This is a genomic window from Acinetobacter sp. Ag2, from assembly GCF_001005515.1.
Classification (GTDB): Bacteria; Pseudomonadota; Gammaproteobacteria; order Pseudomonadales; family Moraxellaceae; genus Acinetobacter; species Acinetobacter bereziniae.
Window position 1 is genome coordinate 1 of record NZ_LBNA01000023.1, and the last position, 41310, is coordinate 41310.

Consider the following 41310-nt stretch of genomic DNA (forward strand, 5'->3'; position numbering starts at 1 on the left):
ACCGTGTGTCACTGGATATAGTGATTGATTTTTCTTTGCCAGCTCAACGAGTGCTGAGGGGAGTAGATCAATGAATTGCATGGCGAGGTAAGCCAAAACGTATCCGTAGTGATAATGGACCCGAGTATGTTAGTGATTTAATGCAAGCGTGTTGTACTCAGCATGGAATTGAGCATGTATTTACTCAACCTGGTCATCCACAACAGAATGCTTATGTAGAACGCTTCAACAGGACGGTTAGATATGAATGTTTGAATCAATATTTATTTCGAGAGCTTGAAGAAGTTAAAGACTATACAACGATATGGCAACACTTTTATAATCATGAACGACCACATATGTCAGTTGATGGTAAACCACCTAAATTTAAACAATGATAAGGACTTTAGTTTTCTACTTATTAAATCAATTAAAAATGGGAGTATTACCGCGCTATCTGCACGGGTCATTAATAAAATGAGAAAGAAGATGCTGTAAACAAGAGGAAGAATATTAGTCAAGTTAAAAAGTTGGCTATTTTTGGTAATTTGTAATCTAAATTTGAAAGAACTCAAAAGGGCTTATTTGAGTTGGCATCCATTTTGCTTTTCTTAATTTAGTCCTATCATTGAGCTAATTTATGAAATTAATTAGAAATTCTTATTTACCCAAGTCATTATTGCTTTATTTTTGGGATGTTTATTTGGGTATTTTTCTCCAGAAATTGCTAAGAATTTCCAGGTTTTAGGTACAGGATTTGTCAAATTAGTTAAAATGCTTATTGCTCCACTTATATTTTGCGTGATTGTTTTAGGTATATATGGTGCTGGCGATTTAAAGAAAGCAGGTAAGGTTGGTGCAAAGACTTTAATTTATTTCGAGGTCATGACCTCAATTGCACTTGTACTAGGGCTCATTGTTGAATATATCTTTAAACCTGGTCATGGAATGAATGTAGATTTATCAACATTAGATGCATCACAGTTGGAAAAATATAATGAGAATATTCATGCTGTTACTGGAGTATCAGATTTTTTCTTAAACATGATTCCTCAAACTGCTGTAGGAGCATTTACAGGGAATGATGTTCTTCAAGTTGTTGTTTTCGCTATTCTGTTCGGTGTTGCATTATCAATGCTTCCTAAAGATACTAAGGATCCAGTGGCATCTTTGATCGATAAGATTTCTCAAGTTATTTTTAAAATAATGGCGCTTATTGTGAAATTGGCACCTATAGGCGTTTTTGGTGCAATCGCTTTTACTGTAGCTCAATTCGGAATTGCAACGCTTGTTAATCTAGGCTATTTGATACTCATTTACTATATGACCGTTATTTTCTTTGTCGTTGTTATACTTGGACTCATATTAAAATTATTAGGGTATAACATTTTTAAATTCATAAGATACTTTAAAGAAGAAATTTTGATTGTCTGTGGGACATCATCATCTGATTCGGTGTTACCACAAGTCATGTATAAATTAAAAAAACTCGGTATTAAAGACACAACTGTAAGTCTTGTTATTCCATCTGGATACTCTTTTAATCTTGATGGATTTTCAATCTACTTGACACTTGCTGTTGTTTTTATTGCTCAGGCTACTGGCGTTCATTTATCAATTTCAGACTTACTCATCATTTTGCTTATAACTTTGTTTACTTCTAAAGGTGCGCATGGTATTCCTGCATCAGCAATTGTTGTTTTAGCTGCTACGTTATCCAGCTTTCCAATTATACCTGCAATTGGTTTAGTGCTGATTCTTTCAATAGATTGGGTGATCGGAATTATTCGAGCAGTCAGTAATTTAATTGGCAACTGTGTTGCTACCTTAGTCATTGGCTCTTGGGAAAAAGATGTAGATGTTCAACAGGTACAACGTATGCTAAATGATCCTAATTGGGCTAAGTCTGAGCTAGTTCAAACACCACCCCAATTAAAACCTATTGATGAAAAATCCATAATATATTGATGATTCGATGAAAAGAATGCCAATAAAGTTGATTGGCATTCTTGAAATAGCAAATTACTTTAGGTAAAAGCCATTTCCTGATCATTTCTTATTTTTTCTGAATATTTATTCAAAATTATCTTTCTATGTTTGATTTCACTCACCCAATTTAATTGAACCTTAACTTTGACGTTGGTTGACCTTAACGATCTGTTTAGCACATAAATCGATTATTTTGAGGGGAGATTACCTTTGACTTTAGTGATGAGAATCAGACAATACATTTTTAAATACTTTATATAAGCCAAGTATGGGCATGACAACCTTATGTGCAAACTAATTAAGATATTGCTATAACAATAGAATGAAAATAAATGGGGTTATTGACCGATATAGTCATCTACATTAACGTTTTAGTGTCATGAAAAAAAATATTTACTTCACATAAATTTCATTTCGGGTTGATTAAACTTCTTTATATAAAATCCAATGATTAGAAAATTAGGATACCTCTATGTTGAATCGTGTTAGGCAGTGGATAGACAGTTGGTCCCGTCCGATTCAGGTACAGACCAGTTCTCCAGAAAGCAAGAAAATTCAATGGGTACGCATTATTCCTTTTATCATTCTGCATGTTGCCTGTCTCGGTATATTTTATGTCGGGGTATCTTGGTTTGCTGTCACTTTCATGTTGCTATTTTATCTGATAAGAATGTTTTCAATTACTGCATTTTTCCATCGATATTTGTCACATAAAACGTTCCAAACCTCACGAATAGTTCAATTTGTTTTTGTGTTGATTGGAACGATGAGTGCTCAACGTGGACCTTTGTGGTGGGCTGCGCATCATCGTTATCATCATCGGTTTACGGATACAGAACATGATCCACATTCATCGACCTATGGTTTTTGGTATAGCCATTTAGGCTGGTTTTTAAATGATTATAATTTTGCCACGCGTAAAGAAGTGGTCAAAGATTGGCTGAAATATCCTGAACTGGTGTGGTTAGATCGTTTTAGCTTGATCATTGTGCTGCTAACGGCAGTGTCAATTTATGCTTTGGGTGAGTGGCTTGCCGTTGTCTATCCATCACTTACCACATCAGGTCTACAACTATTGGTCTGGGGCTTTGTTGTTTCAACAGTTTTATTAATTCATGCCACTTTATGTATTAATTCACTCGCACATTTATATGGCAGTCGAGATTTTGAAACAGAAGATCAAAGTCGAAACAATTTATTTTTATCGATCATTACTTTAGGTGAGGGATGGCATAACAACCATCATTATTATGCTGGGAGCGCTAGGCAAGGTTTTTATTGGTGGCAAATTGATATCACTTACTATCTTTTAAAAATGATGTCTTGGATCGGTTTAGTCTGGGGATTGAAACCAATACCCGCACGAGTCTATGAATTCAGTAAAATTGCTCAATCATCAACTAAAGTAAATATCTTCATTAAAACAAACACCAATAAAAGTTCAACTGGGGAATCTTCATGAAAATTGCGATTATTGGGTCAGGAATTTCTGGACTGTATGCTGCATGGAAACTTTCAAAACATCATCAGGTCACTATATTTGAGAAAAATACGTATTTTGGTGGGCATACTGATACACATGATTTGATCATTGATGAGCAAAAACTCGCTATTGATAGTGGTTTTATCGTATTCAATCATTATAATTATCCATTATTTAGCCAGATGATCGCTGAGTTAGGCGTAAAAGCACAAAACAGTGATATGAGTTTTTCGGTCAATAATCTAATTACGGGTTTACAATATAACCCTTCAAAAAAAATTTCTTTACTAAGTAGACCACAAAATTTTTTTAAATCAAAATTTAGAGCCATGCTTTCTGATCTTTTTAAATTTTATTCAGCAAATAAAACTGTCGTGGTGAATGATCTTGAGATCAATTTAAGTATTGAAGATTATCTAAATCAAAATGGATATTCCGAGGCTTTTCGCCAAGAGCATTTATATCCAATGTGTGGCGCATTATGGTCATGTCCGATTGATCAAGTAGGAAAAATTCCTTATAAATTTGTGGTGAGTTTTTTTCAACACCATCGAATGCTTCAGCTTAAAGATCGCCCTCAATGGCAAACTATCATTGGTGGTTCAGCTCGTTATGTCGAAGCCATTCAACAGCAGTCTGTAAATATTGAGTTTAAAAAACAAGCAGTAATCAGTGTATCTCGTTTGACGGATCAAGTGATTGTTCAAACAGAGTATGAGACACAAAAATTTGATTGGGTGGTTTTTGCAAGTCATGCAGATGACAGTCTAAAGTTATTAAATGATCCATCTGAATTAGAGCAGGAGGTGTTGTCCAAATTTTCCTATCAAGACAATAAAATGGTGGTACATCATGATCTGACAATTATGCCCAAGTCGAAATCTCAATGGGCGAGTTGGCATGTACATATTACTCAAGATCAATCAAATTTTGATACGCAAAATATCAAGCCAAGAGTTCATTACACATTTAGCTACTGGATGAACAAACTACAGAACTTGTCCTGCCAAACACAAATTTTCGCTACATTGAATCCAAATTTTGACATTAAACCAGAGCTGATTTTAGTTGAGCGCGAGTATCGTCATCCTGTATTTGATATATCAGCCATAGGAGCGCAAGGACGCTGGTCTGAGATTAATGGACAAAATCGAACATCATTTTGTGGTGCCTATTGGGGATGGGGGTTTCACGAGGATGGTGTACGTAGTGCAGCTCAAGTTGTGAAGCATATAGAAAAGCTAATCTAGGAGTTCTCATGTTGCTGACTGAATTAGCTATAGCTCCCGCCTCGATCCGGCATCGACGCTTTTTACCCAAGTCCCATCAATTTGAAGCAAAGTTAAATTATTTATGGTTTGACCCAGATCAAATCCACTATTTTACCGAGCAATCTTATTTATGGTCATCACAACGTTGGAATTTACTCAAACTTGATCCGAATGATTTTTTAATAGAAGAATATGGAACAATTCGGCAAAAAATTGAAAAAATATTATTAAAACAAGCCAATAGTCTACTAGGTTTAGATACACAGATTCGAGTTTTAGCCTTGCCGAGAACTTTAGGTTATCGATTTAACTCAGTGGTATTCTTTTTCATTTTTGATACCAGTGAAAAGCCGCTATTTATTCTAAGTGAAATCACCAACACGCCATGGGAAGAACGTAAAGTATATGTACACGACTGTCGTGACAAAGCTGTACAACATTCTCAATTTAATAGCTATAAATTCGAGTTTAAAAAATCATTTCATGTTTCTCCTTTTATGCCAATGGACATCAATTACAAATGGAGTTTTAATTTCTCTGCGCAACAAAATGTGATTCATATGCAGCTTTTTCAACAAGATGTACTGCAATTTGATGCAACTATGCGATTTTCACTAACCCCCATCACAGTTTCTTCACAACAGCATCGATATGCTATTCATAGTGTCTTTGAACCTTTCAAAATGATGGCGGGAATTTATCTAAATGCTTTTCGTTTATGGAAGAAAAAGGTCCCATTTTATCGGCATCCGAATAAACAAAAAGGAAAAACAAAGCGATGAAAGCACTTATTTCCAGTGAACAAGATTCTCTACCTTTGATTTTACAAAGTTTGTTAAAACTCCGTCATGGTCAAATTATATTTAGCGGGGTGTGGAATGGTTTTGTCGGTGACAGTATTGAGTTAGTAGCAGTAGTTCAGGTTCATGATAAAAAATTGGTGGACTTGATCTTCAAGTATGGTGTGCTAGGCGCAGCTGAAGGCTATATTCGTGGTTATTGGAGTACCAATCATTTGGTTGAATTGATCCAAATTTTGGCACGTAACCGTGATCTTTTGGATCAATTAAATCAAAATATTATTGCTCAAGCGAGCCAATTTTTTTTAAAAGCTTGGTATAAAAAGCGTAAAAACTCGATCAAGGGGAGTCGTAAAAATATCGCAGATCATTATGACCTGAGTAATGATTTCTTTAAATTATTTCTTGATCCATCAATGATGTATTCGAGTGCCGTGTTTAAAGATGCTGAAATGACTTTGGAGCAAGCCTCAGAGTATAAAAAAGATTTGATCTGCCAAAAACTACAACTCAAACCCATGGATCATTTGGTCGAAATTGGAAGTGGATGGGGCGGTTTTGCACTTTATGCTGCACAAAATTATGGCTGTAAGGTAACAACGATTACGATTTCACAAGCACAATATGATGAAGCCGTGGCGCGTATTGAAGCAGCAGGCTTAGCACATCGGGTAGAGGTGCAACTAAAAGATTATCGCTTGCTTGACGGTAAATTCGACAAATTGGTTTCAATTGAAATGATTGAAGCGGTAGGTGAACAATATTTATCTACTTATTTTAAACAATGTCGTAATTTATTGAAACCAAAAGGATTGGGATTAATTCAAGCCATTACCATTGAAGACGCACGCTATAAAAAAGCGTTAAAAACTGTTGATTATATTAAACGGTATATTTTCCCTGGTAGTTTTATTCCATGTATCAGCGTATTAACGCAAACGGCATCCGAACAAAAATTACGTTTAAAACATTTGGAAGATATTGGTCAAAGTTATGCACAAACATTGCATCTTTGGCGGAAAAATTTTTTAGCTGCTCGTGAACAAGTTCTTGAACTTGGATTTGATGAAAATTTTATTCGAATGTGGGACTTCTATTTATGTTATTGCGAAGGAGGATTCAAAGAGGGCGTAATCAGTGATGTACATATGTTGTTTGAAGCAAATATTTATTAACTTCTAAGCATTCATTGATATATCAAGGAGTAAGCAAAATGTTTTTGAAATTGTTTTTACTTGATGTTGTAATTATGCTGCTCTGTTGGCTCATCGTAAGCTATAACAATCGTGCGGGTTTAGTCGATGTAGCATGGAGTTTCTGTATTGCATTGAATGTGATGTTAGCGGCTTTTTTGCTGGATACAGCACCTCTAAGTGTGCGTATCTTTATTGGACTTTCAAGCAGCATTTGGTTTTTACGCCTGACGTGGCATTTATTTCGCCGTTACTGGCATGAAACAGAAGAAGACCGTCGTTATGCCAATATGCGCCGTGCTATGGGGCAATTCAAACATTTGGGATTCTTGGCTTTTTTTATGTTTCAAGCAGGACTCGCGCTTTTGTTTTCTTATCCCATGCTATCGTTACTCAGTTCCCCAAAAACACAGTGGAATGAATGGATCTATTGGGCACAGATTGCAGCCGCACTGGTGATGTTACTGGCTTTTATTGGTGAAAGCACTGCCGATCAGCAGCTATATCGTTTTAAACAGAATCCAAATAATCAAGGTCAAACCATGGATCAAGGATTATGGAAATATTCGCGTCATCCGAATTATTTTTTTGAATGGTTACATTGGTTTGCCTATCCTATTCTAGGATTAGCGGCTGGGCTTTATCTGCTATGGATTTATCCATTACTGATGTGGGTATTTTTATATTACATCACGGGTATTCCGTTTAGCGAACAGCAAGCATTACGTCATCGTGGTCAAAATTACCGAGATTATCAAAAACGAACCTCAATGTTTATTCCGTGGCAACCTAAAGAGTAGATCAAAATATGGATTATATTATTCAACAATCTTTAAAGCTGGTCGAAAGTGGGCTGATCCCAGATCAAGCTATACGTGCGGTGATCCGAAGTTTAAGTAAAAAGCGTTTAATTCAAGAAGGACGTTATGATCCTGAATTGGGTAGTCAGCGTTACATGGATGTTGTGAACATGCTTAAACGTAGTGAAATTGCGATTGAAACTGACAAAGCTAACGAGCAGCATTATGAACTTCCCACTGCATTTTTTCAGTCTGTACTAGGAAAGCACTTAAAATATAGTGCGAGTCTATTTACAGATGCACAAACCAGTCTAGACGAAGCTGAAGCGTTGGCTTTAGCATGTTATTGCGAGCGAGCAAAATTAAAAGATGGCCAACACATTTTGGAAATCGGTTGTGGTTGGGGATCCTTAAGTTTATGGATGGCTGAGCATTATCCGAATGCCTCCATTACGGTGGTGTCAAACTCAGCAACGCAACGTGAATATATTCAGGAACAAGCTAAATTACGGCAGTACAATCATTTAAAAGTGATCACCTGTGATGTCAATGTATTAGAACTTGAATCCAGTGCATATGATCGTGTGGTATCGGTGGAAATGTTTGAGCATGTGCGTAATTACCAAAAGTTATTTGAAAAAATAAATCTCTGGCTCAAACCTGATGGATTATTGTGGTGTCACATTTTTTGTCATCGGTTTTTACATTATCCATTTGAAATTAAAAATGAATATGATTGGATGTCGAAATACTTTTTTAGTGGTGGACTTATGCCATCTGCATCGACTTTCTTACATTTTCAAGATCACTTACAATTAGAACAGCATTGGCAATGGTCAGGTAAACAATATGAAAGAACAGCAAATGCTTGGCTTGAAAATATGGACCGACAACATCAAAGTTTAAAACCATTATTTGAACAAACCTATGGTAAAGATGCAGCAATATGGTGGCAACGTTGGCGAATCTTTTTTATGGCTTGTGCTGAACTTTTTGGTTTTGAACAGGGACAAGAATGGGTTATTGGTCATTTTTTGTTTTGCAAGAAAGTCTTATAATCTAAATTGAATGTGTTGTTTATTGCGGCACACAAGGGAGCATATTTATGCTGAGACTATTTAAGGGCAAGCGTGCCCATCCCTTGGGTGAAGTCTTTAATCGATATTACTGGTTACAAATCGGATTGATTGCTTTATCGATCGTGATTGGTATTACATGTAGTGCGTGGGTGATTAAAGGCACTTTGTTGAAAACTGCACTAGAACAGGAAATGGAACATTATTGGATGCGTGTAGAGCGTAATCCAAATGCAGATTTGCCTGATACTAAAAATTTATATGGATATCGCTGGACTAAGGTAGCGCCAAATAGTTTTCAGAACATGCATTTAACACCAGGCGTTGGCCGTCATTTTGTGGATGGCAAGGAGCGTATGACTGTTTATGGTGAGCGTAATGGACAGCATGTGCTTTTAGTTTTTGGTGAAAGTAATGTCAATAAACTGATTTGGTTGTTTGGATTGGCACCTCTCATGTTAAGTTTGTTTGTGCTTTATAGCGTACTTTGGTGGTGGAACCGTCGTGCACGTCGTTATTTTTCTCCAATCACTAGACTTGCAAATGCTTTAGAAAATATTGACTGGGATCACCAGAACAAAGGGGCATCACCATTTAAGGATATTAGTACTGATGCAAATATGGAAGCAGAATATTTAAAACAAGCGTTAGAGAAATACCATCAAGTTTTGAGTGAATTTATTCATCGTGAGCGTGAATTTAGTCGTGATGTTAGTCATGAATTACGAACACCTTTAACTGTCCTTAAAGGTAATGTTCAGCTTTGCCAAGCTCGTTATGGAGATAATAAAGTCTTTGTTCGTTTGAGCAATACCATAGAGGATATGCAGTTACTGGTTGATACTTTATTGGCAATTGCTCGTAATACGACAAACACACTTATACCAGAACACAGCTCAATATTTAAAATCTTACAAGAATTACAAACTGATCTTGAAAGTGTGGGGCAAGTGAAAGGAATACAAATTAATCTTCATCAGGGGATAGCAGAACAGACACGACAGTTGTATCCCTCTATGACAAAAATGGTTTTCGGCAATATTTTACGGAATGCCTTAAATTATTCCCAAGGATCAGAAATCGATATCATTATACAAAAAAACAAAGTTCTGATTGCTGATAACGGTATAGGTATTCATTTACTCAATGATAATAAAGTACAGGATTTATCTAGCCCTCAATTAAGGTTGCAAACTAAAGGACACGGTATTGGACTCCAACTGGTGCAAAAGCTGTGTAAACAATTAGGCTGGCGTGTAGAGTTATTTGATCGCCTCTATTATTTGAGTATTCACAATGATATAGCGTTAATACCATCGACAGGACTGGTCGTTGTGGTTTATCTTAATTAAATGAATCAGGTTCAAGAGAAATTTTTAAGCCAACACCTGACACGGTATGAATTAATTTTTGATTAAAGGGCTTATCCACCATTTTTCGTAAGTTATAAATATGGCTACGTAGTGCATCACTTTCAGGTTCTTCATCTCCCCAAAGTTCTATGATAATTTCTTGTTTGGTCATAACTTTGGGTGAATTCCTCATCAATAATTTTAATAATTTAAATTGAATAGGTGGAAGTTCTATATTTTTTCCGGCACGGTGAATTGTCTGTTGTGAACTATCTAAGATCAGATCATGAATTTGTAATTTGCTATTCGAGACCTCTCCTATAGATCTTTTGATCAATGCTCGAACACGCATAACTAACTCGTTAAAGTCGAAAGGCTTAATCAAGTAATCATCGGTTCCTGAAGAAAAACCTTTAATTTTGTCATCCAATGTGTCACGTGCTGTTAGCATAAGCACAGGGATATCTAGACCTTGTTCAGTCCTTAACCAGTGGCAAAGATCGAAACCACAACCATCAGGTAAATTGATATCCAATAAAAGAATATGATAAGGATGATTTTTCAATAAATTACGTGCTGTATCTAAGTTACGTGCATGATCAATGACAAAATCATGTGCTTCTAAAAATTCACAGAGTGTAGAGGCTAATTCGTAATGGTCTTCCACCATAAGGATAAAATATTTTGTCATTACAATAACTTTATGTTGTTAATTTAAGAGTTGTTGCTTCAATTTAGCATTAAATGGCGCTGAACCTAACCAAATTTTAAAATATTGATTGGCTTGATCATTTTGGATATGACCTAATATTTTTCCATTCAGTGAAAGCGTTAATATGCGGGATGAATGGACGTAACTTAAGGTATATAAATCCCCATTTTTAACTGGTTTATAAAGCTGTGTAATTTGGTTTAAAGCCGATGTTTCTTTAAAATCAGGAATATTTTTCTTTAAAAAATGAGTGGCTGCGCGTTTGAAAGCCCATTCAGGAATATTCTGGTTGTATAAAAAATTCATTTGAATACTTTGATTTTCCCAAGTCTGTTTACAAGATTCTGCAAAGTAGCTTGCCTGACCAATCTGTTTTGTACCAACTAAAATCGCACCATTTCCACACTGTTTAAATGTTGCTGCTTGAACATTTGAAATACTGATGGATAAACTTGCTACAGATATAATCATTACGGTGATTTTTTGAATGTTAATACCCATGAATATAAGCCTCCGAAATAAGGTAACTGGCGAAACAAGCCATTTGCTGGATCCCAAAAGTCTTGTTGGAAAATAATTTGTTGATCTTTGTTGACCTTGATTTCGCTGACGCCATAAGACGCCATCGTTTTATTCACACCAAAAATTTTGAAATCATAAGCCATAAACCAATGAATATATGCAGAATCTCGGTGGTAGGTCGTGTTTAATAATTTGACTGTAACATTGCTAACTCGTTTATTCATGCCTTTAAAATGTTCAATCAAATTTTGTCGCGATGAAAATTGAGAAAGAGTGTCATTGATATAGAGTTGATCTGCGTATAACGAACTTGCCTTATCGATGAATTCAGCTGTACCTAAGGTATTGAAGGTGGATGTAAAGCGGGTGCCAATATCTAATGCTTGAGTATCGGTCAATGGAATACCAACTACATTATTTCTAGCTTTACCATAATCTGCGGAGTAACTAGGAATACTTTTGCATCCAGATACACAAAGAAGTGTGAATATGGAGGCAAATATTTTTTTTGAGTTTTTCACGTTCATTATCCATTTGGAGCCTTATCTAATACTGTAGATAAGTAGTTGTGAACGGGATGTGAAGTCAGATAGGAAAAATATCATGTCATCTTTGACTTTGTTACTGGGTTTTGATTCGCCTTAATCATGAACTTAGGATTTTATTAAAATAGAAAAAGATCATATATTTTCTTTTCGGCATTTTAGCTCCAAATTTGATTTAGCAACCTACCCAGTCAGAATATGACGGTGTTCGCTCAAAATAATTGAGCTCAAGTTTAGAAAATAGAAAAAATATTTTTAAAAATATCTAAGTGTTAAATTAATAACAAATTCTGATTAAGTTTTCACACGATTTAAAAAAAAAGAAAATTTTTAATGGAATGGTCTAATCATTAAGATATATGAATAAAAACGAAAACTTTACAATAGTTTATAAAAATTACAGTGCTATACAGTTGAATTGCTTTTTACTAACAAATTTCAACAACATTTTTTTAAACCATTAAGAATAATTGATATTAATTATTGGAAAAGGATAGTGAATGATGAATGCTAAAGTAAATAATAATATTTTTGATGAATTGAGAAGAAGTCATGATAAGCAAAGAAAATACGCTGAACAACTCATTCAAACCTCAGGGGATACTGAAGAAAGAAGAAATTTATTTGATGCACTGAAAAATGAACTTTTTGCTCATGCTGTTGCTGAAGATCGATATTTTTATATTCCTTTAATGATGACAGATCCTGGTTTGAATATTACCAGACATGCACTTTCTGAACATCATGAAATGGATGAATTGTTAGAGCAACTTACTGAAACAAAATTCAGTCATCCAAGTTGGTTAACAACTGCAAAAAAACTTTCAGAAATTGTTCACCATCATTTAAAAGAGGAAGAACATAGTTTTTTCCAACAAGCAGGTAAAATATTAGGTGAAAAAGAGAAAAAAGATTTGGCTAAACAATATGCAGCTGAATATCAAAAGTACTTAAACAAAGATAAAGATAGCCTTGTGTAAAAGGCTATCTTTTATTTAGTTTTTAAGGGGAAAATTTTTTTGAAAGCTTTTTATCTATGCTTAATGATCAATTTACTGATGGATTAATACTATATCGGTGTTTTTAGGTTTGCAATCGTATAACAATAGAAGTAACAGAATGATTGTTCAGAGTTTTACTTTTTACTCCTGATTTGAAAAAAAACTAAGTCTCAATAGTCTAAAAAAACATTATTTTAATCATTGATGTTATCTTGCCTGAATTGAATGTTAATTTGTTTAAAAATTGTGTAGTTAAGAGAAACAATGATTGAGATGTTAAAAATAAAATGTATAACATAGATGAACTGTTCTTCTAAATGAAACAATCAATCGAACGGATGTCAGCTTATGGCGAATAAAAATAATCAGCCTTTAGCATCGGCACAACCTCTTCACTTAAATGAGTTGGTCGGTTGTGAAGAATGTGATGCGATTTATCGTAAAGTTGACTTATTACCGAATGAGCGTGCTTATTGCACATGTTGTGGTGCAGAGTTATATCGACGCAGCCGACCTTTTTCGTCATTGCTTGCTATAGTCATTACAGCACTGATTGTATTTGTTATTGCCAATAGCTTCCCTATCGTGATTGTGGAGTTACAAGGGAATACCTCACAAACCACGCTGATTGGAGCTGCATGGACCATGTTTCATATTGAGCGTCCTTTTGTCGGGGCACTGATTCTCATGACTACATTTATTGTTCCATTGATTGAGTTGTTATTGTTGAGTTATGTCTTAAGTTGTGTTGGTTTGTTTAAATACCGACCTCACTATCTCAGATTGGCACTGAAAACTTTATTTTTATTTAGAACATGGGGGATGGTGGAAGTCTTTTTAATTGGTGTATTGGTCACCTTAGTTAAATTGGTTGGAATGGTGACGGTAATTCCGGGTGTGGCACTTTGGGCGTTTACGATCCTAAGTATTCTTTTGGTTTATATTGCTTCGGTGAAGATCAAAGATCTTTGGGATGAAGTCGATCGGAGCTTAACATGACACAAAAGAATCATCATGATGATGAGATTAGTTCAGTGCTAGAGCATCTTTCTGATGTTGATTTACAAGTCAAAAGCGATGTGCGCGCAAAGGATGTTGGATTAATACAATGCCATTGTTGTGGCTTACTGAATTCTGTTGGCTCAAGCATAGACGAACATTCTGAACTAAAGTGTTTAAGGTGCAAAAGTGCATTACACTCGCGTAAACCGCAAAGTTTAAATCGAACTTTTGCTTTAGTCATTGCCGCAGCAATTTTATATATTCCAGCCAATGTAATGCCGATGACAGTAACGGATTCTTTATTGGGACGTCAGCAAGATACCATTATCAGTGGGGTGATCTACTTTTGGCAAAATGGAGATTATCTAGTGTCTGTGGTCATATTCATGGCAAGTATTTTCATTCCAATTTTAAAATTATTAATTTTGATTTTTTTATTGGTCGCTGTGTATATGCAATCATCTTCAAGATGGCATTTTTCACCTGAACATTGTGCACTGTTATATAGAATTGTTGAATTTATTGGGCGCTGGTCGATGATTGATGTTTTTGTGGTGGCTTTATTGACAGCTCTTATTCAAATCCAATCCTTAGCGACAATTTTGGCTGGACCCGGAGCTGTGGCTTTTGGTGCAGTCGTTGTTTTAACCATGTTTGCTTCATTGAGCTTTGATCCAAGACTGATCTGGGATAATTACTTCAAAGCGCACAAGGCGAATTCTCAACAACCCCAACAGATGAACACAGTTGTTATTCATCAACTGAAAAGTTAAAAAGAAACCAAATCCTCATAATTAAATCCTAAAGAATGATCACTATGCCAGACAATACGCCAAACAACCAAGATTCTACACCAAGCCCAAGTGAGACCACGGAGAATGGTGTATTTCTCGCTGAACCTGAAAAGAAGAAAGCGCGTTGGCGACCTGCGCTGATTTGGCTAGTTCCATTCATCGCACTTTTGATTGCATTGTCACTTGCTGCTAAAGCCATACTGGATACAGGTCCAACGATTGAAGTGTCATTTCGTACTGCAGAAGGTTTGGTCGCAGGCAAAACCACAGTGCGTTATAAACAGGTTGATATTGGTTTAGTCCGTCAAATTGATCTTTCTGATGATCGTTCACACGTGATTGCCAAAATTGAATTACGTAAAGATGCCAGTAATTTTGCTGCTAAGGATTCACGCTTTTGGGTGGTTAGACCTCGTGTAGGGACAGGGGGCATTTCTGGAATTGATACATTATTGTCTGGCGCTTACATTGAAGTGGATGGTGGCAAGGCGGAACAAAAGCAGGAGACTTTCGCTGGGCTTGAAGTTCCACCTGTTGTAGCCTCTGATATTCCCGGCAAAGTTTTTTTCTTAAAAGCGCAAGATCTCGGCTCGCTTGATATTGGCGCACCGATTTACTATCGCAAAATAAATGTCGGGCAGATTACGGCTTATAAATTGGCAAATGATGGGAAAAGTGTTGAATTACAAACCTTTATCCAATCACCTTATGATAAGTTCGTGACTACAGATGCACGCTTTTGGCAAGCAAGTGGGGTAGATGTTTCTTTAAATGCTTCAGGCTTTAATTTAGATACTCAATCCCTTGCCAGCATTGTTGCTGGAGGGATCGCCTTTGGTTACCCAGAAAATTCAGCGGGCAGTATCGCACCGAATCATAGTTATTTTACTTTATCAGACTCTCGTAAAGAGGCGATGAAAGAACCTGATGGTAAGCCACGTCCAATTATTATGTACTTTGATCATTCATTACGAGGTCTAACCGCAGGTGCACCTATTGATTTTATGGGTATCGAAATTGGTAATGTAAAAGCCATTAATGTTGAGTTTGATCCATCTTATACCCAGTTGCGTATGCGTGTAGATGCGACCATTTATCCATCTCGCTTGGCGCATGGTAAAGAGCTTGATCCTGATGGTGAAATTTTCAAAAACTTTATCGCAAATGGTTGGCGTGCACAGATGCGTACAGGCAACTTGCTAACTGGTCAAAATTATATTGCCTTTGATAAGTTTCCAAAAGCCAAAGCCGCAACTTTGAAAATGCGTGTAGATGGGCGAGCTGAGGTTCCAACCACTGCGACGGAATTAAGTGGTTTACAAGCTCAAGTGTCACAAATTGCGGATAAGTTAAGTAAGTTCCCACTCGATGAAATTGGACAAGATGTACGAAAAACATTCAGCAATATGAATAAGACCATTGAATCTACAGATAAACTGGTTAAACAGTTGGATGATAAAGTTGCACCAAACTTACAAGCAACATTGAATGATGTACGTAAGACAATGCAATCTAGCGAATCGATTTTATCCAGTGATGCGCCAATGCAGCAGGATGTACGTAAAGCTTTGCAACAAATGACCCGAGCTGCTGCTTCATTACAATTAATGGCTGATTATATTGAACAACACCCAGAATCATTAATCCGTGGTAAAAAAGCAGAGGCTAATAAATGAAAAAAACAGATAAAAAATTATTCGATGCTGCTTTGACTATGAGATACGCTGGCGCTTTATCTACAGCGATATTGTTATCTGCATGTTCAAGCTCGCCAGTACCGAACTACTATAGTTTAACGACTCAAGTATCTCCTTTAGCCAACTCAAAGGTTACTGTCATTGAGGTATTGCCTGTAGGATTGCCTGATCGTATCAATCGTGCTCCTATCGTGATTCAGGATATTACGGGTAAATCTCAAATTTTAGACAATGAGCGGTGGACTTCAACTTTAGGAGCAGAACTTCGCGATAATTTATCTGCGGGTTTGCAACAAAAACTGGGGGCAGTAGATCGTTATAATAGCGGTATGGTGGGTGGAAAAATTTCTTATCGGATTGCCACTGATTTTTCACGTTTCGATATTGTTCATTCGACAAATCAACCGAATGAAAAAATAGAAGTGTCTGTAGCTTGGATTGTGAAGCGTAATGATCCTACGATTACTTTAGATCAAAACTCAACCCAAAATCAGCAATTGGCATGCCGTATGAGTTTTGCTCAAGACGTAACAGGCAATCATAAACAAATGCAAGATATCGTCACTACAGCCAACACTGCTTTAAACCGAGTCGTAGATGCTGTGGCACTTTCGATCGTATCGTTGGATTTAAAAAAAATAGCGCGTGTTGATGGTGTGACTTGTACTTAATCTCACTGCACAAATGCAAATAGCTGTCATTGTGCTATTCAAGTTTATGGATTGATCTATATCCGATAGGCTGCGTTCATACGGCTTTTTTAAACTTTAAATCAATATAAAATCTCCGCACCTTGCCTTCTTCATCATGGAGAAGGCACTTTGAATATTCATTATTTAACTGAATTCATGCGTTGTAAACAAAGCAGTGTTTTGTTTTAACTCATAAACCTCCACTCAACATGGAGACATCCATGTCGCCTCGCGATCGCAAGACTATTTGGGAATCAAAAATACAAAAAACTGATTAAGCAAAACTTTTTAACATTTATATAAAAAGCATAAAATTGATTGAAGGTGAGTCGCTTGTTTGAAAAATTAGACGGTTTGACTATATCGACTTTGCATTGATTTAGACGGTTTAACATTGGATGCGGCAAAGAATCGGTCCACATTCATAGTCTTGGAACGATGTTGAGTATGAAAAAAATACATTAAATTTCATTTAAAAAGCTGATAAATTGGTTATTTATGATCAATCGATTTGAAGGCATTCTATGGAAATTTCACATTTAGATCATTTGGTCTTAACAGTTGCGGATATTGAGAGAACTTGTGTTTTTTATCATCACGTCTTAAATTTTGAAATTATTACATTTGGAAATAACAGAAAAGCGTTAAAGTTTGGTCAGCAAAAAATAAATCTGCATCAAGCAGGTAAGGAGTTTGAGCCAAAAGCCAAACATCCAACTCCGGGCTCTGCTGATTTATGCTTTATCACAGCTACACCCTTGAATGAGGTGATCACACATTTAGCGCATCAACAGGTAGAAATTCAAGAAGGTCCAGTTCGGCGTACGGGCGCCGTAGGAAATATCATGTCAGTATATATTCGTGATCCAGATGAAAATTTAATAGAAATTTCAAATTATATAACCGAATAAATGAGACACAAAAATAGCGGTGTAAGCATGATCACCATTGATATTTTTTAATACGGCAATCGCTTGTTTTGAGCAAGAGATATTTTCAATTAAAGAAATTGGAATAGATATGCAAACAATAATAACCACCGCGAGACAAAGCTTTGTGCTTCGTAAAGCAAAGGCTCAAGATTTACCTGAGGTGTTAGATATCTTTGATGGCGTTGTTGCGTGGCTCGTTTCCATTGGAAATGCCCAACAATGGGGAGAAGTACCGTGGTCAACTTCAGCCAGACAGATTGATCGTGTCTCAGAAGCACTTGCTTTGCCTGATGCTTGGATTGTTGAAACACAAGATGGTAGTGTTTGTGCTGCTATTGTTATGGGGGATGCTATGCCTTATGTTCCGCTTGCAGCTCAGCCAGAATGTTATGTACGTTTACTTATCGTAAAACGGGGGCAACAGTATAAGGGAATAGGGCGTCAATTATTGGCTTTTGCAGATCAGCAAGCTAAAGAAAAGGGAATCCATCATCTACGGCTTGATTGTTATGCGGGCGGTAATGGAAATCTAGTCAAGTTTTATCAATCCTGTGGTTATCAATCTACATTGAGTTTTAATGATGAAGGGTGGTCAGGACAAGTGTTAGAGCGTAACTTAGGATAAAAGCTATGGATCATATGAATCATCCGCTTAGACATCTCCAAGATCTTTGGTCAAAAGCAAAGCAAAGTGGTGTTCTACCACATCGAAATGCGATTTGTGTTTCGACCATTGATGATCAGGGTTTTCCTCACTCTCGATTCGTAGACTTAAAAGAAATTAATCAAGAAGGGTTAGGGGCTGTGGACATTTCATAAATGGCTTGCGTTGTAGGTTAAAATTGAGCAGGCAAGGCATGAAACGAAGAGAATAGCGAGTCTATTTTCAAGTTTCATAACGAAGCCTGAGATAATTTCAGCCACAACCCTTCGGGACTAGTGTGTTTTTTGTCGCTTCTTCGTTCCGAACTACTCATTTAGAATGACTAAATTTCGTATTTCGCGCCTAGAACCGCCTAAAAAATACACCTAGTCGCAAACATAGACGAATTGTCCACAGACCCTCATATTTTGTACAGAATTGAAGTCAAATAAAGCAAAAGAGATTTTGAATAATCCCAAAGTCAGTCTAACGATTTGGTGGGAGCATGTGGCACATCAAATCAGAATACAGGGATTCTGTTCGCTAATTGATCCTCAACTTGCAGATTCCTATTGGGAAAAACGGGTTCATGACGCTCAAGTGGCGTCTTATATTTTTCATCAAAGCCAAGAAATTGAACACTCGAAGCCATGCAACAAAAATTTCTTGATGAAAAAAGTAAATATGATCGTCATAATCTGATTCGTCCTGAGACATGGGGTGGATTTATCATAAAACTCATACAGATCGAATTTTTAGAGTTTAAAGAAACACGTCTACATTTAAGGACACAATATTCACTCAATTCGACAGATCAATTGTGGGTGAAAACTTTTTTACAGCCATAAGGCATTTGGAATAGCTTGAAGGCGTACAATATTTTAATATTCATAAAACGTAATCAAGTAAGCTATATGGTTGATTATTTTATAAAAATTTAAAAAAATCTTCAGCATCAAAGCGCGAAAAACTCTCATTTCAAAAAGGGTAAATGAACTTTTAAGATTGAATACATCCATCAGACTTGAGTGTACTGTCGTTTTGGATATGTGTAAAAAGGTCTAAATTAAATCGACAGATATAACAAATCTTACAACAATGCATTTCAACAATTAACAAGAAGGTGTTTAAACAAGTACATCCGAAAGCCAATTTTTTGTTAGCTTAAAAATATACATACATATTGGTGGAGTAAGAAATGTCAAAAAAAGTATTATTTATCACTTCAAACTCTGGTGTAGAGCATGATGAACTCAAAAAGCCATTAGACTTTTTAACAAGTAAAGGAATTGAGTGCATTCATGCCGCAGTTGAATTAAAAGATGTACAGACCGTTCTTCATGATGATGAAAAATCTGCATCCTATTCACCAAATGCAACTTTAGAAAAATTAGACCCAAATGACTACGATCTACTGGTCATTCCAGGCGGAACGGTGAATGCAGATCAATTAAGAATTGATGAAAATGCACTAAAAATTATCCAATCATTCACAGACAATAAAAAACCCATTGCGGCTATATGTCATGGTCCTTGGGCTTTCATTAATGCTGAGCGAATTAGAGACAAAAATTTAACTTCATATAAAAGTATACGTTTAGATTTAGAGAATGCAGGTGCAAACTGGGTTGACGAGCAACTACATCGTTGTAACACTCATGGATGGGTTTTGATCACTTCACGTAATCCCGATGATATCCCTGCTTTTAATCAGGCTATATTAAACGAGCTTGAATAATTTTTGATTTTGAAAGATTTAGAAATAAACTGAGTGCTTTGTCTTACTTTTACCAAGATCGGGTACTCAGCTTTTTAAATATATATGATTGTTATGGTTTTTTTAATCGCTGTGTGATCTTAATCTGTGATGCTTTAGCTATTTTGTCAAAGCAACTGAGTAATCAGAGTTTTTAAACTAAATTTACATATTCGGCTTCTTTTATAACTCCTTTTTAATACTATAAATCAACATAAGTTCCGACCTTTATCCTATTGGCGGCACAACTTTCAATACCTCTTTAATTCGATGAACATGATCATTTTAAGATTTATGAAAGATAACTATTAAAAAATAAGATAAAAAATATTAATTGAAAAAATAAATTACATAATTTTAATAAATAAAAATATTAAGCTGAATCTGATTTAGGTTATAGTTTGAATTATTTTAAATTTAGAGAATATGCCATTGTGTATTTATGAAATTGTACTTCAAGATGAAAAATTTCAGTTACACAAACTTGTTAAGGTTAAGGACACTATTTACAATCCCATTCATAAAAATGAATCATTCATGTGGTTTTGGATTTATTCGGATACATCTGAATTTTTTTATTTTGATTTGTGGAATGAATTGGATCATGCAGAAATAGGTCAATATATTAGATATAAAAAAAATATTTTTAAAGTTGTGAGTATTAATAATAACAAAAAGATAAATTATTCATAAATCATGATCTTTAACTATCATGATTAAACATTTAATACACATAAAGGAACTGTTTTGTTTTGCCGGTTGGTAGATATTTAAGATTCAAGTTTATAAAGGGAATAGCAACGTGGAAAATTTAAATCAAGATTATGAACAGATTAATGCATTAATAAAAGATATTCGATTTGTGATGGTCACATTTATCACTGAAGAAGGGCATTTACATTCAGTGCCTATGACCACACAAAACACTGATTTTAATGGTGTCGTGTGGTTTATTGGCGCTAAAAACTCAGAATTAGTTAAAAATATAGCAACTCGTCAGCAGGTTAATCTCGGGTATAGTCATATTTCAAATAATGATTACGTGTCGATTAACGCTATTGCAGCGTGTGTGCATGATCCAGAGATTCTTGAGCAATTATGGTCGCCAGCCTATGAAGCATTTTTTGAGCAAGGGAAAAATGATCCTAATATCCAATTGATTCGTGTCGTTTGTAATGGGGCACAATATTGGAAAGGCAATGGGAAGTTGGTGACCTTATTCAAACTCGCCAAAGCATCTATCACCGGTGAAACTGAGCAACTGGGTAGCAGCCAATCTGTGAAGCTTTAAATGCTTGGTAGATTAGACGAACGAATGTTCGTCTAATCTAAGTTTATAGAAAAGTTGATACGCCGCGTTGATTTAGCCCCACCTTTTTACGCATACGAGTTTGCTTTTCGCTCAGAAGTTCTTTTAAGAATATATCTAAATTATCTTCATTGAGCGCAGTTGGCGTGAATAATTCATATCCCATTTGATTGAAGAATATATCAATTTTCGAACACTTCTGAACATATTTCATTGACCAGTTCTTAAAGTAAATTTTGTCAATTTGCTTGATTTTGAACTCAACAATATCGTGATGTCTAAGGTCATTCTTTATCTGCTGAAATAACGTTTGAACGATCGCTTTATCACCTTCAAGACACTGAAAGAAGTAATTATTGGCATAGTATAAAACACCAAAAATTTGATTGTTGCTATTAAACTCCCTAGCAGTGTTTAATATATTATTCAGATCTTCAAGTAAATCAGAAGTCAATTGATTGCGAGAACTCGCATAACACAATCGAATTAACATATGCGTTTTCTTAAGTCATTTTGAGAATAAATCACCAGATCACTCATTGACATCAAAGTTATAAGGTTCAACATCATACTCTCCAGCTAAAAGATCAATAAAAGAAGGAATCGTCTCGCTTGAGAGAAGAAAGGGATTAAAATCATCACGGTGATTTTCTAGAAAAAAGTCTCCAAGCCTTTTGTTGACTGGAGCAAATTTCATATTCCAATGTTTAAATAATCCAATGTCACATTTTTCATAGTATAAAATTTCACAATTTTGATGACGTTGGTCTTTCAAAATTTGATTGTAAAAAAGATCATCTACTTTACTTTTGCGTCCTTCTAAACATTGAACAAAATATCCATGCCCATAGTAAAGAACGCCTGTAATTTCATTACGAGAATTAAAATCCACAGCTGAATTCAAAATCTCTATGAGATCATTTTTGACATCAGGATGAATACTCGTAGCTTTACTTGCATATAAAACTCTCACAAATTCCATTGGTAGTCTTCCATCATAAAATTTACTCCGAACTCGGTGCTAACGCTTTAATTTTATTAATAAGCTTTATGTTTTCACATAGGAAGATTAGTACTGATGATTACCATACAGGGTTTCTAAATTGAAAGCGAACATATTGGAAGAATTTATTAAAAAATATGAAATGTAACGTTTTTTTATTGCTGTTTGAGTGATTTGTTAAGTTAAATTGATGGACATTTATATTGTTAAAAATAAAATTTTGAAAATAAAAGAAAAATTATATTTTTTATTAAAATAAATTGATTAAAAAGTATACAAATGTAAGATATTTCTCACAATCATGTAAGCTATGGATTATACCGCCTGTTTTTCATTTATTTATACTGCCTACATACACCACAAGTGTTCATTATTATAAAGCTGAATAATTATTTAAGTTGTTTGTCGCTAACACTTAAATTAAAAAAGTATTTATTAAATTAATGAACATAATAAAAATTGTTGTGTATTGGGGTAGCCCTCCTCCTTAGCCGGTTTACTAAGGAGGAGGGGTTTTTCTAAGCTATAAAATATGAGGGAATGAAATGTTAATTTTAAAAAATTTATTTATTTTTGTTGTCTCAATATTCGCTATTTCCTTGCTTATTATTATTTTTGATAGATTGGGAGTGAACAAGTATGTAAATTTATTTACAGCAGCGCTAATTTATGGGGCGTTCATTACCATTTATTTTCAAAAAATATTTTTAAGTCTATCTTTCTTTTTTGGGTTTTATACCCTGTTATTCATGATTAGTTATTCGATTGATGTGTTAATCATGCTATTCATTTCATGTGCTGTATTGTTTTCAATTAAATTTGTCATGCCTAAATTGAAGAATGCAGAGATTGATCACATTTTTAGTTTTAATAAGTTATATAAAAAATGATTCTTTGAAAATTATTTTTTATATAAAAGTATTGAAGCGTTAAATGCCGATATAAACATGTATTGGTATCAAGTTCTTTAAATATTAATGTGAAAGTAAAAGATTAATTTATGGAGTAATACATATGTTTCGTTGGGCAATCATTTTTGCAGTCATTGCACTTGTGGCAAGTTTACTTGGATTTGGCGGTGTAGCTGGGCTTTCTAAAGACTTTGCAGTTATTCTTTTAGTTGTAGCGGTCATACTGACCATTATTGGTTTTATTTCTAGAGGAAAAATGTAAGTGCTTTCTTCAATTTCAATAGAGTCTTGCTGGCTCTATTGACGATTGGTGGGAATGCTAAAAAATTATCGAATACATTGAATATTAAACATTGGATCAATTATGAAAAATATAAACTATTCATATGTTTTAGAACAGATTTATAACTTTCTTTTGCTTACACCTGATTTCAAAAGTAAGACTAATTTTGAAAAAGTTGTTGAATATTTCAAAGTGCTTAATCAAGGTGTAGATGATGATTTTATTTTCGAAATTCCTGATAAAGTTGTTGGTCAATTTGGAAATAAAAAAATGATCAATATCATCAATGCGCCTGAGATTGATCATAAGAATAAATTTTTGGATTGGGTGGATCAGCAAATCAATGCATAGCGTTCTATAAGATTGCAGAAGGGGAATTGTTCCTTAAACGTTTTAATCTAATTTGCTAGTCAACTGATTGTCGAGTTAACCGTATGCCCCCCATTCCTACCAACTCAAAAAGTTAACCTAAAACACTCATTTTATGGACATGATGTTTAAACAAATAAGTACGATAAAATCAGATTGATACAATAGACTCATCATCGACGCACTGAGTATAAATAACGGATTATACATAGATATGAATTTCATAAAATGCTCGTGCTCAAGATCATTATTTTTATAAATTTTAGTTATGAAGAAATGTTGAAATCAAAGTTAAATTTTATTAATATCGTAGTTGCGATAGATTCTCATCTATCCTTTCGCGAAAAAAAGTTGGCAGCCCGGAAAGACGGGCACTATTTTTACCTGTAAGTTTTTATGCCGATTTACAAAATGAGGTTAAATCATCTTTAAACTTAATTTTGATTTGATATCGGCTAAAGAACTCATCAAAAGACCAGTATCAAAAAGAAGTCTCATAAAATGTAACGATTTGAATTGATTTTATTTTTTTAAATTATATAAACTTTTGTCATTTGACTGTATCAATAGGTAGGCTTGGGTTGGATTTGCTTTACATGCTATCATTCAACGATTCGCAATAAAGGTTTTTGTTTTCGTGACTGCTATCAAAATTCAAAAAGCTGCCTTGGAACGTTTTGCAAAGCAAGGGTTTAGTGCAACTTCGATGAACGAAATTGCAACGGATGTCGGTATAAAAAAGCCATCAATTTATGCGCATTTTAAAAATAAAGATGATTTGTATTTAAGTTTAATTCCCATCATGGTTGAGCATGAACTGAATTATGCAAAACAAATATTGATCGGTGGCGAGGAAGTATTTCAACAATTCAATCTGTATTTGCGTAGTATTGATCAGCGATTTGATCAATCATTTGATGTGCAATTTTGGGTCAATGCTTTGTTGAATCCACCAAAACATATTTATGCTGAAGTAATCGAACCCATGCACTTATTTATGGAACATTTAGAGCAAATTTTTATGCAGGCTCTGAAAGATCTACCTGAAAATCAGTTAGATCATGTGACTTTGGCTCGAATGTATATGAGCTTTGTGGATGCCCTGCAGAGTGAATTAATTTATGGTGGTAAACAAAAATACCAACTTCGTTTAACCGCAATACTCAATGTATTGGATGTATTGAAAAACACCTGCAAATAAATGAGTGTTTTTCAATAGTTCAATCAAGTGGTTTTTTCATATTTACTCATTTTGTTTGCATAAAGGCTAAGTGCGAACATCAACAAACCGCAGAGCAGGAGTGTAAGAGGTAAAACTGAAATGTGCTCAGGCATCAGACTGGCAAGGAATCCAATCATTGCCCCTAAGGCATATTGTATTAGTCCCATAAATGATGATGCGACTCCAGTTAAATGGCGCTCTGCTTGTTGCATTGCCAAAGCGGTCAAATTTCCAAATAAGAAGCCTGTTGACCAAATCGCTAAGCCTAAGGTCAAAATATATTCTATTAATGTCGGCTGCCCAAACAAGCTACTGAGGCATAACCCTATACTGGCAAGTGAAAAAATACCCAAACCTAATTTTAATATTTTATAAGCAGACCAAAACTGATTCAGCAGCCAAATTGAAATTTGCCCTGTAATGATAAAACAAAAGGCGTTAAATGCGAAAAGATAGCTGAAATGACTGCTATTGAGCTGATAATGCTGAAGAAAAATATAGGGCGAGTTGCTAATGTAAAAGAAGAATCCGCCAAATAAAAAGCCACTTGCAAGGGTAAAGTATAAATAAGCGTGATTGCTACAGAGCGAACGATAATTGTTGAATATATTTTTAAAATCCAATGCTTGTCTTTTTTCAGGAGCGCAAGTTTCAGGCAATGATCGGATACTCCAAAGCAGTAGAATCGTGCCTAGACCGGCTAAAGTATAAAATATGATGTGCCATGAGTTATGCTGAATTAAATAGCTGCCGACAATGGGTGCAACAATAGGTGCCACCATCATGACTTGCATTAAAATTGAAAAATTCTTTGCAGCTTCCTGTTCGTTACAAAGATCACTGATAATCGCACGTGGTGTAACCAAACCTGCCGCAGCACCTAGTGCTTGTAAAAAACGAGCTGTCAACAAAAGTTCCAATGAGCTTGCAAAACTTGCAATCAATGAACCGATGATAAAGATCAATACGCCAATGATTAAAGGTAATTTACGTCCAAAACGCTCTAATAAGGGACCATAAATACCTTGTCCAATAGCTAAACCAATTAAAAATATGGATAAAGTTTGCTGCATTTCATTCAGATTGACACTGAGACTTTTGGCAATTTCAGGAAATGCAGGTAAATAAATATCGATCGCTAACGCATCGAGTGCAGTCAACATCGCAAGCAGCACAACAAGAGCAAAACCAATTTTTTGATGGCGTATATTTAGATTCATAATGATTGATCTGTGAGATTACCTAACGTTAGGTAGGTTAATTAATTTGTTTTAACTTTACAAGCTGAAGTTTGCTATTTATTCATTGAAATAATGCCATTTTAGTTGTGTGGAAAGAGGGGATAGTGGTGAAATTTTCTATTATCATAATGATATTGCTGATTTTTTGAATGACTGAATTATCAATATTATCAATGTCTATTCCATTATTTGCGTCATTGTTTGTAGAGTAGAATGACACTTATTGTTTTTATACCATCGTTAGAATGTGATTACTCTTAAGTTGATGAAGATCCTCATTTATTCAGGATCTTATCAGTTGAAAATGCGGATTTTGATTTAAGAACGAGCAGACAAACTTATCTCATTAAGTCAGTAAAATACTGAATAGGACCAAAGTTAACAAGACAATATAACCGCGTTCATGGGCTGTATTGGATAATTTACTTGACAAACCAAGGGTGAGTTTCATTCCTATAAAGCCTCCAAGGATTAAACATATTAATGCTGGATAATAGAAATATCCCCAAAAATGTATCCCTAAGTGAGGTGGTTGTACCCATTGAGTTATGATTAAGGTTAAGCAACCCGCAAGTGCAACAGGCATACTGAGAGGATTAGCCAGAGCGACAGCGCTAGACATATCTAAGCCACAACGGCGAAATAAAGGAACGGTCATCACACTTCCGCCAACACCGAGTGCAGCTGCAATACCACCTATGAATATGCCACCCAGACGCTGTTCTTTGGCGTTTAAGACACGTGTAGAAATTTGCTGAAATTGCTGTGATTTGAGTTGTCGTGAGAGACAGTCCAGAATTGTCATTGATAAATAGACTACAAATGCCCATTTTAAATAAATAGGTGATATATAGAGCGATAAAAAAGTCCCGATTACTGCACCTATCCCTATCCAATAGGCAATCGGGAAAAGATATTTTCGCTGTATATTGCCTCGTTTGAACTGTTGATATGAGGCAAGCCCAGAGTTGATGATCATCAATAGTAAGGAAGTTGCAACAGCACTCTTGAACGCCATCGTATACGCCAATGAACCAGATACTTCATGCACGCGAATGGTGGAATAGACCAATGGAACGACGACGAAACCGCCTGCAAAACCAAATAAAATGGTAAGTATACCGCTAAGAATGCCTGCACCCAGTAGAATAAAATAGAGTTCCATAATCAGAATCTTAAAAAATAATTCAGATTTTAGAGCTTTATAAAATAGGCAAGTTTGTTATATTCAGCTTTCAATTACTTAATTCAGACATGTGTATGAAGCAAATTTCTATTCATAGTATTGAGCATCTAGAGCATAAAATCATTGCCATTGAAACCCAATATGCTGAATTTTATAGACTTGCACAACATAGTCATCAACGTGCCCAACTGCTGTATGGCGCAGAAGGTGTGATGCATGTTGAAACACCTCAAGGCAATTGGATTATTCCGCCTGAAAGAGCAGTATGGATTCCCCCAGAAGTTCCACATCAGCTGACTTTGTTTAATGTGAAAACATGTAGTATCTATATACGTCCTGAATATTTACCTCGTCCTTCAACACAATGTGAAGTCTTGGCAATTTCTCCTCTACTGAGACAGCTACTTTTAAAAGCGCCCCAACTTAATCCACCTTTCTGCAAACGTGATGAATTGATTTTTGATTTGATTTTAAGTGAGCTTGAATTGTCTGAGGTGATCGATTTACATTTAGCCTTACCTGAAAACCCAGCGATGCTGAAGATTTGTAGAGCATTTATTCAGCGCCCGAATATCCACTTTTCTCCTGAAGACTTTGCTGCACAACTTTGTGTCAGTGAACGTCATTTTAGTCGACTATTCAAAACTGAAACGGGGATGTCCTTTTCTAAATGGCGACAACATGCGTGCGTATTGTTAAGCTTAGAAAGGCTGATTCGACAGCATTCAATTCAACAGATTGCTTATGATTTTGGTTTTAAAAATCCTGCTGCATTTAGCACCATGTTTCATCGTGTTTTGGGAATGAGCCCAAGTCGATATATTCAGCGTAATGATTTTGCAGATTAGAATGTAATAATATTTCAAAAAAATGACGTTGAGAAAATTGAATGCACTATGAAACTGGCTACTTTAAAATATTTGAATAGACAGGTTCATTTGTTCATTGAGTATCTTATGTGTCATTCTACGAAAGTGTTTTGCGTTACAAATTAATTCCTAGACTAATCTATATCAGGATGTTGTTTTGCAAGATGATCACGCTTTTCTTGTAGCTCCTCGATTTTTTCATCAATTTTTTCGATTTTTTGCTCAATATTGTCATGATACTGTTCCAACAGTTCTTCAGCCTCTTCTATATCCACTGCCATTGGTTTTGCACCTTTTAGTGGTAAGTTTGCAGTTTCTTTAAGATAAATTGCAGTAATCACACCAAAACAACCGCAAACCACAAGATAATAAGCTGGGATCATAATATTCTGTGTAGTTTCCACCAAGGTCGCCGTAATCGTTGGCGTTAAACCGGCAATGACCACCGAAATATTAAAAGCAATTGCAAGTGCGCTATAACGAATCTCTGTCGGGAAAAGTGCAGGCAGGGTTGACGCCATGATACCAATCAGCATATTTAATGAAAGTGCCAACATCAATAAACCCAAGAAGATCAAATAAACGTTGTTGGTTGCAAGCAATAAGAAGGCAGGGTATGACAAGACAATCAGTGCAATACTGCCTGCGAAAACAAAGGGGCGACGACCTATTTTATCACTGAGCATACCAACAAAAGGTTGTACAAACAGCATCCCAACCATGACTGCGATAATAATCAGAACACCATGATTTTCTGAATAGCCTAAGTTGTGTGAAAAATAACTGGGTAAATAGGTCAAAAGCATGTAGTAAGTGACGTTGGTACACAGCACTAATCCCACACAGACCAATAAACTACGTTGGTGATCTCGTAAAATTTGTTTAAAACCGACTTTTTGTGGTTTCTTGAGCTGTGATTGCGCTTCGGAATGTGCTTGAAAGGTCGGTGTTTCATCTAAGGAGTGACGTAGATATAAGCCAATCAATCCTAAAGGAAGTGCTAAGTAGAAGGGAATTCGCCAGCCCCAATCGACAAAGGCTGCTTCACCTACGGCAAAACTGATCATTGAGACTACACCAGCCCCAACGACAAAACCTAAAATAGACCCAAAATCAAGCCAACTACCCATAAAGCCACGTTTTCGGTCAGGTGAATATTCGGCAACAAAGATTGCTGCACCCGCATATTCTCCACCAACTGAAAAGCCTTGTGCAATTTTTACTATCAGTAATAAGATCGGTGCCCAAATTCCAATACTCTCATATGATGGAATTAATCCAATACAAAAAGTACTGACCGACATGATAATAATGGTAATTGCCAGAATTTTTTGACGACCATATTTATCCCCTAAAAAACCAAAGAACAATCCACCCAAAGGGCGAAATATAAAGGGAATTGAAAAGGTCGCTAAAGCAGCGATCATTTGTATACTGGGTGAAGAATTAGGAAAAAAAACCTTACCTAATACATAAGCCACATATCCATAAACACCAAAATCAAACCATTCAATCGCATTTCCTAAAGCTGCTGCTTTAATGGCTTTTTTTGTCTTATCATAATCAATAATCTCGACATCATCGATTTCTAGGGGTTTGATTTTTCTTTTATACATATATGCTTAATCCTGATTTATGACTCTGTTTTACAGTTTTCACTAAAAAACATAATCAAAAGATAAAATATGGAGAGGTACGATTAAAACATCGTTCATAAACACATCCAGATCACTGGATGCTTAGAAAATTAATAAATATCAATTGATTATAATTTTAGGTTTTTTGTTGAGTTTATGTGTTGGCTAATCATGAATAAAGTGTATAAAAAATGCTGTCATTGTGTAATAAATTTAATGTTTAAAAAATAGTCTAAAAATGTATAGAAGTAATACTGACCAGCAGAAGAGGAAAGTGAATTTGTCAGTTTAAAAATAAAAATTAAAGAAATATCATGTAATTAGTTATGAATTAACTATTTGTACCGATTAAAAATTGCAATACTACACCACAAATAAATCCACTAGACGACTGGTCTATTACTAGTTATAGTGTAGTCATGAAAAGATCAGATAAAAGTGAAGCAACTCGACAACATATTCTCAACACCAGTTATAAATTAGTGTTACATAAGGGTTTTGTTGGAGTGGGCTTACAGGAAATTTTAAAGACTTGTGACGTTCCGAAAGGATCGTTTTATCATTATTTTGCCTCCAAAGAGGCATTTGGATGCGATCTTTTAAAGCAATATCTCGCTAATTATAAAGTCAAAATAGATGAGCTTATGCAGATAGAACAGGGCAATGCATATGCGCGTTTAGTGGCACTTTGGCAAGCATGGATTGATGACCCAAGCCATGATGATGGTGGTGGTTGGGCTGAAAACTGTTTAATTGTAAAACTTGCAGCTGAGGTCTCAGATTTATCTGAAGATATGCGTCAAATTTTAAATTTTGGCGTAAGTAAGCTGACACAACGTATTACGAATTTACTTCGTGAAGGGCAACAAGATGGTTCAATTCCAATAGATATTGAACCTGAAAAAATGGCACAAACCATGTATCAGCTCTGGTTGGGTGCAGCCTTATTGGCAAGACTCGCACAAGATAAACAACCGCTTTATCTTGCATTGGAAACAACACAGCAATTACTAAAACCATTAAAGGATTGAACAAATGCAAAGTATTATCCATCGTAATTTTGGCGAACCAGTTGATGTATTAGAGTCAGCGGAAATGCCTAAACCTGAACCGAAAGCAGGTGAAGTTCGTATTAAAATGATTTTATCACCCATCCATAATCATGATGTATGGACGGTAAGAGGTAATTATGGCTACAAGCCTACACTTCCAGCAATTGGAGGAAGTGAAGGGGTCGGCGTCATTGATGCTTTGGGGGAGGGTGTAGAGCAAGTATCGCTGGGACAACGTGTTGCTGTTGCAGCTGTGCATGGCAGTTGGGCAGAGTATTTTATTGCACCCGCACATGGTGTGGTTCCATTAGTAGATACAATTGATGATGAAACAGCGGCTCAATTGATTGGTATGCCAATCAGCGCATTGATGCTGCTAGATTTTATAGATCTTCAAAAAGATCATTGGTTGATTCAAAATACTGCCAATGGTGCTGTGGGCAAAACAGTAGCCATGATTGCACAGGCTCGTGGTCAAAAAGTCATTCACTTGGTTCGCCGTAGTGAAGCTATTGCAGAAATGAATGCCTTAGGTATTGAAAACGTTGTTGCTACAGATCAGGCAGATTGGAAACAACAAGTCAAAGCAATCCATGCAGATCAGCCTTTGATGGCTGGGGTAGATTCAATTGGTGGTAAAGCCAGTGGTGAAATGTTGGCTCTACTCGGTGAAAATAGTGTCTTGGTTTCTTTCGGAAGTATGACTGGGGAGCTGATGCAGATCTCTTCGGGTGATTTGATTTTTAAACAAGCCGTAGTGAAAGGTTTTTGGGCAAGTGTAGTGAATAAGCAGTTGTCTAAAGAACGTAAAAAAGCTTTGATTGTTGAACTATTGACGCTTGCCGCTCAGAAAAAACTGGTACTCCCAGTTGAAGGTATATTTAGTTTTGATCAAATTAAACAAGCTGCGGCGAAAGCCACTCAAGGCGCGCGTCAAGGTAAAGTACTGTTAAAGCCCTAATCGTATCTGACATAGATCGGCAGTAGTGCTGATCTATTACCATATTTAAAAATAAGGAAAAAAAATGGTTGGACAAATTTTAGTCGGTTTAATTGCACTGTTGCATGTGTATATTCTCGTGCTAGAAATGTTTTTATGGGATAAAGCTTATGGGTTAAAAGCATTTGGCAACACTCTAGAGAAAGCACAACTGACCAAAGTGATGGCGCAAAATCAAGGTCTGTATAATGGTTTTCTTGCTGCTGGTTTATTTTGGTCTTTATGTGCACCTGAAATCTATGCAACTGCGTTGGCGAATTTCTTTCTCGCTTGTGTATTGGTAGCAGGTATGTATGGTGGACTGACTGCCAGTAAAAAAATTATTTATATACAAGCAATCCCAGCGCTATTGGCATTGCTTGCGGTAAATTTCCATATATAAAATGAGAGCCATGCTCTCATTTTAATTTTATTGAGAATAAAATGATTCAGCATCTAGATCAAAAGGGGGGAGCTATACTTTGATGTTGGCTATTTAAAATGCAATTCTTCAAAATTTTCTCCCATTTGAATGAGTGCATTTTTAAGCCATTCAATCTGGTCATCATTAAAAGATGCTGTACCTACAGATTCAAATTCAGCAGCAACAGGCATAAGTTTCTCAATCAGCAAGTGACCTTGTTCTGTTAGATCAATATGTACCATACGAGCGTTTTCTTCTAATCGGATACTAGAAACTAAACCTCTATTTTTCATTGATTTGATCAATCTAGATAGGGTGGAAAGTTCTACAGTCACCATATTACTTAAATCGCCAAGACTTTGTTTGCCTTCTTGTCTTAAAACTGCCATGACCCGATACATCGGTAAAGTCACCTTATATTCAAGCAGTCTTTCTGAAAAAATTTCTCCCATACGAACACCGACACGATTTAGCAAGTAGGGTAATGAAGTGGTAAATCTATAGTTCATAAATTTCATTCAATTCTTTTCTTTATTTCTATCATACACCATACAAATGTTTTAAATAAAACATTTGTATGTCCAAATATTATAATGATTTATAAGTTTTAAGTCTTTATTTTATATAATTTTATTATTTTTGGAATTCTGAATTTCAATATTGTAATTTATATTGCATTGACAACATTTGTTTATGCAAATATTTTAATTGCAATAGATGTTGAAAAAGGAAAATTCAATGAATGAGCTAATTATGGATGATATTGGCACACATTTTCGCGCAGTTATGCGTAGATTTCCGTCAGCAGTGAATATCATCGTGAGCAATAAAGATGGTGTGGATCATGGAATGACAGCAACAGCGGTAATGTCTGTTTCAATGGAGCCTCCATCTTTGGTGGTTTGTATAAATAATAAGACCTTTTTACATGAAATTTTGCTGAATCAACCTACATTTTCAGTCAATGTGTTGAGCGCCGAACAACAGGAAATTTCAAATGCTTTTTCAGGACAAGTCATCCCCAAAGAACGCTTCAAAATTGGCTGTTGGGAACGCCATTCGAGTGGTGTATTAGCACTTGAAAATGCTTTGGCAAAAGTAGTCTGTAAACGCGTAGCCGCAATTCCTTACGGCACACATACTTTATTTATTGGCAGAGTAATTGAAGCTGATGTTAAGGAAGATCATATTCCTTTGCTATACGAAAATACTCAGTACTGCATTACTAGTCCAAAGATCAATTGAATAATTACACCAAGGATGAATCTATGAATACAAAGCTTGATCTTAAAAACATTAGCCTAAAAGAAAAGGTGAAAAAGCTCAAAAATACATTTAAAGAAAGTGCTTTACACACTGAAAATCAACGTAAAGTTCCATCTGAGAATATGCAATTATTATTTGAAATTGGCTATTTTGATGCTGTGAAACCTAAGCGATATGGAGGAGATGAACTTAGTTTTTTTGAATTGGTTGATGCCAATATTGAGCTTGCAGCCAGTTGTGCCTCTACGGCATGGGTTGCGGGTTTACTTTCCGCACACCAATGGCTTTTAGCAATGTTTCCCAAACAAGCTCAGGATGATGTATGGCTTGAAAATTCTCAGGCTCTGATTTGCGGCTCATATGCACCAGTAACTCATGCTACAGAAACAAGTGACACCTATATATTGAATGGAAAATGGTCGTTTGCCAGCGGGTGTGATCATGCACAATGGTCGTTATGTGCTGCATTTGTACCCGAAAGTGAAGGATTTACGCCTGCCTTTTTGTTGGTTCCAGCAACACAATATGAGATTGAAGATACATGGAATGTTATTGGGTTAGCAGGAACTGGATCAAAAACTTTAGTCTTAAAAAATGTAGAGATACCCAAACATCGTATTTTAAAGTTTAAAGATGCTGTCAGTGGTCAAACTCCTGGTTCACAACAATATTCAGGGGGGTTATTTAAAATACCTTTATTAATGGGAGTGCCGTCTTGTTTGGCATCCGTTGGTGTAGGCGCTGCACAGGGGGCATTAGAAAGCTATTTAGACACAGTTTCAGCACGTGTGACCCGCGGCGCTGTCGCTGGTCATAATAATAAAATGGCAGAATTTCCAACGATTCAATTGCGTGTTGCAGAAGCGGTTTCAAGTATAGATGCGGCACGCGAAATTTTACTTCGAGATGTAATAAAAGCGGAAAGCTTAGCAGCCTCAAAAAAAATACTTTCAATTGATGACCGCCTAATCAGTCGACGTGGTCAAGGGTTTTCTGTTCTTTTAGCATTACGCGCTGTAGAAGCATTAAATGCTTCTACAGGCGGGCTGGGTCTTAACTTAGATAACCCTGTCCAGCGCGCTTGGCGTGATACCAATGCTGTAGCACGTCATATAAGTATGAATTGGGATGCTGTTGGAACAATGATTGGTCAACAAATGCTTGGTCTAGAACCCAAAGGGCAGTTTTAATTTTTATCATCCAAAAACACAAGGAATGTTTATATGAACGGTAAAATAGCTTTAGAAGAACACTTTGCAATTCCAGAAACTGTCATGGATTCAGCAGGTTTTGTTCCAGATAATTATTGGATCGAATTGAAAGCGCGATTATTGGATATTCACGATACGCGTTTAGAACTTATGGACAACCATGGGATCGAGCAAATGATCTTGTCACTCAATGCGCCAGCTGTTCAAGCTATACCAAATCATGCTGAAGCAATAAAGGTTGCAAAAAGGGCGAATGATTATTTAGCTGAAGAGTGTGCGAAACGACCTGAACGTTTTAAAGGTTTTGCAACTTTACCTATGCAAGATCCTGAAGCAGCAGTAATTGAGTTAGAACGTTGTATTAAGGAGTTGGGTTTTGTTGGTGTATTAGTCAATGGTTTTAGTCAAAGTGAAAATACCCAAGAAATATTATATTACGATTTACCTCAATATCGAATGTTTTGGGCAAAAGTTGAAGAGCTTGATATACCGTTCTATTTACATCCCCGTAATCCATTGCCAGAGGACAGCCGTATTTATCAAGGACATTCATGGCTAATGGGACCAACATGGGCATTTGCACAAGAAACAGCTGTACACGCATTGCGATTAATGGGGTCAGGTTTATTTGATGAACATCCAAAACTGAAAATTATTTTGGGGCACATGGGCGAAGGTTTGCCATATATGATGTGGCGTATTGATAACCGAAATGCTTGGGTGAAAGTTGAACCGAACTATCCTGCAAAGAAAAAATTCATGAATATTTTAATGAAAACTTCTATATCACAACCTCAGGTAATTTCAGAACACAAACATTGATTGATGCAATGTTAGAAATTGGTTCAGATAAGATCTTATTTTCTACCGATTGGCCATTTGAGAATATTGATCATGCCGCGAATTGGTTTGATCAAGCACCCATCTCAATTGATGATCGCAAAAAAATTGGTTATCTAAATGCTAAAAAGCTATTTAACCTGAAATAAGGTATTGATTATAAATACTTATATTTTTAAAGCATCAGGATGAGCTTTAAAAATGAGTGGAGTGGAAATCGAACTCTATATTAAGCGATGACAACTCCTATTGTAATTGCTAGGGAGGCTATAATGAAAATAATTAACGTATCAGACGTATTGGATCGTAGTAAAGTCAGTAGACATCATTTATGGGCTTTGGTGATTTGTGCCCTTTGTATGATTGTTGATGGATTTGATGTTCAAGCAATGGGATATGTTGCTCCAGCATTGATTAAAGAATGGGGGATAGCGAAAGAAGCATTTGGTACTGTGTTTGGAGCAGGCTTATTAGGGATGGCTGTAGGTGCAATTTTTCTTGCACCTTTAGCTGATAAATTTGGACGTAGACCTATACTTATTACTGCAATTTTACTGCTTTCAGTCAGTATGTTTGCAACAATAATGGCAGATAATATTCGCTATTTGATTATTGTACGATTCATAGCTGGCATAAGTTTAGGGGCAATAGTGCCAAATGCAGTGTCTTTAGCAGGCGAATTTAGTCCAGTAAAAATACGTATTACAACCATGATGATTATTTCTTCTGGTTTCATTTTTGGAGGGGTAATTGGAGGAATAATTTCAGCCAGTGTGATTCCTATATTTGGTTGGCAAAGTGTTTTTTTGATTGGTGCAATTGCCCCTCTAGCTCTCGTTATTCTTATGTTTTTCAAGTTACCTGAATCTCTTTTATTTTTAACAGTTAAGGGTAAGAGAAAAGGATATATCGTAGACTGGCTGATTAAGCTTGGATACAAAGAAGCTATCAGTCAAGATACGCAATTTATCACCCATGAAACGAAAAGAAATGGTGTGGCACTCATTCAACTTTTTAAAAATAATCTAGCCATTGGTACCGTGATGCTTTGGGTCATTATTTTTATGAATATGCTTGCGAATTTCTTTCTAGCAACATGGTTGCCTGTTTTGATGACTGAAGCTGGTCATAATCAATCTCAAGCCGTTTGGGCAGGCGCCGTATTCTGGATAGGAGGATTGGTTGGAAATCTGATTTTGGGTTGGATCATTGATAGGAAAGGGTTTGGGGTAATTTTGAGTGTAACCTTTGTTGGGGCAATTATTGCTATAGGCTCTATTGGTCAACTCACAACAAATCTTTCACTAGTATTAATGGTCATTGGCGCTGCGGGTTTCTGTATTTTAGGGGCACAGGTAGCACTAAATGCATTAAGTGCGGTGTTTTATCCAACTGAATTTCGTTCTACTGGAGCAGGATTTGCTTTAGGTATCGGAAGGTTGGGTTCTGTTTTTGGACCGCTTATTGGCGCAGAATTAATGCGTTTACAATGGAGCATTCCAAATCTTTTCTTTGCTTTTACTGTTCCAATTACGATTGCACTTATTGGTGTATTAATCTTTTGGAAATTCGGTCACTTACCTAAAAACAATTAATTCAAATTGATCTAACAATAATGGAGTATTGTATGAATCCTATTAACTTGGGCGGAAGAGCTATTGCCTTTTCAAGTTTGCTAATCGCTACGCATGTAGCATTTGCTAGTGATATAACTCATCTTGAACAGAAAATTTTAAAGTTAGAAACTTCTGTTGAGCAAATTCAAAACCGAACTACGGAAAAAATACGATCAAATGATCTGAATGTTAAACACAAACCTAATTTTGATATTCAATTATATGGTTCCGTTAGAGCTGATTTTTCTTATCAAACTGATGGTGGAGATGCATCGAGACTATATAATCAGATTAACACTGTTCCTTTGGAAGGTAGTGCCTTAAGTTCAGACATTTTTAAATCAACTTTGGCTGCCAGTCGTTTAGGCATGGACATCAAATCTGAAAGTAATCATGTTGCAGGTAAGTTAGAGTTTGATTTTTTAGGTGGAATAAATGCTGATCAATTTAGAATAAGGCATGCTTATTTAACTTATGATCAGTGGTTGATTGGTCAAACATGGTCTAACTTTGCAATGCCAGATTTTATGCCTGAAACGATCGATGGTTTGGGATATGTCGGTGGATCTGTTCGCCGATTTATGCAGCTTCGCCATACATGGTCTTTAGGAAGTCAGACTGCATTAGTGAGTGCCTTGGAGGACTCTAAAGATGCGCAAACTTATACGAGGTTACCAGCTTTAACGTTACGATTGAATCAGAAGTTTGATCATGGAAAAGGTTTGATAAGTATTAGAACGCTAGCGACTGAAAAGAGGACGGCATCAGATGAGACTTTTTCTTGGGGGGTAGGATTGGGTACTAAATATCAGATCAACCCTGAAACAGAGCTGAAAATGGATTATTACCATGTTAATGGTGACAGTAGTTTTGTCGCATGGACTAATCCGGGAATTGCAATTAATCCTGTGACAAATGATATCGTTGAAAAGAATGAATTTAATTCATTAGCCCTTGGGGTTACTTACAAATATAGTCCAAAGTTGCGTGGTACGTGGGGCTATGGCTATATGTCGTTTAGTGATAATCAAAGATATCGTCAGAATTTTACCAATGAAGGACGGATTAATAAAAATCTTTGGCAAAGCTGGGTAAATATGATGTATAACCCAACTCGACCAGTTACTTTTGGAATGGAATATGTTTATGGTAAAAGAGAAACTTTCCAAAATAAACAAGGTCTTGATAATCGTCTTAATCTCGTTGCGATCTATAGTTTCTAAGTGAGTGTTTTTAATTAAAGCATAATAATAGACAAGAAAGAGGTACTATCTTCTTGTCTATTTATGACTTAATTTTTTGATCAAATACAACAGAAACTAATTTAGAATAGAAACTGAATCAAGCAAGTTATTTATCGTACACAGTGCTTTATGAAACAGTTTTAAAATATGATTCATAGTAGAATTTTGATGTGCTGTTTTATTTGTTGTAATACTTTTGAGATAGAACAATCGACTTGAACTTTAAAAAGAGGAGCGTTATTGAATCGAGCCCCAATAACGTTCATATTCTTTATTTTTAAAATCATCAATTAGAAAATCTATAAAAAGCCGATTCTTTATTGGCATAAATTGTCTACTTTGAAATGCAATATTAACGGTAAGTTCAGGGAGTTGCCAATCTGTGAGAATTGGAATCAGCCTGCCTTCAACAATATCTTGATAAATAATGTAGAGCGGTTGGATCAAAATTCCAGCACCATTTAATGCAGCAGAGCGGACGATTTGCCCATCATTGGTTTCCATAATTGGATTTAAAGCGAAGGTTTTTGTTTCCTGTTCTTTGCTGAAACTCAACATCCTTGGATTATTCGCATGGCTATACAGTAAAATATCGTGATTTTGAAGTTCTTCAATGGTTTTAGGCTTTCCTTTTCGTTTTATGTAGTCATAAGAAGCAGCTAAAATACGATGCGTTGTCGCCAGTTTTCTAATGGTTAAATTAGAGTCAGGTTCAAACTCACGGGTTCTAATCGCAATATCTATATTGCTATCTATAATGTCATGGTAACGGTTTGCACCGATCAAATTAATTTTTATTTTGGGATAGAGTTGATTAAATTTCGGAATTAAAGGGGTGATATGCATAATCGCAAATGAAATAGATGAAGTAATGGTCACGGTCCCTTCAGGTTCAACTGCTGAGGAAGTAATTGACGATTCAGCTTGATCAATTTCAGAGAGTAAGTCTTTACATTTTTTATAGTATTCAGTTCCAATCGTTGTCAAAGATAATCGACGTGTACTGCGTTCAATCAGTCTGACATTCAATCTATTTTCTAATGCAGTAATATGTCTAGTGGCAGCAGCATTCGATATATCTAACTTTTCAGCTGCCTTGTTGAGTGTACCAAGTTCTGCAACAGCAACAAATAACTCCATGCTTGTTAATCTGTCCATATGATCCTTTCCTATTATTTCCTAAATGAAATAAAGATTTTCCTAACCAATATTTTATTTCAATAATTAACAGCTTAGCATGAGTTTCATAGGAGTAACATTGATTTTATGGAAAATTATGAAAAATCTAGATGAAAGAACAATCACGCAAGCTGTTATTGAAAGAAATTCTTTAGCTGAAAATGAGCGATTAAAAGACGTCATGCACTCCTTAGTGCAGCATCTTCATTCCTTTGCGAGAGAAGTTCAGCTCACTGAGGAAGAATGGGAAATTGGTGTAAAGTTTTTAACAGATGTTGGGCAAATTTGTAGTCCAACACGTCAAGAATTTATTCTTTTATCAGACACACTCGGCTTATCGACCTTAGTTATTGCCCAGAACCATAAAAAGCCAATAGGTTGTACAGAAGCCACTGTATTTGGTCCTTTTTATGTCAAAGATGCTCCTCATCTATCATTAGGTGCAAATATGAGTGAGGGAATAAATGGAACATCTTGGTTTGTAAATGGCACTATTCGAGGGATTGATGGTCAAATCATACCGCATGCTGAGATTGAAGTTTGGCAAGCAGATGACGAAGGTTTCTATGATGTGCAAAAACAACATTTAGACGTATATCAAGGTAGAGCGGTTTTTCATGCAGATCGAGATGGAAAATATTATTTTCAGACTATTGTTCCTGAAGCATATCCAATTCCCCACGATGGTCCTGTAGGCAAAATGCTGGAAGCATTAAATCGACATCCATGGAGACCAGCTCATTTACACTTTATGATTTCTGCTCCAGGTTATGAACGTTTAGTTACTCATGTATTTAAAGCTGAAGGAGATTATTTAGATTCTGATGCTGTTTTTGGCGTGCGTACTTCTTTAATTGCAAATTGGCTCAAACACGAAAATGGTATTGCTCCCAATGGTATAGAGCAACATGAACCTTTTTATACATTAGATTTTGATTTTATTTTAAATAAACAAAAAGTTGAGGCTATCCAATGATTGATAAGCGTGCCGGCTCATTGACAGAGGTTTTGTCACAAATCAAGGATGGTTCAACCATTATGATTGGCGGCTTTGGAACCGCAGGACAACCCGCAGAGCTAATTGATGGATTGATTGAGCTTGGCGTCAAAGACTTGGTCATTGTCAACAACAATGCAGGCAATGGCGATTATGGTTTGGCAAAACTCCTCAAATCAGGGGCTGTACGTAAGATCATCTGTTCATTCCCACGCCAGTCTGATTCATGGGTA

42 protein-coding genes and 3 pseudogenes are annotated in these 41310 nt (G+C 35.8%); 35 read left to right on the forward strand and 10 right to left on the reverse strand.

The window, feature by feature from the left end:
• The 9 genes and pseudogenes from AAV97_RS01415 to AAV97_RS01455 all read left to right on the forward strand — a co-directional run.
• Positions 1–377: pseudogene (locus tag AAV97_RS01415) on the forward strand (integrase core domain-containing protein); the annotation flags it as partial.
• Positions 378–619: 242 nt separating this feature from the next.
• Positions 620–1947, forward strand: a pseudogene (dctA, locus tag AAV97_RS01420) (C4-dicarboxylate transporter DctA).
• 493 nt (positions 1948–2440) lie between these two features.
• Complete coding sequence (locus AAV97_RS01425; protein WP_046759607.1) at positions 2441–3430, forward strand: acyl-CoA desaturase; 990 nt, start codon at positions 2441–2443, stop codon at positions 3428–3430.
• The gene (locus AAV97_RS01430; protein WP_046759608.1) at positions 3427–4701 is read left to right on the forward strand and encodes an NAD(P)/FAD-dependent oxidoreductase; all 1275 of its coding nucleotides are present in this window, start codon (positions 3427–3429) and stop codon (positions 4699–4701) included. Before AAV97_RS01425 ends, AAV97_RS01430 begins: the two co-directional genes overlap by 4 nt.
• Before the next feature lie 8 nt (positions 4702–4709).
• Positions 4710–5504 (forward strand): DUF1365 domain-containing protein, encoded by a 795-nt coding sequence (locus AAV97_RS01435; RefSeq protein ID WP_046759609.1) that lies wholly within the window; start codon positions 4710–4712, stop codon positions 5502–5504.
• Entirely contained in the window at positions 5501–6697 is a 1197-nt protein-coding gene (locus AAV97_RS01440; protein WP_009584841.1) for an SAM-dependent methyltransferase, read from the forward strand. Before AAV97_RS01435 ends, AAV97_RS01440 begins: the two co-directional genes overlap by 4 nt.
• A gap of 38 nt (positions 6698–6735) precedes the next feature.
• Positions 6736–7515 carry a DUF1295 domain-containing protein gene (locus AAV97_RS01445; protein WP_009584906.1) on the forward strand — a complete coding sequence of 260 codons (780 nt, stop codon included), beginning with the start codon at positions 6736–6738 and terminating at the stop codon, positions 7513–7515.
• A gap of 8 nt (positions 7516–7523) precedes the next feature.
• Positions 7524–8573, forward strand: coding sequence for an SAM-dependent methyltransferase (locus tag AAV97_RS01450; RefSeq protein WP_004831335.1), 1050 nt, complete (start codon positions 7524–7526; stop codon positions 8571–8573).
• Between the two features lie 47 nt (positions 8574–8620).
• A complete protein-coding gene (locus AAV97_RS01455; RefSeq protein ID WP_042090189.1) occupies positions 8621–9943 on the forward strand; it encodes a sensor histidine kinase in 1323 nt (440 codons plus the stop codon).
• On the opposite strand, the gene AAV97_RS01460 is transcribed toward AAV97_RS01455, so the two are convergent.
• From AAV97_RS01460 to AAV97_RS01470, 3 genes are read right to left on the reverse strand one after another with little or no spacing between them, the layout of a single operon-like run.
• Entirely contained in the window at positions 9936–10634 is a 699-nt protein-coding gene (locus AAV97_RS01460; protein WP_004831333.1) for a response regulator transcription factor, read from the reverse strand. The two genes, AAV97_RS01455 and AAV97_RS01460, sit on opposite strands and share 8 nt — an antisense overlap.
• An 18-nt stretch (positions 10635–10652) precedes the next feature.
• The gene (locus AAV97_RS21080; RefSeq protein WP_004831332.1) at positions 10653–11156 is read right to left on the reverse strand and encodes a chalcone isomerase family protein; all 504 of its coding nucleotides are present in this window, start codon (positions 11154–11156) and stop codon (positions 10653–10655) included.
• A complete protein-coding gene (locus AAV97_RS01470) occupies positions 11126–11704 on the reverse strand; it encodes a hypothetical protein (protein WP_046759610.1) in 579 nt (192 codons plus the stop codon). The genes AAV97_RS21080 and AAV97_RS01470 overlap by 31 nt, the downstream gene beginning before the upstream one ends.
• 518 nt (positions 11705–12222) lie before the next feature.
• On the opposite strand from AAV97_RS01470, the gene AAV97_RS01475 reads away from it, so the two are divergent.
• From AAV97_RS01475 to AAV97_RS01530, 12 genes are all read left to right on the forward strand, one after another.
• Entirely contained in the window at positions 12223–12702 is a 480-nt protein-coding gene (locus AAV97_RS01475) for a hemerythrin domain-containing protein (protein ID WP_009584881.1), read from the forward strand.
• A gap of 369 nt (positions 12703–13071) precedes the next feature.
• Complete coding sequence (locus AAV97_RS01480) at positions 13072–13722, forward strand: paraquat-inducible protein A (protein WP_046759611.1); 651 nt, start codon at positions 13072–13074, stop codon at positions 13720–13722.
• Positions 13719–14498: a paraquat-inducible protein A gene (locus AAV97_RS01485; protein WP_046759612.1), complete on the forward strand. Its 780-nt coding sequence runs from the start codon at positions 13719–13721 to the stop codon at positions 14496–14498. The genes AAV97_RS01480 and AAV97_RS01485 overlap by 4 nt, the downstream gene beginning before the upstream one ends.
• A 44-nt stretch (positions 14499–14542) precedes the next feature.
• Positions 14543–16195, forward strand: a complete 1653-nt coding sequence (locus AAV97_RS01490) for an intermembrane transport protein PqiB (protein ID WP_046759613.1) — start codon at positions 14543–14545, stop codon at positions 16193–16195.
• Complete coding sequence (locus AAV97_RS01495) at positions 16192–16887, forward strand: PqiC family protein (RefSeq protein ID WP_046759614.1); 696 nt, start codon at positions 16192–16194, stop codon at positions 16885–16887. Before AAV97_RS01490 ends, AAV97_RS01495 begins: the two co-directional genes overlap by 4 nt.
• Positions 16888–17432: 545 nt before the next feature.
• On the forward strand, positions 17433–17819 hold the full coding sequence (locus AAV97_RS01500; RefSeq protein WP_009584882.1) for a VOC family protein: 387 nt from the start codon (positions 17433–17435) through the stop codon (positions 17817–17819).
• 109 nt (positions 17820–17928) lie between these two features.
• Positions 17929–18465 carry a GNAT family N-acetyltransferase gene (locus AAV97_RS01505; protein ID WP_046759615.1) on the forward strand — a complete coding sequence of 179 codons (537 nt, stop codon included), beginning with the start codon at positions 17929–17931 and terminating at the stop codon, positions 18463–18465.
• A gap of 5 nt (positions 18466–18470) precedes the next feature.
• Positions 18471–18659: a hypothetical protein gene (locus tag AAV97_RS01510; protein ID WP_228136494.1), complete on the forward strand. Its 189-nt coding sequence runs from the start codon at positions 18471–18473 to the stop codon at positions 18657–18659.
• 289 nt (positions 18660–18948) lie between these two features.
• Positions 18949–19185 (forward strand): hypothetical protein, encoded by a 237-nt coding sequence (locus tag AAV97_RS20775; protein ID WP_265597200.1) that lies wholly within the window; start codon positions 18949–18951, stop codon positions 19183–19185.
• Entirely contained in the window at positions 19134–19331 is a 198-nt protein-coding gene (locus AAV97_RS20665) for a pyridoxine 5'-phosphate oxidase C-terminal domain-containing protein (protein ID WP_052945838.1), read from the forward strand. The genes AAV97_RS20775 and AAV97_RS20665 overlap by 52 nt, the downstream gene beginning before the upstream one ends.
• A gap of 350 nt (positions 19332–19681) precedes the next feature.
• The gene (locus AAV97_RS01520; RefSeq protein ID WP_046759616.1) at positions 19682–20221 is read left to right on the forward strand and encodes a type 1 glutamine amidotransferase domain-containing protein; all 540 of its coding nucleotides are present in this window, start codon (positions 19682–19684) and stop codon (positions 20219–20221) included.
• Positions 20222–21041: 820 nt separating this feature from the next.
• On the forward strand, positions 21042–21530 hold the full coding sequence (locus AAV97_RS01530) for a pyridoxamine 5'-phosphate oxidase family protein (RefSeq protein ID WP_046759617.1): 489 nt from the start codon (positions 21042–21044) through the stop codon (positions 21528–21530).
• Positions 21531–21573: 43 nt separating this feature from the next.
• On the opposite strand, the gene AAV97_RS01535 is transcribed toward AAV97_RS01530, so the two are convergent.
• On the reverse strand, positions 21574–22041 hold the full coding sequence (locus tag AAV97_RS01535; RefSeq protein WP_046759618.1) for a BLUF domain-containing protein: 468 nt from the start codon (positions 22039–22041) through the stop codon (positions 21574–21576).
• A 39-nt stretch (positions 22042–22080) separates the two neighbouring features.
• Entirely contained in the window at positions 22081–22530 is a 450-nt protein-coding gene (locus AAV97_RS01540) for a BLUF domain-containing protein (RefSeq protein ID WP_004831316.1), read from the reverse strand.
• Between the two features lie 1035 nt (positions 22531–23565).
• Between AAV97_RS01540 and AAV97_RS20780 the strand changes: the two genes are divergently transcribed.
• The 3 genes from AAV97_RS20780 (at position 23566) to AAV97_RS01560 (ending at position 25315) form a co-directional block, all read left to right on the forward strand.
• Positions 23566–23724, forward strand: a complete 159-nt coding sequence (locus tag AAV97_RS20780; protein WP_004831314.1) for a DUF1328 domain-containing protein — start codon at positions 23566–23568, stop codon at positions 23722–23724.
• A 102-nt stretch (positions 23725–23826) separates the two neighbouring features.
• Positions 23827–24096 (forward strand): hypothetical protein, encoded by a 270-nt coding sequence (locus tag AAV97_RS01555; protein WP_004831313.1) that lies wholly within the window; start codon positions 23827–23829, stop codon positions 24094–24096.
• Between the two features lie 655 nt (positions 24097–24751).
• Positions 24752–25315: a TetR/AcrR family transcriptional regulator gene (locus AAV97_RS01560; protein WP_005029831.1), complete on the forward strand. Its 564-nt coding sequence runs from the start codon at positions 24752–24754 to the stop codon at positions 25313–25315.
• Between the two features lie 23 nt (positions 25316–25338).
• Here the strand turns inward: AAV97_RS01560 and AAV97_RS01565 are convergent, their stop codons facing one another.
• Positions 25339–26556 carry a multidrug effflux MFS transporter gene (locus AAV97_RS01565; protein WP_046759620.1) on the reverse strand — a complete coding sequence of 406 codons (1218 nt, stop codon included), beginning with the start codon at positions 26554–26556 and terminating at the stop codon, positions 25339–25341.
• 367 nt (positions 26557–26923) lie between these two features.
• The gene (locus AAV97_RS01570; protein WP_046759621.1) at positions 26924–27742 is read right to left on the reverse strand and encodes a sulfite exporter TauE/SafE family protein; all 819 of its coding nucleotides are present in this window, start codon (positions 27740–27742) and stop codon (positions 26924–26926) included.
• Positions 27743–27837: 95 nt separating this feature from the next.
• Here AAV97_RS01570 and AAV97_RS01575 point away from each other — a divergent pair, with 95 nt between their 5' ends.
• A complete protein-coding gene (locus AAV97_RS01575) occupies positions 27838–28611 on the forward strand; it encodes an AraC family transcriptional regulator (protein ID WP_009584907.1) in 774 nt (257 codons plus the stop codon).
• Positions 28612–28766: 155 nt separating this feature from the next.
• Here AAV97_RS01575 and proP read toward each other — a convergent pair whose 3' ends face one another.
• Positions 28767–30248 carry a glycine betaine/L-proline transporter ProP gene (gene proP / locus AAV97_RS01580; protein ID WP_046759622.1) on the reverse strand — a complete coding sequence of 494 codons (1482 nt, stop codon included), beginning with the start codon at positions 30246–30248 and terminating at the stop codon, positions 28767–28769.
• Between the two features lie 440 nt (positions 30249–30688).
• Between proP and AAV97_RS01585 the strand changes: the two genes are divergently transcribed.
• The 3 genes from AAV97_RS01585 (at position 30689) to AAV97_RS01595 (ending at position 32703) form a co-directional block, all read left to right on the forward strand.
• Positions 30689–31300 (forward strand): TetR/AcrR family transcriptional regulator, encoded by a 612-nt coding sequence (locus AAV97_RS01585; RefSeq protein ID WP_046759623.1) that lies wholly within the window; start codon positions 30689–30691, stop codon positions 31298–31300.
• A 4-nt stretch (positions 31301–31304) separates the two neighbouring features.
• Entirely contained in the window at positions 31305–32282 is a 978-nt protein-coding gene (locus AAV97_RS01590; protein ID WP_046759624.1) for a zinc-binding dehydrogenase, read from the forward strand.
• Positions 32283–32346: 64 nt separating this feature from the next.
• Complete coding sequence (locus AAV97_RS01595) at positions 32347–32703, forward strand: DUF1304 domain-containing protein (RefSeq protein WP_046759625.1); 357 nt, start codon at positions 32347–32349, stop codon at positions 32701–32703.
• Positions 32704–32792: 89 nt separating this feature from the next.
• Here the strand turns inward: AAV97_RS01595 and AAV97_RS01600 are convergent, their stop codons facing one another.
• Positions 32793–33233 carry a MarR family winged helix-turn-helix transcriptional regulator gene (locus AAV97_RS01600; protein WP_009583934.1) on the reverse strand — a complete coding sequence of 147 codons (441 nt, stop codon included), beginning with the start codon at positions 33231–33233 and terminating at the stop codon, positions 32793–32795.
• A 229-nt stretch (positions 33234–33462) separates the two neighbouring features.
• Between AAV97_RS01600 and AAV97_RS01605 the strand changes: the two genes are divergently transcribed.
• The 5 genes and pseudogenes from AAV97_RS01605 (at position 33463) to AAV97_RS01625 (ending at position 38880) form a co-directional block, all read left to right on the forward strand.
• Positions 33463–33969, forward strand: coding sequence for a flavin reductase family protein (locus AAV97_RS01605; RefSeq protein WP_009583915.1), 507 nt, complete (start codon positions 33463–33465; stop codon positions 33967–33969).
• Between the two features lie 23 nt (positions 33970–33992).
• Positions 33993–35180, forward strand: a complete 1188-nt coding sequence (locus AAV97_RS01610) for a flavin-dependent monooxygenase (protein WP_046759626.1) — start codon at positions 33993–33995, stop codon at positions 35178–35180.
• A gap of 33 nt (positions 35181–35213) precedes the next feature.
• A pseudogene (locus AAV97_RS01615) lies at positions 35214–36190 on the forward strand (amidohydrolase family protein).
• A 123-nt stretch (positions 36191–36313) separates the two neighbouring features.
• Positions 36314–37636, forward strand: a complete 1323-nt coding sequence (locus tag AAV97_RS01620; protein ID WP_009583903.1) for an MFS transporter — start codon at positions 36314–36316, stop codon at positions 37634–37636.
• Positions 37637–37668: 32 nt separating this feature from the next.
• The gene (locus AAV97_RS01625; protein WP_052945843.1) at positions 37669–38880 is read left to right on the forward strand and encodes a DcaP family trimeric outer membrane transporter; all 1212 of its coding nucleotides are present in this window, start codon (positions 37669–37671) and stop codon (positions 38878–38880) included.
• Between the two features lie 258 nt (positions 38881–39138).
• Here the strand turns inward: AAV97_RS01625 and AAV97_RS01630 are convergent, their stop codons facing one another.
• Positions 39139–40059, reverse strand: a complete 921-nt coding sequence (locus AAV97_RS01630; protein WP_046759628.1) for a LysR family transcriptional regulator — start codon at positions 40057–40059, stop codon at positions 39139–39141.
• Between the two features lie 118 nt (positions 40060–40177).
• Here AAV97_RS01630 and AAV97_RS01635 point away from each other — a divergent pair, with 118 nt between their 5' ends.
• A complete protein-coding gene (locus tag AAV97_RS01635; protein WP_046759629.1) occupies positions 40178–41056 on the forward strand; it encodes an intradiol ring-cleavage dioxygenase in 879 nt (292 codons plus the stop codon).
• On the forward strand, positions 41053–41310 hold a 258-nt coding region (locus tag AAV97_RS01640), incomplete at its 3' end, for a 3-oxoacid CoA-transferase subunit A (RefSeq protein ID WP_046759630.1). The genes AAV97_RS01635 and AAV97_RS01640, both read left to right, overlap by 4 nt.

Excerpts from the sequence above, each read along its gene's own strand:
- AAV97_RS01425 (WP_046759607.1), top strand. The coding sequence starts at position 2,441 with ATGTTGAATCGTGTTAGGCAGTGGATAGACAGTTGGTCCCGTCCGATT.
- AAV97_RS01430 (WP_046759608.1), top strand. The coding sequence starts at position 3,427 with ATGAAAATTGCGATTATTGGGTCAGGAATTTCTGGACTGTATGCTGCA.
- AAV97_RS01435 (WP_046759609.1), top strand. The coding sequence starts at position 4,710 with ATGTTGCTGACTGAATTAGCTATAGCTCCCGCCTCGATCCGGCATCGA.
- AAV97_RS01440 (WP_009584841.1), top strand. The coding sequence starts at position 5,501 with ATGAAAGCACTTATTTCCAGTGAACAAGATTCTCTACCTTTGATTTTA.
- AAV97_RS01445 (WP_009584906.1), top strand. The coding sequence starts at position 6,736 with ATGTTTTTGAAATTGTTTTTACTTGATGTTGTAATTATGCTGCTCTGT.
- AAV97_RS01450 (WP_004831335.1), top strand. The coding sequence starts at position 7,524 with ATGGATTATATTATTCAACAATCTTTAAAGCTGGTCGAAAGTGGGCTG.
- AAV97_RS01455 (WP_042090189.1), top strand. The coding sequence starts at position 8,621 with ATGCTGAGACTATTTAAGGGCAAGCGTGCCCATCCCTTGGGTGAAGTC.
- AAV97_RS01460 (WP_004831333.1), bottom strand. The coding sequence starts at position 10,634 with ATGACAAAATATTTTATCCTTATGGTGGAAGACCATTACGAATTAGCC.
- AAV97_RS21080 (WP_004831332.1), bottom strand. The coding sequence starts at position 11,156 with ATGGGTATTAACATTCAAAAAATCACCGTAATGATTATATCTGTAGCA.
- AAV97_RS01470 (WP_046759610.1), bottom strand. The coding sequence starts at position 11,704 with ATGAACGTGAAAAACTCAAAAAAAATATTTGCCTCCATATTCACACTT.
- AAV97_RS01475 (WP_009584881.1), top strand. The coding sequence starts at position 12,223 with ATGATGAATGCTAAAGTAAATAATAATATTTTTGATGAATTGAGAAGA.
- AAV97_RS01480 (WP_046759611.1), top strand. The coding sequence starts at position 13,072 with ATGGCGAATAAAAATAATCAGCCTTTAGCATCGGCACAACCTCTTCAC.
- AAV97_RS01485 (WP_046759612.1), top strand. The coding sequence starts at position 13,719 with ATGACACAAAAGAATCATCATGATGATGAGATTAGTTCAGTGCTAGAG.
- AAV97_RS01490 (WP_046759613.1), top strand. The coding sequence starts at position 14,543 with ATGCCAGACAATACGCCAAACAACCAAGATTCTACACCAAGCCCAAGT.
- AAV97_RS01495 (WP_046759614.1), top strand. The coding sequence starts at position 16,192 with ATGAAAAAAACAGATAAAAAATTATTCGATGCTGCTTTGACTATGAGA.
- AAV97_RS01500 (WP_009584882.1), top strand. The coding sequence starts at position 17,433 with ATGGAAATTTCACATTTAGATCATTTGGTCTTAACAGTTGCGGATATT.
- AAV97_RS01505 (WP_046759615.1), top strand. The coding sequence starts at position 17,929 with ATGCAAACAATAATAACCACCGCGAGACAAAGCTTTGTGCTTCGTAAA.
- AAV97_RS01510 (WP_228136494.1), top strand. The coding sequence starts at position 18,471 with ATGGATCATATGAATCATCCGCTTAGACATCTCCAAGATCTTTGGTCA.
- AAV97_RS20665 (WP_052945838.1), top strand. The coding sequence starts at position 19,134 with ATGCAACAAAAATTTCTTGATGAAAAAAGTAAATATGATCGTCATAAT.
- AAV97_RS01520 (WP_046759616.1), top strand. The coding sequence starts at position 19,682 with ATGTCAAAAAAAGTATTATTTATCACTTCAAACTCTGGTGTAGAGCAT.
- AAV97_RS01535 (WP_046759618.1), bottom strand. The coding sequence starts at position 22,041 with ATGTTAATTCGATTGTGTTATGCGAGTTCTCGCAATCAATTGACTTCT.
- AAV97_RS01540 (WP_004831316.1), bottom strand. The coding sequence starts at position 22,530 with ATGGAATTTGTGAGAGTTTTATATGCAAGTAAAGCTACGAGTATTCAT.
- AAV97_RS20780 (WP_004831314.1), top strand. The coding sequence starts at position 23,566 with ATGTTTCGTTGGGCAATCATTTTTGCAGTCATTGCACTTGTGGCAAGT.
- AAV97_RS01555 (WP_004831313.1), top strand. The coding sequence starts at position 23,827 with ATGAAAAATATAAACTATTCATATGTTTTAGAACAGATTTATAACTTT.
- AAV97_RS01565 (WP_046759620.1), bottom strand. The coding sequence starts at position 26,556 with ATGAATCTAAATATACGCCATCAAAAAATTGGTTTTGCTCTTGTTGTG.
- AAV97_RS01570 (WP_046759621.1), bottom strand. The coding sequence starts at position 27,742 with ATGGAACTCTATTTTATTCTACTGGGTGCAGGCATTCTTAGCGGTATA.
- AAV97_RS01575 (WP_009584907.1), top strand. The coding sequence starts at position 27,838 with ATGAAGCAAATTTCTATTCATAGTATTGAGCATCTAGAGCATAAAATC.
- proP (WP_046759622.1), bottom strand. The coding sequence starts at position 30,248 with ATGTATAAAAGAAAAATCAAACCCCTAGAAATCGATGATGTCGAGATT.
- AAV97_RS01585 (WP_046759623.1), top strand. The coding sequence starts at position 30,689 with ATGAAAAGATCAGATAAAAGTGAAGCAACTCGACAACATATTCTCAAC.
- AAV97_RS01590 (WP_046759624.1), top strand. The coding sequence starts at position 31,305 with ATGCAAAGTATTATCCATCGTAATTTTGGCGAACCAGTTGATGTATTA.
- AAV97_RS01595 (WP_046759625.1), top strand. The coding sequence starts at position 32,347 with ATGGTTGGACAAATTTTAGTCGGTTTAATTGCACTGTTGCATGTGTAT.
- AAV97_RS01600 (WP_009583934.1), bottom strand. The coding sequence starts at position 33,233 with ATGAACTATAGATTTACCACTTCATTACCCTACTTGCTAAATCGTGTC.
- AAV97_RS01605 (WP_009583915.1), top strand. The coding sequence starts at position 33,463 with ATGAATGAGCTAATTATGGATGATATTGGCACACATTTTCGCGCAGTT.
- AAV97_RS01610 (WP_046759626.1), top strand. The coding sequence starts at position 33,993 with ATGAATACAAAGCTTGATCTTAAAAACATTAGCCTAAAAGAAAAGGTG.
- AAV97_RS01620 (WP_009583903.1), top strand. The coding sequence starts at position 36,314 with ATGAAAATAATTAACGTATCAGACGTATTGGATCGTAGTAAAGTCAGT.
- AAV97_RS01625 (WP_052945843.1), top strand. The coding sequence starts at position 37,669 with ATGAATCCTATTAACTTGGGCGGAAGAGCTATTGCCTTTTCAAGTTTG.
- AAV97_RS01630 (WP_046759628.1), bottom strand. The coding sequence starts at position 40,059 with ATGGACAGATTAACAAGCATGGAGTTATTTGTTGCTGTTGCAGAACTT.
- AAV97_RS01635 (WP_046759629.1), top strand. The coding sequence starts at position 40,178 with ATGAAAAATCTAGATGAAAGAACAATCACGCAAGCTGTTATTGAAAGA.